The organism is Metabacillus sp. GQ13 (assembly GCF_059758525.1).
The window spans coordinates 1-56,804 of the sequence record NZ_JCAXET010000023.1; the positions used below are offsets into that span (position 1 = coordinate 1).

The 56,804-nt window shown below is 37.2% G+C and carries 69 protein-coding genes and 2 other annotated features (1 of these 71 running past the window's edge); of the genes, 68 read left to right on the top strand and 1 reads right to left on the bottom strand.

All coding sequences use genetic code 11. From position 1 onward, the window contains the following. The first annotated feature begins 657 nt into the window (after positions 1-657). The 28 genes from AC6CHR_RS22125 (at position 658) to rpoC (ending at position 32,948) form a co-directional block, all read left to right on the top strand. Positions 658-1,476 (top strand): STAS domain-containing protein, encoded by an 819-nt coding sequence (locus AC6CHR_RS22125; RefSeq protein WP_498251229.1) that lies wholly within the window; start codon positions 658-660, stop codon positions 1,474-1,476. A gap of 655 nt (positions 1,477-2,131) precedes the next feature. Further along, the gene (locus AC6CHR_RS22130) at positions 2,132-2,830 is read left to right on the top strand and encodes an MgtC/SapB family protein (protein ID WP_498251230.1); all 699 of its coding nucleotides are present in this window, start codon (positions 2,132-2,134) and stop codon (positions 2,828-2,830) included. A 125-nt stretch (positions 2,831-2,955) separates the two neighbouring features. Next, entirely contained in the window at positions 2,956-3,417 is a 462-nt protein-coding gene (locus AC6CHR_RS22135) for a CtsR family transcriptional regulator (protein WP_498251231.1), read from the top strand. Positions 3,418-3,432: 15 nt separating this feature from the next. Further along, entirely contained in the window at positions 3,433-3,984 is a 552-nt protein-coding gene (mcsA, locus tag AC6CHR_RS22140) for a protein-arginine kinase activator protein McsA (RefSeq protein ID WP_498251233.1), read from the top strand. 3 nt (positions 3,985-3,987) lie between these two features. After that, entirely contained in the window at positions 3,988-5,085 is a 1,098-nt protein-coding gene (gene mcsB / locus AC6CHR_RS22145) for a protein-arginine kinase McsB (RefSeq protein WP_498251234.1), read from the top strand. After that, the gene (clpC, locus tag AC6CHR_RS22150; RefSeq protein WP_498251236.1) at positions 5,082-7,523 is read left to right on the top strand and encodes an ATP-dependent protease ATP-binding subunit ClpC; all 2,442 of its coding nucleotides are present in this window, start codon (positions 5,082-5,084) and stop codon (positions 7,521-7,523) included. Before mcsB ends, clpC begins: the two co-directional genes overlap by 4 nt. 400 nt (positions 7,524-7,923) lie before the next feature. Beyond that, positions 7,924-9,297 (top strand): DNA repair protein RadA, encoded by a 1,374-nt coding sequence (gene radA / locus AC6CHR_RS22155; RefSeq protein WP_498251237.1) that lies wholly within the window; start codon positions 7,924-7,926, stop codon positions 9,295-9,297. Between the two features lie 3 nt (positions 9,298-9,300). After that, entirely contained in the window at positions 9,301-10,380 is a 1,080-nt protein-coding gene (gene disA / locus AC6CHR_RS22160) for a DNA integrity scanning diadenylate cyclase DisA (protein ID WP_498251238.1), read from the top strand. A 286-nt stretch (positions 10,381-10,666) separates the two neighbouring features. Continuing rightward, a complete protein-coding gene (locus tag AC6CHR_RS22165; protein ID WP_498251239.1) occupies positions 10,667-11,764 on the top strand; it encodes a PIN/TRAM domain-containing protein in 1,098 nt (365 codons plus the stop codon). Positions 11,765-11,918: 154 nt separating this feature from the next. Further along, the gene (ispD, locus tag AC6CHR_RS22170) at positions 11,919-12,623 is read left to right on the top strand and encodes a 2-C-methyl-D-erythritol 4-phosphate cytidylyltransferase (protein ID WP_498251240.1); all 705 of its coding nucleotides are present in this window, start codon (positions 11,919-11,921) and stop codon (positions 12,621-12,623) included. 17 nt (positions 12,624-12,640) lie between these two features. Further along, positions 12,641-13,117 (top strand): 2-C-methyl-D-erythritol 2,4-cyclodiphosphate synthase, encoded by a 477-nt coding sequence (gene ispF, locus AC6CHR_RS22175; RefSeq protein ID WP_498251241.1) that lies wholly within the window; start codon positions 12,641-12,643, stop codon positions 13,115-13,117. Between the two features lie 174 nt (positions 13,118-13,291). Then, a complete protein-coding gene (gene gltX, locus AC6CHR_RS22180; RefSeq protein WP_498251242.1) occupies positions 13,292-14,749 on the top strand; it encodes a glutamate--tRNA ligase in 1,458 nt (485 codons plus the stop codon). Positions 14,750-14,789: 40 nt separating this feature from the next. Beyond that, positions 14,790-15,045, top strand: a binding site (T-box leader). 202 nt (positions 15,046-15,247) lie between these two features. After that, positions 15,248-15,943: a serine O-acetyltransferase gene (gene cysE / locus AC6CHR_RS22185; RefSeq protein WP_498251243.1), complete on the top strand. Its 696-nt coding sequence runs from the start codon at positions 15,248-15,250 to the stop codon at positions 15,941-15,943. Further along, positions 15,894-17,297: a cysteine--tRNA ligase gene (gene cysS / locus AC6CHR_RS22190; RefSeq protein ID WP_498251303.1), complete on the top strand. Its 1,404-nt coding sequence runs from the start codon at positions 15,894-15,896 to the stop codon at positions 17,295-17,297. Before cysE ends, cysS begins: the two co-directional genes overlap by 50 nt. A 444-nt stretch (positions 17,298-17,741) precedes the next feature. Continuing rightward, positions 17,742-18,149 carry a Mini-ribonuclease 3 gene (locus AC6CHR_RS22195; RefSeq protein WP_498251244.1) on the top strand — a complete coding sequence of 136 codons (408 nt, stop codon included), beginning with the start codon at positions 17,742-17,744 and terminating at the stop codon, positions 18,147-18,149. Between the two features lie 18 nt (positions 18,150-18,167). Continuing rightward, complete coding sequence (gene rlmB, locus AC6CHR_RS22200) at positions 18,168-18,911, top strand: 23S rRNA (guanosine(2251)-2'-O)-methyltransferase RlmB (protein WP_498251245.1); 744 nt, start codon at positions 18,168-18,170, stop codon at positions 18,909-18,911. 6 nt (positions 18,912-18,917) lie between these two features. Beyond that, on the top strand, positions 18,918-19,427 hold the full coding sequence (locus tag AC6CHR_RS22205) for an NYN domain-containing protein (protein ID WP_498251246.1): 510 nt from the start codon (positions 18,918-18,920) through the stop codon (positions 19,425-19,427). Positions 19,428-19,605: 178 nt separating this feature from the next. Next, positions 19,606-20,262, top strand: a complete 657-nt coding sequence (gene sigH / locus AC6CHR_RS22210; RefSeq protein ID WP_498251247.1) for an RNA polymerase sporulation sigma factor SigH — start codon at positions 19,606-19,608, stop codon at positions 20,260-20,262. Between the two features lie 272 nt (positions 20,263-20,534). Continuing rightward, positions 20,535-20,684, top strand: coding sequence for a 50S ribosomal protein L33 (rpmG, locus tag AC6CHR_RS22215; RefSeq protein WP_498251304.1), 150 nt, complete (start codon positions 20,535-20,537; stop codon positions 20,682-20,684). A gap of 161 nt (positions 20,685-20,845) precedes the next feature. Next, positions 20,846-21,028 (top strand): preprotein translocase subunit SecE, encoded by a 183-nt coding sequence (gene secE / locus AC6CHR_RS22220; RefSeq protein ID WP_498251248.1) that lies wholly within the window; start codon positions 20,846-20,848, stop codon positions 21,026-21,028. 307 nt (positions 21,029-21,335) lie between these two features. Continuing rightward, positions 21,336-21,869: a transcription termination/antitermination protein NusG gene (gene nusG, locus AC6CHR_RS22225; RefSeq protein WP_498251249.1), complete on the top strand. Its 534-nt coding sequence runs from the start codon at positions 21,336-21,338 to the stop codon at positions 21,867-21,869. A 259-nt stretch (positions 21,870-22,128) separates the two neighbouring features. Further along, positions 22,129-22,554, top strand: coding sequence for a 50S ribosomal protein L11 (gene rplK / locus AC6CHR_RS22230; RefSeq protein ID WP_498251250.1), 426 nt, complete (start codon positions 22,129-22,131; stop codon positions 22,552-22,554). 111 nt (positions 22,555-22,665) lie between these two features. Continuing rightward, entirely contained in the window at positions 22,666-23,367 is a 702-nt protein-coding gene (rplA, locus tag AC6CHR_RS22235; RefSeq protein ID WP_498251251.1) for a 50S ribosomal protein L1, read from the top strand. Positions 23,368-23,416: 49 nt separating this feature from the next. After that, positions 23,417-23,562 (top strand) — a sequence feature (ribosomal protein L10 leader region). A 45-nt stretch (positions 23,563-23,607) separates the two neighbouring features. Continuing rightward, positions 23,608-24,108 (top strand): 50S ribosomal protein L10, encoded by a 501-nt coding sequence (gene rplJ, locus AC6CHR_RS22240; RefSeq protein WP_498251252.1) that lies wholly within the window; start codon positions 23,608-23,610, stop codon positions 24,106-24,108. Positions 24,109-24,168: 60 nt separating this feature from the next. Further along, positions 24,169-24,528 (top strand): 50S ribosomal protein L7/L12, encoded by a 360-nt coding sequence (rplL, locus tag AC6CHR_RS22245; protein ID WP_498251253.1) that lies wholly within the window; start codon positions 24,169-24,171, stop codon positions 24,526-24,528. A 133-nt stretch (positions 24,529-24,661) separates the two neighbouring features. Then, positions 24,662-25,264 (top strand): class I SAM-dependent methyltransferase, encoded by a 603-nt coding sequence (locus AC6CHR_RS22250; RefSeq protein WP_498251254.1) that lies wholly within the window; start codon positions 24,662-24,664, stop codon positions 25,262-25,264. A 357-nt stretch (positions 25,265-25,621) separates the two neighbouring features. Further along, a complete protein-coding gene (gene rpoB / locus AC6CHR_RS22255; RefSeq protein ID WP_498251255.1) occupies positions 25,622-29,200 on the top strand; it encodes a DNA-directed RNA polymerase subunit beta in 3,579 nt (1,192 codons plus the stop codon). 148 nt (positions 29,201-29,348) lie between these two features. Beyond that, complete coding sequence (rpoC, locus tag AC6CHR_RS22260; RefSeq protein WP_498251256.1) at positions 29,349-32,948, top strand: DNA-directed RNA polymerase subunit beta'; 3,600 nt, start codon at positions 29,349-29,351, stop codon at positions 32,946-32,948. A 12-nt stretch (positions 32,949-32,960) separates the two neighbouring features. Here rpoC and AC6CHR_RS22265 read toward each other — a convergent pair whose 3' ends face one another. Further along, positions 32,961-33,092 carry a hypothetical protein gene (locus AC6CHR_RS22265; RefSeq protein ID WP_498251257.1) on the bottom strand — a complete coding sequence of 44 codons (132 nt, stop codon included), beginning with the start codon at positions 33,090-33,092 and terminating at the stop codon, positions 32,961-32,963. A 68-nt stretch (positions 33,093-33,160) separates the two neighbouring features. Here AC6CHR_RS22265 and AC6CHR_RS22270 point away from each other — a divergent pair, with 68 nt between their 5' ends. From AC6CHR_RS22270 to rplM, 40 genes are all read left to right on the top strand, one after another. Further along, the gene (locus AC6CHR_RS22270; protein WP_498251258.1) at positions 33,161-33,409 is read left to right on the top strand and encodes a 50S ribosomal protein L7ae-like protein; all 249 of its coding nucleotides are present in this window, start codon (positions 33,161-33,163) and stop codon (positions 33,407-33,409) included. A gap of 106 nt (positions 33,410-33,515) precedes the next feature. Continuing rightward, complete coding sequence (gene rpsL / locus AC6CHR_RS22275) at positions 33,516-33,938, top strand: 30S ribosomal protein S12 (protein ID WP_498251259.1); 423 nt, start codon at positions 33,516-33,518, stop codon at positions 33,936-33,938. Positions 33,939-33,986: 48 nt separating this feature from the next. Next, positions 33,987-34,457, top strand: coding sequence for a 30S ribosomal protein S7 (gene rpsG, locus AC6CHR_RS22280; RefSeq protein WP_111618110.1), 471 nt, complete (start codon positions 33,987-33,989; stop codon positions 34,455-34,457). A 54-nt stretch (positions 34,458-34,511) separates the two neighbouring features. Continuing rightward, positions 34,512-36,590, top strand: coding sequence for an elongation factor G (gene fusA / locus AC6CHR_RS22285; protein ID WP_498251260.1), 2,079 nt, complete (start codon positions 34,512-34,514; stop codon positions 36,588-36,590). Between the two features lie 113 nt (positions 36,591-36,703). Beyond that, positions 36,704-37,891: an elongation factor Tu gene (gene tuf, locus AC6CHR_RS22290; RefSeq protein ID WP_498251261.1), complete on the top strand. Its 1,188-nt coding sequence runs from the start codon at positions 36,704-36,706 to the stop codon at positions 37,889-37,891. Between the two features lie 566 nt (positions 37,892-38,457). Then, complete coding sequence (gene rpsJ, locus AC6CHR_RS22295) at positions 38,458-38,766, top strand: 30S ribosomal protein S10 (protein ID WP_498251262.1); 309 nt, start codon at positions 38,458-38,460, stop codon at positions 38,764-38,766. Positions 38,767-38,808: 42 nt separating this feature from the next. Beyond that, complete coding sequence (gene rplC / locus AC6CHR_RS22300; RefSeq protein WP_498251263.1) at positions 38,809-39,438, top strand: 50S ribosomal protein L3; 630 nt, start codon at positions 38,809-38,811, stop codon at positions 39,436-39,438. Positions 39,439-39,465: 27 nt separating this feature from the next. Continuing rightward, on the top strand, positions 39,466-40,089 hold the full coding sequence (rplD, locus tag AC6CHR_RS22305) for a 50S ribosomal protein L4 (protein WP_498251264.1): 624 nt from the start codon (positions 39,466-39,468) through the stop codon (positions 40,087-40,089). Continuing rightward, complete coding sequence (rplW, locus tag AC6CHR_RS22310) at positions 40,089-40,376, top strand: 50S ribosomal protein L23 (RefSeq protein ID WP_498251265.1); 288 nt, start codon at positions 40,089-40,091, stop codon at positions 40,374-40,376. The genes rplD and rplW overlap by 1 nt, the downstream gene beginning before the upstream one ends. 28 nt (positions 40,377-40,404) lie before the next feature. Next, entirely contained in the window at positions 40,405-41,235 is an 831-nt protein-coding gene (rplB, locus tag AC6CHR_RS22315; protein ID WP_498251266.1) for a 50S ribosomal protein L2, read from the top strand. A 57-nt stretch (positions 41,236-41,292) separates the two neighbouring features. Then, on the top strand, positions 41,293-41,571 hold the full coding sequence (gene rpsS / locus AC6CHR_RS22320; RefSeq protein ID WP_498251267.1) for a 30S ribosomal protein S19: 279 nt from the start codon (positions 41,293-41,295) through the stop codon (positions 41,569-41,571). A gap of 17 nt (positions 41,572-41,588) precedes the next feature. Further along, the gene (rplV, locus tag AC6CHR_RS22325; RefSeq protein ID WP_498251268.1) at positions 41,589-41,933 is read left to right on the top strand and encodes a 50S ribosomal protein L22; all 345 of its coding nucleotides are present in this window, start codon (positions 41,589-41,591) and stop codon (positions 41,931-41,933) included. A gap of 3 nt (positions 41,934-41,936) precedes the next feature. After that, complete coding sequence (gene rpsC / locus AC6CHR_RS22330) at positions 41,937-42,593, top strand: 30S ribosomal protein S3 (protein ID WP_498251269.1); 657 nt, start codon at positions 41,937-41,939, stop codon at positions 42,591-42,593. A 1-nt stretch (position 42,594) separates the two neighbouring features. Then, positions 42,595-43,029, top strand: a complete 435-nt coding sequence (rplP, locus tag AC6CHR_RS22335; RefSeq protein WP_498251270.1) for a 50S ribosomal protein L16 — start codon at positions 42,595-42,597, stop codon at positions 43,027-43,029. Continuing rightward, entirely contained in the window at positions 43,019-43,222 is a 204-nt protein-coding gene (gene rpmC, locus AC6CHR_RS22340; protein WP_498251271.1) for a 50S ribosomal protein L29, read from the top strand. Before rplP ends, rpmC begins: the two co-directional genes overlap by 11 nt. Positions 43,223-43,243: 21 nt before the next feature. Continuing rightward, positions 43,244-43,507 carry a 30S ribosomal protein S17 gene (gene rpsQ, locus AC6CHR_RS22345; RefSeq protein WP_498251272.1) on the top strand — a complete coding sequence of 88 codons (264 nt, stop codon included), beginning with the start codon at positions 43,244-43,246 and terminating at the stop codon, positions 43,505-43,507. Positions 43,508-43,548: 41 nt separating this feature from the next. Continuing rightward, positions 43,549-43,917 (top strand): 50S ribosomal protein L14, encoded by a 369-nt coding sequence (gene rplN / locus AC6CHR_RS22350; RefSeq protein WP_146950518.1) that lies wholly within the window; start codon positions 43,549-43,551, stop codon positions 43,915-43,917. Positions 43,918-43,953: 36 nt separating this feature from the next. Further along, complete coding sequence (rplX, locus tag AC6CHR_RS22355) at positions 43,954-44,265, top strand: 50S ribosomal protein L24 (protein WP_498251273.1); 312 nt, start codon at positions 43,954-43,956, stop codon at positions 44,263-44,265. Positions 44,266-44,290: 25 nt separating this feature from the next. Then, positions 44,291-44,830 carry a 50S ribosomal protein L5 gene (rplE, locus tag AC6CHR_RS22360; RefSeq protein WP_498251274.1) on the top strand — a complete coding sequence of 180 codons (540 nt, stop codon included), beginning with the start codon at positions 44,291-44,293 and terminating at the stop codon, positions 44,828-44,830. Between the two features lie 24 nt (positions 44,831-44,854). After that, positions 44,855-45,040, top strand: a complete 186-nt coding sequence (locus tag AC6CHR_RS22365; protein ID WP_498251275.1) for a type Z 30S ribosomal protein S14 — start codon at positions 44,855-44,857, stop codon at positions 45,038-45,040. Positions 45,041-45,071: 31 nt separating this feature from the next. Further along, positions 45,072-45,470 (top strand): 30S ribosomal protein S8, encoded by a 399-nt coding sequence (gene rpsH / locus AC6CHR_RS22370; protein WP_498251276.1) that lies wholly within the window; start codon positions 45,072-45,074, stop codon positions 45,468-45,470. Positions 45,471-45,499: 29 nt separating this feature from the next. Continuing rightward, a complete protein-coding gene (gene rplF / locus AC6CHR_RS22375; protein ID WP_498251277.1) occupies positions 45,500-46,039 on the top strand; it encodes a 50S ribosomal protein L6 in 540 nt (179 codons plus the stop codon). Positions 46,040-46,072: 33 nt separating this feature from the next. Beyond that, the gene (gene rplR / locus AC6CHR_RS22380; protein ID WP_498251278.1) at positions 46,073-46,432 is read left to right on the top strand and encodes a 50S ribosomal protein L18; all 360 of its coding nucleotides are present in this window, start codon (positions 46,073-46,075) and stop codon (positions 46,430-46,432) included. Between the two features lie 23 nt (positions 46,433-46,455). Then, entirely contained in the window at positions 46,456-46,956 is a 501-nt protein-coding gene (gene rpsE / locus AC6CHR_RS22385) for a 30S ribosomal protein S5 (RefSeq protein WP_498251279.1), read from the top strand. A gap of 13 nt (positions 46,957-46,969) precedes the next feature. Then, on the top strand, positions 46,970-47,152 hold the full coding sequence (gene rpmD / locus AC6CHR_RS22390; RefSeq protein ID WP_498251280.1) for a 50S ribosomal protein L30: 183 nt from the start codon (positions 46,970-46,972) through the stop codon (positions 47,150-47,152). 31 nt (positions 47,153-47,183) lie between these two features. Continuing rightward, positions 47,184-47,624: a 50S ribosomal protein L15 gene (gene rplO, locus AC6CHR_RS22395; protein WP_498251281.1), complete on the top strand. Its 441-nt coding sequence runs from the start codon at positions 47,184-47,186 to the stop codon at positions 47,622-47,624. Then, positions 47,624-48,916 carry a preprotein translocase subunit SecY gene (gene secY, locus AC6CHR_RS22400; RefSeq protein WP_498251282.1) on the top strand — a complete coding sequence of 431 codons (1,293 nt, stop codon included), beginning with the start codon at positions 47,624-47,626 and terminating at the stop codon, positions 48,914-48,916. The genes rplO and secY overlap by 1 nt, the downstream gene beginning before the upstream one ends. A 58-nt stretch (positions 48,917-48,974) precedes the next feature. Then, positions 48,975-49,637: an adenylate kinase gene (locus AC6CHR_RS22405; RefSeq protein ID WP_498251283.1), complete on the top strand. Its 663-nt coding sequence runs from the start codon at positions 48,975-48,977 to the stop codon at positions 49,635-49,637. Further along, positions 49,624-50,370 carry a type I methionyl aminopeptidase gene (gene map, locus AC6CHR_RS22410; RefSeq protein ID WP_498251284.1) on the top strand — a complete coding sequence of 249 codons (747 nt, stop codon included), beginning with the start codon at positions 49,624-49,626 and terminating at the stop codon, positions 50,368-50,370. Before AC6CHR_RS22405 ends, map begins: the two co-directional genes overlap by 14 nt. Positions 50,371-50,474: 104 nt before the next feature. Further along, on the top strand, positions 50,475-50,693 hold the full coding sequence (gene infA, locus AC6CHR_RS22415) for a translation initiation factor IF-1 (RefSeq protein WP_010191517.1): 219 nt from the start codon (positions 50,475-50,477) through the stop codon (positions 50,691-50,693). A gap of 35 nt (positions 50,694-50,728) precedes the next feature. Beyond that, complete coding sequence (gene rpmJ / locus AC6CHR_RS22420) at positions 50,729-50,842, top strand: 50S ribosomal protein L36 (RefSeq protein ID WP_003156543.1); 114 nt, start codon at positions 50,729-50,731, stop codon at positions 50,840-50,842. 30 nt (positions 50,843-50,872) lie between these two features. Next, entirely contained in the window at positions 50,873-51,238 is a 366-nt protein-coding gene (gene rpsM, locus AC6CHR_RS22425; RefSeq protein WP_498251285.1) for a 30S ribosomal protein S13, read from the top strand. A gap of 22 nt (positions 51,239-51,260) precedes the next feature. Continuing rightward, positions 51,261-51,650, top strand: coding sequence for a 30S ribosomal protein S11 (gene rpsK / locus AC6CHR_RS22430; RefSeq protein WP_498251286.1), 390 nt, complete (start codon positions 51,261-51,263; stop codon positions 51,648-51,650). 181 nt (positions 51,651-51,831) lie between these two features. Next, positions 51,832-52,776, top strand: a complete 945-nt coding sequence (locus AC6CHR_RS22435; RefSeq protein ID WP_498251287.1) for a DNA-directed RNA polymerase subunit alpha — start codon at positions 51,832-51,834, stop codon at positions 52,774-52,776. Between the two features lie 94 nt (positions 52,777-52,870). After that, positions 52,871-53,266 carry a 50S ribosomal protein L17 gene (rplQ, locus tag AC6CHR_RS22440; protein WP_498251288.1) on the top strand — a complete coding sequence of 132 codons (396 nt, stop codon included), beginning with the start codon at positions 52,871-52,873 and terminating at the stop codon, positions 53,264-53,266. Between the two features lie 142 nt (positions 53,267-53,408). Next, the gene (locus AC6CHR_RS22445; protein ID WP_498251289.1) at positions 53,409-54,248 is read left to right on the top strand and encodes an energy-coupling factor ABC transporter ATP-binding protein; all 840 of its coding nucleotides are present in this window, start codon (positions 53,409-53,411) and stop codon (positions 54,246-54,248) included. Next, entirely contained in the window at positions 54,224-55,090 is an 867-nt protein-coding gene (locus AC6CHR_RS22450; RefSeq protein WP_498251290.1) for an energy-coupling factor ABC transporter ATP-binding protein, read from the top strand. The genes AC6CHR_RS22445 and AC6CHR_RS22450 overlap by 25 nt, the downstream gene beginning before the upstream one ends. Next, positions 55,087-55,884: an energy-coupling factor transporter transmembrane component T family protein gene (locus tag AC6CHR_RS22455; RefSeq protein ID WP_498251291.1), complete on the top strand. Its 798-nt coding sequence runs from the start codon at positions 55,087-55,089 to the stop codon at positions 55,882-55,884. Before AC6CHR_RS22450 ends, AC6CHR_RS22455 begins: the two co-directional genes overlap by 4 nt. Before the next feature lie 10 nt (positions 55,885-55,894). Continuing rightward, a complete protein-coding gene (gene truA, locus AC6CHR_RS22460; protein WP_498251292.1) occupies positions 55,895-56,635 on the top strand; it encodes a tRNA pseudouridine(38-40) synthase TruA in 741 nt (246 codons plus the stop codon). Positions 56,636-56,788: 153 nt separating this feature from the next. Then, positions 56,789-56,804, top strand: partial view of a 50S ribosomal protein L13 gene (gene rplM, locus AC6CHR_RS22465; protein WP_498251293.1) — the beginning only. Its footprint extends 422 nt past the window's final position; only the first 16 of its 438 coding nucleotides appear in the window; it begins with the start codon at positions 56,789-56,791; its stop codon lies off the right edge, out of view.

The following is a 56,804-nucleotide window of genomic DNA, read 5'->3' on the forward strand; positions in this document are numbered from 1 at the left end:
ATTTCGAGCAAAAATCTTATTGGCAAAACAATATAAAAGAATTGGGATGCATATTGGTTAGGGTGATTTATGTCATCACCCCAACATTTGACGTAGAACCTAATTCTAAGATGAATTCTCATTTTGTAGTTAAATATAAAATACAGAGCCAGATCTCCATATACGTCAGAATACATCCTATAGTGGAAGTGTTTGAATGAAAATTATACTAAAATAAATGTGATTAAACTACTTTTAATACTTTTAATTTTCTGCTCAATATGCGAAGGAACCACCATTCAAGATTTTTCATCATGACCATCAATACATAATCTAACTTTGCATTCGATTTTCTTAAGATTAGGCTGTATTATCCGTCAAAAAACTCAAATATTCCTTTCAGTGCCCTGCTGAAATATATTGAAGTATTAGCTCGAATGGACTCAATAAATGTATTTTATTAAAAATTGTATTAATGAACTATGCTTATTTTAGGTTATAATTTAGATATGCATTTACCCAAAATATTGATGATATTACTTTAATAGCAAAATCTTAAAAAATATTGCAGATATGAAATTAATTAAAAAATATTAGCTACATATGACGTATGTATATGTAAAAGCTTGAAAGACTACAATCTAGTAAAAAATTAATATCTATAGGGTGTGAAGACAAATGAAATCGATTACTAGCGTAGCTACCTATATGGTTGAACATGCTGATTTTCTGGCTGTTGAAATTGTTGAAGGTGTTATTAATTATGCAAAGTTAGAAATATCTAACTTGGAGAAGGAACAAGCAATTAGAATGTACAATGACCTTTTGGTTTTTTTTGGGGAATCTATTATTGAATGTGATAAAGAGGGAGTACCTGAAGCACTGTATATTTGGAGTAAAAGGAATGCTGAAGAACAGGTAGCATCAGGAGGGGAAATCTCTGAGATTATTGTACGCTATCCAGCAACAAGGGAACTTATTACGGATATTCTTACAAAAATCAGTTTAGATTTTGGACTATCAATAAAAGAACATTCATTTATACTTAAGAGAATAAATGCAATGCTAGATATAAGCATAAATGAAACTGTATTTGCTTTTGAACGTCTTTCTACTAAAATTAAAGCTGAATCTCAAAAGGAAATAGCTAGACTTTCAGCACCTGTAGTGCCAATTAAAGATGGGGTAGCAGTTCTGCCATTGATTGGTATAGTCGATTCATTTAGAGCAACTTATATTATCGAATCAGTTATTCCAAAGATTGCAGAACTTAAAATAAATTATCTCATTGTCGACTTCTCAGGTATTTTGACAATTGATGAAGAAGTTGCCCGTTATCTGTATCAAATAGAAAGTGTTCTTCGGTTATTAGGTAGCAAAACAATTGTAACAGGTTTACGTCCTGAATTAGCTCAAATTGTTGTGAATAGTGGTATTGATATGTCGTCAATCAAAACGTTTGCACATTTGAAGCATGCATTAGAAAGTTTAAAGTAAGAGAAAATAGCGTAACCAGAATGATTATAGCTTACTACCTGAGATGCTACGTATGATATTAAAAACTATAAATTTTATTAGCTTACTTCTCCATAGTTAGGGAGAGTAAGCTTTTTCTCATTGCTGAGTAAATTTATTTTAATCAATTTAGGAATGAATAAATTGATAAAGTTGTAGAATGAGAGGGCTGTATCCATAAATATTGTAGCTTTATATAAAAATATATCGGATGTAGTTAATATGTTACATGTACCTAATTGTTTTGTTATTTCTTTAAACAACAGAGAGCAACACAACAAGAAATTGAAATAAACTCATATAAAGGAAAAACTGCTTATAATCAATTAAATGTTTCCAGGGCTGTTTTCACAAAAATTGTTGTTATTTGTAATAAGCATTTCTTAATATACCTTTTCTTTCTGTCTTCGTGTTCTTTTCGCTGAATTACTCAGCCATTTTCAACTAAAATAGAGCTTCTAATTATACGAAGAAAATCCAAAGTCCAATTTTTTTAAGTTTGATAGCAACAAACATTATTTTTAGGGAAAAGCCTTTCAGAATAAAGATAAAATAATTTATTGATTTGTAGTTTGAATACAATCATTTGAGTATACATATATTAGAGAAAGATTTTTATAGCCAAAGAGGGGAAAGAATGAATACTATTATTGACTTATTAAATCAAGATACATACATTATGTTTTCACGTATATTAATAGCAACATTATTATGCGGTCTAATTGGATTAGAGAGGGAATTTAATAAGCATCCTGCAGGATTTCGTACACATTTACTTGTAGGGATAGGGTCTTGTTTAATGATGATCTTATCTCTTTATGGATTTGAAGATTATATTCAAAAAGATCCTAATATTCGCTTTGATCCTGCCAGAATCCCTTCCTATGTTATCAGTGGGATAGGATTTCTTGGTGGTGGAACAATTCTTGTTAGAGGAGCAACAGTCAGAGGTTTAACAACTGCTGCCTCAATATGGATAGTGGCAGGGTTAGGTTTAGTTATAGGTTCAGGTATGTATGAAGTGGCTATATTTACGACATTCATTGTTTTGATGTGTTTAATTTTTTTAAATCGACTAGAAAAATTTATGATTGGCAAAAGACCTAAAAGGAAAGTAAAAGTAGTTGTCCACTCTAATAAGACTACAATTGAAGATGTGTTAAAGAAGATATCGACATACGACGTGAAAACAAATAAGACCGTTATGACATCATGTAGGAAGGATAAAGAAGGTCAGGTAACATTTAATTATCAATTAGAGATAGATGTTTCATCTGTAAATGTTGATCTAGAAAGAATCATTGTAGAGGTAAGTGAGGTGGAAAAAATATTTTAGATATGTTTTACAAGTTAATATTTTGGCAATAGTTAAAATGAAACAGAAAGCTTGAAAATTTTTTCTGTTCGTTTTATAGTAAGGTTAAAGTCAAATATAGTCAAAGTCAGTGAGGGGGAGGTTGAGTGAGAAATATTTCAGACATTATTGAACAGTACTTAAAGCAGGTTCTGGAAAGTGGTGGAAAAGAAATAGTAGAGATTAAGCGTAGTGAGATTGCTGATAAGTTTCAGTGTGTACCTTCACAAATTAACTATGTTATTAATACAAGATTTACGATTGAAAGAGGGTATGTCGTAGAAAGTAAACGTGGTGGTGGCGGTTATATCCGTATTATCAAAGTCCGATCCAATAATCATGCACACTTAATCGAACAAATCTTACATTTAATTCAACATCGCCTTTCACAAGTTGCTGCAGTGGACATAATCAGTAGACTAGTTAGTGAGGAAGTTATATCAGCTAGGGAAGCTAAACTGATGCTGAGCGTTATTGATAGGTCTGTGATATATATTGATCTACCCCATAGGGATGAATTAAGGGCTAGGATGGTTAAAGCCATGCTGACGTCATTGAAATATAAATGAAAGTAGGGGAGACGGATGATCTGCCAGGATTGTAAAGAAAGACCGGCGACGTTTCACTTTACAAAAGTGATTAATGGTGAAAAAACAGAGGTTCATATTTGTGAGCATTGTGCGCACGAAAATAGTGAGCTAGTTATGTTTAATGTTAATCAAGGTTTTTCTTTAAATAATTTATTAACGGGTTTGTTAAACATGGAATCGGGTATTGCCAAGACAGAAGAACAGAATGTTTTTCAAGCAAATGATGTTCCTCATTGTGATCGATGCAAAATGACTTTACCCCAATTTAAAAAGGTTGGAAGATTTGGGTGTTCAAACTGTTATCATACATTTAAAAGTTATATAAATCCGATATTAAAACGGGTTCATGGTGGAAACACTGTCCATTCCGGGAAAATTCCAGAGAGAATTGGCGGAGATATTCATATCCGCAAGCAAATTGGCGAGCTAAAGGATAAACTTCATCATTTTATTGCCCAAGAGGAATTTGAACAAGCTGCCGAATATAGAGATCAAATTAGACTTCTTGAGAAAAAACTAAGCAATTCTCAAAAGGAGGGATCATAAGGCATGTCTCTCCAAAATTTTATGAATAAAGCAATGAGTGCTTGGATGAGTCAAGAAGGTCCTGATTCAGATATTGTTTTAAGCAGCAGAATTCGCTTAGCACGAAATATAGAGCAATATAAATTTCCGACGCTTTCTACCAATGATGAATTACAAGAAGTGTTAACTTTTTTTGAAACAACTTATGCAAATAAAAAATTCCAAAATATTGGTCGACTAGAACTACTTAAGATGAATGATATGCAACCAATTCAAAAAAGGGTTTTAGTGGAAAAGCATTTAATAAGTCCAAATTTATCAGAAAACTCAAGTTTTGGAGGGTGTTTACTTTCTGAAAACGAAGAAGTTAGCATTATGTTAAATGAGGAAGATCATATTCGTATACAATGTCTATTCCCAGGCTTTCAGCTTATGGAGGCATTGGATATGGCAAATAAATTAGATAATTGGATTGAAGAGGAAGTTGATTACGCCTTTGATGAGAAAATGGGCTACCTAACGAGCTGTCCGACTAATGTTGGAACTGGATTGAGGGCATCTGTCATGATGCACTTACCAGCACTTGTCCTAACACAGAAAATCAATAGAATTATTCCTGCTATTAATCAACTAGGATTAGTCGTTAGAGGAATTTATGGCGAAGGTAGCGAAGCAGTAGGTAATCTATTCCAAATCTCGAATCAGATAACGTTAGGTAAGTCTGAAAAGGATATTGTTGAGGACTTAATTAGTGTTGTTCAGCAGTTAATCACACAAGAAAGAACAACACGAGAAGCGCTATATAATTCTTCTCAAAACCAACTGGAGGACAGAGTGTATCGATCATTTGGTACATTGGCCTATAGTAGAATTATTGAATCCAACGAGACAGCAAAATGCCTTTCAGATGTTAGGTTGGGTATCGATCTAGGGATTATAAAAGATATATCACGAAATATTTTAAATGAATTAACAATTTTAACTCAGCCAGGCTTTCTACAACAGTATTTTGGCGGTTCGTTACGCCCTAATGAGCGAGATATTCGTAGAGCTGCGTTAATAAGAGAGCGGCTAAATTTAGAAATGGTACGTAATAAGCAAGAGGAGGATGATGAAATATGATGTTTGGAAGATTTACTGAACGTGCACAAAAGGTACTTGCTTTGGCACAAGAAGAAGCAGTTCGTTTGGGTCATAACAATATAGGCACAGAACATATTCTTTTAGGTCTTGTCAGTGAAGGAGAAGGAATTGCTGCTAAAGCGTTATTAGCGTTAGGTTTAGGGCCTGAAAAGATCCAAAAAGAGGTTGAAGGACTAATTGGAAAAGGTCAGGATACCTCGCAGACGATTCATTACACACCAAGAGCAAAAAAGGTCATTGAACTTTCGATGGATGAGGCTAGAAAATTAGGTCATTCTTATGTTGGAACTGAACATATCTTACTTGGTCTTATTCGCGAAGGAGAAGGGGTAGCCGCTCGCGTATTAAACAATTTAGGTGTAAGTCTTAATAAAGCTAGACAACAGGTGCTTCAATTATTAGGAAGCAATGAAACGTCCTCTAATCATCAAGGTGGAGGTATGACAAATGCAAACACCCCAACTTTAGATAGCCTTGCTAGAGATCTAACAGTTATCGCAAGAGAAGGTAGCTTAGATCCGGTTATCGGAAGAAGCAAAGAGATTCAACGTGTGATAGAAGTACTTAGTCGTCGTACGAAGAATAACCCAGTATTGATTGGGGAGCCCGGTGTAGGTAAAACAGCTATTGCTGAAGGATTAGCTCAACAAATTGTCCAAAATGAGGTACCGGAGATACTACGTGATAAGCGTGTTATGACACTTGATATGGGAACGGTTGTTGCAGGTACTAAATATCGTGGTGAATTTGAAGATAGACTGAAAAAGGTTATGGATGAGATCCGCCAAGCCGGAAATATCATTTTATTTATTGATGAGTTACACACGTTAATTGGTGCTGGTGGAGCTGAGGGAGCAATTGATGCCTCAAATATCTTGAAACCGTCATTAGCTAGAGGTGAATTGCAGTGTATCGGTGCAACTACTCTTGATGAGTATCGAAAGTATATTGAAAAAGATGCTGCACTAGAACGAAGATTCCAACCAATTCAAGTAGATGAACCAACAGCTAAGGAAAGTGTTCTCATTCTAAAAGGTCTACGTGATCGTTATGAGGCACATCATAGAGTCTCGATTACTGACGAAGCTATAGATGCGGCCGTTAAATTATCTGATCGTTATATTTCAGACCGATTTTTGCCAGATAAAGCAATTGATCTTATTGATGAAGCTGGTTCAAAGGTGCGATTACGGTCCTTTACAACACCACCGAACTTGAAAGAGCTTGAGGTAAAGTTAGATGAAATCCGTAAAGAAAAGGATGCGTCTGTACAAAGCCAGGAGTTTGAAAAGGCTGCTTCCCTACGTGACACAGAACAAAGGTTACGTGAACAACTTGAGGAAACAAAGAAAACATGGAAAGAAAAGCAAGGTCAGGAAAATACAGAAGTTACTGTTGAAGATATAGCTATGGTTGTTTCTAGTTGGACTGGTGTCCCTGTATCTAGACTTGCGCAAACAGAAACGGATAAGTTGTTAAATATGGAGAACTTGTTGCACTCAAGAGTAATTGGTCAAGATGAAGCTGTGGTTGCAGTGGCTAAAGCTGTTCGACGTGCACGAGCAGGACTTAAGGATCCGAAACGTCCGATTGGATCTTTTATCTTCTTAGGCCCAACTGGTGTTGGTAAAACAGAGCTTGCCAGAGCTTTAGCAGAGTCCATTTTTGGTGAAGAAGACGCAATGATCCGGATTGATATGTCTGAGTATATGGAAAAGCATTCAACAAGCCGTTTAGTGGGTTCACCTCCTGGATATGTAGGATATGATGAAGGTGGTCAATTAACAGAAAAGGTTAGAAGAAAGCCTTATTCTGTCGTACTCTTAGATGAAATTGAAAAGGCTCATCCTGATGTATTTAATATCTTACTGCAGGTACTCGAAGACGGAAGATTAACTGATTCAAAAGGTCGCACAGTAGACTTTAGAAATACGATCTTAATTATGACATCTAATGTAGGGGCTAATGAGTTAAAACGGAATAAATATGTTGGATTTAGTATTCAAGATGAAAAGCATGATTATAAAGATATGAAAGGTAAAGTAATGACCGAGTTGAAACGGGCATTTCGACCTGAATTTATTAACCGTATCGATGAAATTATTGTATTCCACTCTCTAGAGAAGAAACATTTAAAAGATATTGTTTCCCTTATGTCTGACCAATTAACAAAACGATTGCAAGAGCAAGATCTTACATTGGAATTAACCGAAGCTGCAAAGGATAAGATTGCAGAAGAAGGAGTGGATCTTGAATACGGTGCGAGACCACTGCGTCGTTCGATTCAAAGAAATGTCGAAGATCGACTATCTGAAGAATTATTAAGGGGTAATATTGATAAAGGTCGCAATATTATTCTAGATGTTGAAAATGGAGAATTTATCGTTAAAACCACTGAAAAGAAAGAAGTTAAATAGGTTACCTTAAATTAGTTACTCTTATTATAAAAGCAATAAAATTTAGAAAATACTAGGAAGTCGGGTATGAAGCCCGATTTTCCTTTTGCAAGAAATAAGTTGAGGCATGCTACGTATTGTGTGCCTCATTTTCTTTTATATGGAACTCTAAATAAAGATCTTATCTTGTTATTGGCTACCGGAATATACACTTGTCGTTCAAAGTGTTCCTCGTACTAAGCTACTACAATAGGAAGTAATTTATAAGCTTTAAAACTACACTGCTATCCAAAAGTTATATTTACTTTATAGATTAAAGAGGGACATTTTTACGATATACCTTAAAAGGAGCCATATAATTAATGGATTAGTATCATAATTTCCATGACTACTTGGTAATCTATTAGGAGAGGGAATAGAAATGGCGAAAACAAAAGTGAAGTTTATTTGTCAGACATGTGGATATGAATCAGCTAAATGGATGGGGAAATGTCCTGGGTGTGGAGAATGGAATACAATGACAGAGGAAGTCCTGAAACCAGTCTCACCTCGAAAGGCTGTTTTTAATCATTCCAATCAAGTTGCACAAAAACCTTCCCCGATTACAAATATCGAAACAACTCAAGAACCAAGAATTTTCACGAAGTCTGAAGAATTTAACCGCGTACTAGGTAGTGGGATAGTGAAGGGATCCCTTGTTTTAATTGGTGGTGATCCTGGAATAGGAAAGTCTACCCTTTTACTGCAGATCTCCTCACAGCTTGCTGATAATGGAAACGATGTTCTATATATTTCAGGCGAGGAATCTGTCAAACAAACAAAACTAAGAGCTGACAGATTAGGAGTTAAGTCAAGTAAATTATTTGTTTTATCTGAAACAGATTTAAGTTTTATTTCAAAAGCAATTGAGGAAACAAACCCTGCTTTTGTTGTAGTTGACTCGATTCAAACTGTTTTTCATAGTGAAATAAGCTCTGCCCCTGGGAGTGTGTCACAGGTCAGAGAATCCACAGCCGAGTTAATGAGAATTGCCAAAACACAAGGTATTGCTATTTTTATTGTCGGCCATGTAACAAAAGAAGGATCTATTGCTGGTCCGAGGATATTGGAGCATATGGTTGATACTGTATTATATTTTGAAGGTGAAAGACATCACACCTATCGAATTTTACGAGCAGTTAAAAACCGTTTTGGTTCAACAAATGAAATGGGTATTTTTGAAATGAAGGAATCAGGGCTGGAAGAAGTTAAAAACCCGTCAGAAATCTTTTTAGAAGAAAGATCAAAGGGTGCAGCTGGTTCGACCGTTGTTGCGTCTATGGAAGGAACAAGACCAATACTTGTTGAGATTCAGGCATTAATTTCGCCAACAAGCTTTGGTAACCCTAGAAGAATGGCTACTGGAATTGACCATAATCGTGTTCCATTGCTAATGGCTGTTTTAGAAAAACGTGTCGGCCTACTTTTACAAAATCAAGATGCATATTTAAAAGTAGCGGGTGGTGTGAAGCTTGATGAACCAGCTATTGATCTAGCTATTGCTGTAAGTATTGCATCTAGTTTTAAGGATGCACCACCAAAACCTACTGATGTGATAATAGGTGAAGTTGGCTTAACTGGAGAAGTTCGACGTGTATCTAGAATCGAGCAAAGAGTCATTGAGGCTGCTAAGCTAGGATTTAAAAGAGTAATTATTCCTGAAGCGAATATCGGTGGTTGGAGCGCCCCAGATGATATCGAAGTAATCGGCGTGAAAAATGTTGCAGAGGCCCTCCACAAAACTATAGGAGGATAATGAATGATAGAAAAAGAGAGTAAATCTGGTGAAAAGACCTTAAATGAAATTCTGCAATTTGTAGCACCTGGAACACCAATCCGGGAGGGAATTGAGAATGTCCTCCGTGCAAAAACTGGTGGATTAATTGTTGTAGGTCACAACGGTGTAGTCAATGACGTAATTGATGGTGGTTTCTCAATCCAATGTTCTTTTTCTTCTTCACATTTATATGAGTTAGCTAAAATGGATGGGGCAATTATCTTAAGTGATTCAGGGAAAAAAATCATGTATGCAAATGCACAATTAGTACCAGATTCGACTATTTACTCTTCAGAAACAGGGATGAGACACCGTACGGCTGAACGTGTAGCTAAACAAACAGGTAATTTGGTCATTGCCATATCACAAAGAAGAAATGTCATCACGTTGTATCATGGCGAGTTAAGATATGCCTTAAAAGAAATCGGTGTCATCTTAACAAAAGCAAATCAGGCTATCCAAACACTAGAGAAATATAAAATTGTCCTCGACCAATCTGTCGCCACTTTGGGAGCTTTAGAGCTTGAAGAATTAGTTACGTTTAAAGAAGTTATTCAGGTCTTACATCGTTTTGAAATGGTGTTAAGAATTAAGGATGAAATCAATGACTATGTTAACGAGCTTGGTGCAGAGGGCTACCTTATTAGGTTACAACTTGCTGAACTGCTATCGGGTTTAGAGGAAGAGGCTGCGTTACTAATCAAAGATTATACAAATGAAAAAATAGTTGATTCTTCGCTTATTATTAAACAATTACAAGATTTGTCTAGTTTTGAACTCTTAGAGGATTCCGTTCTTTTTAAATTACTTGGCTATTCAACATTTACTAAAATCGATAATCCAGTTACACCTAGAGGTTATCGAATGTTAAGTAAGATTTCGAGGATGCCGACTATAATTATTGAAAATTTAGTGACAACTTTTAAAAATTTGAAACTTATTATGCGGGCATCCGTAGAACAGTTAGACGAGGTAGAAGGAATAGGTGAGGTTAGAGCTAAGAAGATCATAACAGGGTTAAAAAGATTAAAGGACCAACATTTAATAGATCGCCATATATAAGTATTGGCTGTTTTCTAAACGTTTCTTGCTACTTGTTAATAAAAGTCGACTTTTTGTTTTTAACGAATAACAGTAATTTTGTGAAAAGCTAGTATAGAATTTTAATAAAAACTGCAACATTTATGTTTTAATTTCGTCAAATTAGGGTATATTAAGATTGTTTTTTAATATATTTTGAGCAGTTAGATTACAGCCTTGTATCAATCTATTTACATTTTTAATTTTATGTTTCCTCATGTACAAGAAGTAGGATAAAGTAGTTATATCGTTAAAAGGAGGTGAAGGTATGTTAATAAAGCGCATCATACAGTTGTTATTTTTAAGTGTAGGAGGTATGTTAGGAATTCTATTCATACCAGAATTACTACAAGTATTAAATATGCAGGACATACCTTTTATTAATACACCGTATACATTAGCTGTATTAGGTGCAATTATCTTTTTTGTTGCAACATTTTGGTTAGTTGATTACGTTGTAAATTGGATTAAGGTATTAGAAGAGACTGTTATAAAAGCTCCTGTTGCGGATGTTTTATTTGGAAGTTTAGGGTTAATATTTGGTCTTATAGTTGCTTTTCTTATCGTTATACCTTTAAAAGATATTCAATATCAAGTTTTTCAAACAATCATCCCGATCTTTTTAACACTTTTTCTTGGTTATTTAGGATTTCAAATTGGTTTCAAGAAGAAAGATGAACTAATTAGTTTATTCTCAGTTCCTAACCTAATGAGTAAGAAAAAGGGAGCGGCAGATGAAGAAGTTGATACCGAGGATAAAAAGCTAAAAATATTAGATACTAGTGTCATTATTGATGGTAGAATCGCAGATATTTGTCAAACGGGCTTTTTAGAAGGGACAATTGTTATCCCTCAGTTTGTATTAGAGGAGCTTCAGCATATTGCTGATTCTTCAGATGTATTAAAACGTAACAGAGGTCGTAGAGGTCTTGATATTTTAAATCGAATCCAAAAAGAGCTTGCGATTAATGTAGAGATATATGAGGGTGATTTTGAAGAAATTCAGGAAGTTGATAGTAAATTAGTAAAATTGGCGAAGATCACTTCCGGTGTTGTTGTAACAAATGATTTTAATCTAAATAAAGTATGTGAACTGCAAAAGGTACATGTACTTAATATTAACGATTTAGCAAATGCAGTCAAACCTGTGGTGCTACCAGGTGAAGAAATGAATGTTCAAGTAATAAAGGATGGTAAAGAGCATAATCAAGGAATAGCTTATCTTGATGATGGCACGATGATTGTTGTGGAAGATGGACGTAATTATATAGGAAAACATATCGAGGTCCTTGTCACAAGTGTTCTTCAGACATCAGCAGGTAGAATGATTTTTGCCAAACCAAAATTACTAGAAAAGGCGTTATAGAGAAATCAGAGAGACATTTATTACCTTTTTTCTCTTAGTAAGTATAAATGTAAAGGCCCGTGAAACATTAGGTTACTAGTGTTCATGGGCCATTTTACATATTGGCAGTAATCTTTTATGATAATGGTATACTGATTATTAAGGAGTAAGTAGAATGAACTATCAGGTCGTAATTCCAGCTGCAGGACAAGGTAAGAGAATGAATGCAGGTAAAAACAAGCAGTTTATCGAGCTTGAACAAGTACCGGTAATTGTTCATACTTTAAGGGTGTTTGAGGATCATTCCATGTGCGTTGGAATTATTCTAGTTATTAATGAACAAGAACGGGCGGACTTTTTGCAATTAATTAATGATTACGGCTTATCAAAAGTAAAACATCTTGTTGTTGGTGGTAGTGAGAGACAGTTCAGTGTGTACAATGGTTTACAAGCTGTCGATGAAGGAGAAATTGTCCTTATCCATGATGGAGCACGACCATTTATCACTCAGAGGGGCATTGAAAATCTTTTATCTAAAGCAAAAGAAACAGGTGCAGCTATCCTTGCTGTTCCGGTAAAGGATACGATTAAGCGGGTTGAGAATGGCCTCGTTACTGAAACAGTAGAACGGTCAAGTATTTGGTCGGTTCAAACTCCGCAAGCTTTTCAATTTTCATTAGTACTAGAGGCACATCAAAGGGCTAACAAAGAGAACTACCTTGGAACAGACGATGCTAGCTTAGTTGAACGGTTAGGTAGTCCGATATCAATTGTTCCCGGTAATTATACGAATATTAAATTAACAACTCCAGAGGATTTGGTGATTGCTAAATCAATCCTTATTAATAAAGAACACAATAAGAGTAGAGCAAGAAAATAGAATTGGGAGAGATAAAAATGATTAGAATTGGACAAGGATATGATGTTCATCAGCTTGTTGAAGGTCGACCATTGATTATAGGTGGGGTAGACATTCCCTACGAAAAAGGGTTATTAGGACATTCGGATGCAGACGTTTTATTACACACAGTTGCTGATGCATGTTTAGGAGCAATAGCTGAAGGTGATATCGGTAAACATTTTCCTGATACAGATCCTACCTTCAAAGATGCAGATTCTGCTAAATTGTTGAAAGAGGTATGGAAACTTGTAAAAGATAGAGGTTATATACTAGGGAATATCGATTGTACAATCATTGCGGAAAAACCTAAAATGGCACCTCATATCGATGCAATGAGAACGATTATTGCGGGATTACTTGAAGCAGAGCTCTCCGAAGTAAATGTAAAAGCAACAACGACGGAAAAATTAGGATTTACGGGTAGACAGGAAGGGATTGCTTCACAAGCGACTATATTAATTGTTAAGAAATAGTTCTTTAGAAGATATTTATTTTGTAACTAGTTACCAATGGTGATAAAATGAGTTCTGATTAAATGATATAGGTTCTAATTGTATTTGAACTTTTACATAGAAATGAAAAATAGCAATAAACCTTTGGAACACGTACAAAGGAATGCTTATCAAATTAGTGTAGTGGAGGTTACTATGACAAACCAAGTAAGGGTGCGGTATGCCCCAAGTCCTACAGGGCATTTACATATAGGAAATGCTAGAACAGCATTATTTAACTATTTATTTGCAAAAAATCTAGGTGGGAAATTTATCGTTCGTATTGAGGATACAGATAAAAAGCGAAATATTGCAGGTGGAGAAGAAAGTCAATTAAAGTATTTAAAGTGGCTTGGAATGGACTGGGATGAAAGTATTGATGTTGGTGGAGAATATGGTCCATATCGTCAATCAGAAAGAAAGGATATTTACCGAAACTATTATGAACTGCTTTTAGAAAAGGGTTTAGCTTATAAATGCTATTGTACAGAAGAGGAATTAGAAAAAGAACGTGAAGAACAAATGGCTCGTGGTGAAACAACTCAGTATTCTGGTAAGCATGCTAACTTGTCTGCTGATGAAGAAAAGGCCCTTGAAGAGCAAGGATTAATGTATAGCATCCGTTTTAGAGTGCCTACGAACAAAGAATTCATTTTTAATGATTTAGTAAAAGGTAACATTTCATTTGAATCCGAGGGTATGGGTGATTTTGTTATTGTTAAAAAAGATGGCACTCCAACCTATAATTTTGCTGTAGCCGTTGACGACCATGAAATGCAGATTTCCCATGTGTTACGTGGCGAAGATCATATTTCAAATACACCAAAACAAATCATGATTTATGAAGCGTTTGGCTGGGATGTTCCTGTGTTTGGTCATATGACATTAATTGTCAATGAAAACCACAAGAAGTTAAGTAAACGTGATGAGTCGATTATCCAATTCATAGAGCAGTACGAAGAATTAGGCTATTTACCAGAAGCGTTATTTAATTTTATTGCTTTGCTAGGTTGGTCTCCAGTTGGAGAAGAAGAAGTATTTAAAAAAGAAAAGCTAATTGAAATTTTTGATGCAGCACGACTATCTAAGTCACCTGCAGTTTTCGATACACAAAAACTTGCTTGGATGAATAACCAGTATATAAAAGAGTTAGATCTTGCTGATCTTGTAGCACTGGTCCTTCCTCATCTAATTAAAGATGGAAAAGTAACGGAGGATATGAATGAGGAAGAAACTGAACGGACTCATCAACTGATTGCCCTCTATCAAGACCAATTAAACTTCGGTGCTGAAATTGTGAGTCTAACAGAATTATTCTTTAGAGAAGATATTGCTTATAACAGTGAAGCAACAGCTATTTTAGAAGGTGAACAGGTACCGGAAGTCCTTAAGTCATTTGTTAATGAACTTCAGAACCTTGAGGATTTTTCAGCAGATAATGTGAAGGCTGCAATCAAAGTGGTACAAAAAGCAACAGGCCAAAAGGGAAAAAATCTCTTTATGCCAATTCGTGTTGCGATAACGGGTCAAGTACATGGTCCGGATTTGCCAAAGTCAATCGCTATTTTAGGTAAAACTAAGGTTGTTGCAAGATTATTGAATGTTATTAGTTAACTTTTATTCAAAAATGTAATATAGTAAGAATAAATATATTGTTAAATCGTTGATAAGGAGAGTAAAGCGTTATTTCCTTCTAAGAGAGAACCTCCGTTGGCTGAAAGGGGTTTAAGTGAAATGATCCTTGAAATGCACCTTAGAGTCTTTTACTAAACATCGATGTGATAAGTAAGTAAAGGCGTGTCGCTCTACGTTATCGGGCTAAAGTTGAGGTTTTGAGGAGCAGGAACGTTATTGAACGATACCTACTCATGCCTAAACAGAGTGGAACCGCGTTTAAAAACGTCTCTGTATTATTTACAGAGGCGTTTTTTTTATGGAGTAAAAACATTGTTTGGGGTTTTTGAGGGGTTTTCTTTTCACATATATAAAATAACGCTGAATTTTAGAATACATGTATGTACTCGTTTATAAAGGTGGTCAGAAGGTCGCCTTATTGACTTAGAAAAACCCCAATGAAATGTGATATCACGAGTGACGATTGGAGGGATTACCGTGTTTCAAATGATGAAAGAAGATGTTGAAATTGTCTTTGAACAAGATCCAGCTGCGAGAAACTATTTTGAGGTGATCTTAACGTATTCTGGATTACATGCTATATGGGGGCATCGAATTGCCCATGCATTGTACAAACGAAAATTGTTCTTCTTAGCGAGAGTGGTTTCACAGGTGAGCCGATTTTTCACAGGTGTAGAAATTCACCCAGCTGCAAAAATCGGACGTCGCTTTTTTATCGACCATGGTATGGGAGTTGTGATTGGGGAAACCTGTGAAATAGGTGATAATGTTACGGTATTCCAAGGAGTCACTCTTGGTGGAACTGGGAAGGAAAAGGGAAAAAGGCATCCAACTATAAAGGACCATGCCTTGATTGCGACAGGTGCAAAAGTATTAGGATCTATTACAGTAGGTGCATACTCAAAAGTAGGTGCAGGCTCTGTTGTACTGAAGGATGTACCAGAGAACTCAACAGTTGTTGGCATCCCAGGTAGAGTTAAAATTCAAAATGGACTTAGAGTGGATCAAGATTTAAACCATTGTGATTTGCCAGATCCAGTGGCAGACCGTTTTAAGGAACTAGAAGTAGAGCTTACAAGCTTAAGATATGAAGTACAACAGTTAAGGAAGGGAAAGAGTGAAGATGACAATAAAGTTGTACAATACACTAACGAGGCAAAAAGAAACGTTTGAACCCCTAGAACCAGGGAAGGTAAAAATGTATGTATGTGGCCCGACGGTTTATAACTATATCCATATAGGAAATGCCAGACCAGCAATTGTATATGACACCGTTCGGAAATATTTGGAATACAGCGGTTTTGAAGTAAATTTCGTTTCGAACTTTACAGATGTTGATGATAAATTAATTAGAGCTGCTAATGAGCTTGGTGAAGATGTGCCAACAATTGCGCAACGTTTTATCGATGCTTATCATGAAGATGTTAAGGCACTTGGTTGCAATCAGGCAACCATTCATCCGCGGGTAACAGAAAGTATCGATATCATTATAGACTTTATTCAAGCGCTAATTGACAAGGGTTTTGCATATGAAGCAGGAGGAGACGTTTACTACAAAACAAGAAACTTTAAAGAATACGGTAAACTATCACATCAGTCAATCGATGAACTTCGTCTTGGAAATAGAATTGATGTAGGGGAGAAAAAACTAGATGCATTAGACTTTGTCCTTTGGAAATCAGCAAAGACAGGAGAGATTTCCTGGGAAAGCCCATGGGGATACGGAAGACCAGGCTGGCATATAGAATGTTCTGCTATGGCTAAGAAATACCTAGGGGACACAATAGACATTCATGCTGGTGGTCAGGATCTAACATTCCCACATCATGAAAATGAAATTGCTCAATCAGAGGCATTAAATGAAAAACCTTTTGCAACTTATTGGATGCATAACGGATATATTAATATAAACAATGAAAAAATGTCTAAATCATTAGGTAACTTTGTGACTGTCCACGACATTATTAAGGAAATTGATCCACAGATCGTGCGGTTTTTCATGTTATCTGTTCACTATCGACATCCGATTAACTTTTCACAAGAGCTATTAGAAAGTACGAAAAATGGATTTGAAAGACTAACAACTTCATATGCCAACCTTTCGCATCGTAAAAATAGCAGCACGAATTTAACGGATAATGATGATGAGTGGCTAAGTAAAATAGGTGAGAATCGAAATCAATTTGAAAAAGAGATGAATGATGATTTCAACACAGCTAATGCAATTTCTGTCCTTTTCGAATTGGCAAAACAAGCGAATTACTATTTAGAACAACAACATACATCAGAAAAGGTCATCCAAGCTTTTCTTGGTGAGTTTGATCAATTGGGCAAGGTATTAGGAGTGAGATTCACTTCATATGAGCTGTTAGATGAGGATATTGATGAGCTGATTAGTCAGCGTATTCAGGCTAGAAAAGACCGTAACTTCGTATTAGCGGATGAAATTAGAGATAAATTAAAAGATTTACGTATTATTTTAGAGGATACCCCTCAGGGAACTAGGTGGAAGCGGATTGTTGATTGAGGCTATTTTCGCAAAGGTAGTTGTTTTTCGAAATAAGCAATTCTTTACGTATTTAGCTTGTCTTCGTGCTCTTTTCGTATGACTATATTGTTATTTCCTTTTAAAATAGCTTCAACTTCTAGAGGGAAAAATCGAAAAGCCGATTTTTTCAGGGTTAAGAGCAACAAACTTTTAGAAAGAGCCTGATTGATTATCCGTAGATAAAACTGGGAATAACGATAAGTAAGCTACTTATTTTCACTATAATATGCAATGATAAAGTATAACAAATGGTAACACTGTATAGAATGGCTGTTTTTGAAAAGGTTGTTGTTTTTCGTAATATGCACTACTGCTCTTTTCTTTTAAAATAGCTGCAATTTATACAGTGGGCAATAACTTTAGAAAAGAGCTTAAATGAAAAATCAACAATCTTTCGAAACGGCTTAAGAAAAGAGGAACATCATGTTTTTAGATTTTGAGACAATTAAGGATTCTAAGCTTTTGAATAGCTTAGCTTTAGCATATATTGGTGATGCTATTTATGAAGTCTATGTCAGACATCACCTTTTAGCAGCAGGTAGTATCCGACCGAATCAACTTCATAACCAAGCAAAGAGATATGTTTCAGCAAAGGCACAAGCTAGTATTTTGCACCATTTAAATTCGTTGGACTTTTTTTCTGAAGCAGAAGAAGCTGTGATAAGGCGTGGCAGAAATGCAAAGTCAGGTACGATTCCTAAAAATACTGATGTGCAAACTTACCGTTACAGTACTGCTTTTGAAGCGTTGCTTGGACATCTTTACTTAGAAAAAGAACATCAACGTTTAGATGAAATAATACAAGTGTCAATTGAGTTTATTAAATCTTGAAGAAGGGAGGAAGAAAAAATGGATCTAGACTATATTATTGGTCGTAACCCAGTTATTGAAGTATTAAAGTCATCACGAGATATTAATAAAATATGGGTTGCGGAGAATTCATTAAAGGGACAAGCACAACAAATAATCGAGCTTGCTAAGGATAGAGGCATAACGATAAATTTTGTCCCAAAGAAGAAAATTGACCAAATGGTTGAAGGTAATCACCAAGGGGTCGTTGCTCAAGTAGCGGCATATGAATATGTTCATATTGATGACATTTTAAAGGTTGCCGAAAAAAGAGAAGAAATGCCATTCCTACTCTTACTAGATGAGATAGAGGATCCGCATAATTTAGGGTCAATCATGAGGACTGCGGATGCTGTGGGGGCGCACGGGATTGTGATTCCTAAGAGAAGAGCAGTTGGTCTAACAGCTACTGTTGCAAAATCTTCAACTGGTGCAATTGAACATATACCTGTTGCTCGAGTAACAAACATGGCTAGAACGATTGAGGAATTAAAGGAAAAAGGCGTATGGATTATTGGAACTGATGCAAGTGCAAAAGATGATTACCGAAATTTAGATGGAAATATGCCTTTAGCTCTGATTATAGGGAGTGAAGGAAAGGGTATAGGTCGCTTAGTTAAGGAAAAGTGTGATTTTTTAATTAAAATGCCTATGGTGGGACATGTTACATCCTTAAATGCATCTGTTGCAGGAAGCCTTTTAATGTATGAGGTATATAGAAAGCGACATCCTTTAGGGGAGTAATGTGAAATGGATATCCTATTAGTTGATGGATATAACATTATAGGTGCTTGGCCTGAATTACAAAAGCTAAAAGTAAATGACCTTTCTGAAGCAAGGAATTTATTAATTGAAAAGATGGCTGAATATCAAGCTTATACTGGATACAGGGTCTTGGTAGTATTTGATGCTCACCTTGTAAAGGGAATAGAAACAAAGGTAAAAAACTACCGGGTTGAGGTTATTTATACAAGGGAGCATGAAACAGCGGACGAGCGTATTGAAAAGTTAGCAAAGTCATTAAATAACATTAAAACACAAGTCCACGTAGCCACATCTGATTTCACTGAGCAATGGGCAATTTTTGGACAGGGAGCCCTTCGGAAATCTGCAAGAGAACTTTTAAATGAGATGGAATCAATTGAGGGGCGTATCATGCATAAAGTGAAAAAAATTGAAGAAAAACGTCCCTCTTCAAAAATATTATTTCCGGATGATGTAATGGATAAGCTAGAGAAATGGCGAAGGGGAAACCTATGATGTGTGTTCGAAAAGGTCAAAGAGAATCGAGATGATGAAGGAAGAAGAGTAGCAAACTGAGTACTTTATTTTGACAGATATCGCTCTAAACCTTTGAACAACCTCTTATAGTTGGTTGACGCTTACAAAAAGCATACTGTATAATGTTGTTATCTTGTGTGCGGTCGGGGGGATCGGCTTGAATTCACCATTCAACAAGGGCAAGGTCAGCAGGGACGAATTTGTATTATTGGAAGATGAACAAGTGATTGAACTCGTGCATAATGGCAATAGTGAAGCATTGGATTATTTAATTACGAAATATCGCAATTTTGTTCGGGCAAAGGCAAGATCTTACTTTTTAATTGGTGCCGATCGTGAGGATATTATTCAAGAAGGAATGATAGGGTTATATAAAGCGATTCGTGACTTTAAAGAGGACAAGTTATCTTCATTTAAAGCGTTTGCGGAACTTTGTATTACCAGGCAAATCATTACAGCTATCAAAACGGCAACTCGTCAAAAGCATATACCGTTGAATTCATATATCTCATTAGATAAGCCAATTTATGATGAAGAGTCTGATCGAACATTGATGGATGTTATCTCGGGTGCAAAAGTAATGAATCCTGAGGAATTAATCATTAATCAGGAGGAATTTGACGATATTGAAGTGAAAATGGGAGAGCTATTAAGTGATTTAGAGCGTAAAGTTCTAGTTTTATATTTAGATGGACGTTCTTATCATGAAATTTCTGAAGAGTTGGATCGACATGTTAAATCGATCGATAATGCTTTACAGCGTGTCAAACGAAAACTAGAGCGTTACTTAGAACTAAGAGAGATTAGTCTGTAAGAGCAGTAGATTTTATCGTTTATTGACGAAAAAACCTCACTGTGATACAGTTTTAATGAATTGTTGTGTTCGAATAGATTATTATTTATCGTATTACGTACTACAATACGAAATTAATTTTCTTTCGTGCTCTTTTCACTTAATTACTTTGGTATTTCCTTTTAATATAAATTCTATTTTTACTGAAAAATCCAAAAGTCGGTTTTTTCTCTGAGAGCAATAAACTTTTAGAAAACAGCTTTATGAATAAATGTGTTACGGTAGGTGAGAACATGCGAAAGAAAGTAACGATGTCATGCATATCTTGTGGTAATAGAAACTATACAACAATGAAAAATACAACGAGCACAAGTGATCGATTAGAAGTTAAAAAGTTTTGTAAAGTATGCAATTCTCATACAGACCACCGTGAAACAAAGTAGTCTTTATATTTTTTTATCCTATCATAATATTTTATAAGTATATGGGCTAAGTTTGTATATAGTTCTAGCGCCCAGCCAATTCCAATGACTTACCTGAGGGTTGTCAAGCGCTTGCGCTTCTAATTTGCGAAGTTTCCCTATTATTCCTGGAGGTAACATTCATGCAACGTTTACTTAATTTTTTTCGAGATGTATCTCGTGAAATGAAGAAGGTTAGTTGGCCTAAAGGCAAGGAATTAAGAAAGTATACAATTACAGTTATATCAACTGTAACATTCGTTGCGGTGTTCTTTGCGGTTATTGACTTAGGAATTTCTTCTTTAATTCGGATGATTTTTGAATAACAGATAGAATATCGTGCTATAATAGAAAATATTAATCTTTGTCTGCAAAACCCGTTAAACGGGTTTTTTCATTGTTTAAAAAGGATTTAGTATTCAAACAAAATCATATAAAGATTCATCTAAGGCTTTAGCTCGTTATATTGTTCTAGTTTAAGTGAATGAGTTTCGGATTTTAACAATTTGTATGGCTTGCCTGTTCCACCCTAACTTGATTGATTCCTAATCATTTAACAGTTTAGATGGTGGCGCATATGCAGCTATTGCCAAAACCTATTGTGGGGAGGGAAGGACAAGTTGTCCTGACATTATGGAAAAGAATTGGTATGTTGTACACACCTATTCAGGTTATGAAAATAAAGTAAAAGCCAATCTTGAGAAACGTGTAGAATCAATGGGTATGGAAGATAAAATTTTCAGAGTAGTTGTACCTGAAGAAGAAGAAACGGATTATAAAGATGGTAAAAAGAAGGTTGTAAAGAAAAAGGTCTTTCCAGGTTATGTACTAGTTGAAATTGTCATGACTGATGATTCTTGGTATGTTGTTCGTAATACGCCAGGTGTAACAGGTTTTGTTGGTTCATCAGGCCATGGGTCAAAGCCGACACCTTTATTACAAGAAGAAATTGATTTTATTCTAAAACGCATGGGCATGGATGAACATCGTATAGAAATTGATTACGAATTGAAAGAAACAGTAAAAGTAACAGAAGGTCCATTTGCTAACTTTACAGGTTCGATTGAAGAAATTGATCAAGACAAAAATAAACTTAAGGTCTTAGTTAATATGTTCGGAAGAGAAACACCTGTAGAATTGGACTTTGCCCAAGTGTCTAAATTATAATGTAAAAAAACTTGAAATTAATCGTGGAAAGTGGTAATATTTCATAGGTCAGTATGTCTCATGAACATGAGGCAGAATTTTGTCTTTACACTGGTCAGAAATTCGTTCATTTCTGAATCGATAAGGGTAAGCGACTCAAACATTACTGAGTTGACTATGTTGCCCGAATTTTAACCATTCGTATCACGGATGGCTTAGATGAGTGGGAGGGTTAAATTTAACCCAATTACCACATCACGGACTTAAGGAGGTGTGTCTCGTGGCTAAAAAAGTAATTAAAATTGTAAAATTGCAAATTCCTGCAGCAAAAGCTAATCCAGCTCCACCAGTTGGTCCTGCGTTAGGTCAAGCTGGTGTTAATATCATGGGATTCTGTAAAGAGTTTAACGCTCGTACTGCTGACCAAGCTGGCTTAATCATTCCAGTAGAAATCACAGTATTCGAAGACCGTTCATTCACATTTATTACAAAAACTCCCCCTGCTGCTGTATTACTTAAAAAAGCAGCTGGAATTGAGTCTGGTTCTGGTGAACCAAACCGTAATAAAGTAGCAACAGTTAATCGTGACAAGGTACGTGAAATCGCTGAAACAAAAATGCCTGATTTAAACGCAGCAAGTGTTGAATCAGCTATGCGTATGGTTGAAGGTACTGCACGTAGTATGGGTATCGTTATCGAAGACTAATGTTTAATTAGTTTGGGAATGTTTTTGGGGTTGCGAGTTTGCGTAAAAACAAGTTCGCAACCTTTATTCGTGGGAGGTTATTCCGCTAAAACCACTAAGGAGGAAATTATTATGGCAAAAACAGGTAAAAAATTAGCAGAAGCTGCAAAGCTAGTAGATCGTTCAAAGTTCTATTCAGTACAAGAAGCAGTTGAACTTGTTAAGAAAACAAGCGTCGTTAACTTTGATGCTACTGTAGAAGTTGCATTTCGTTTAGGAGTTGACCCTAAGAAAGCTGACCAACAAATTCGTGGGGCAGTAGTTCTTCCTAATGGAACTGGTAAAACTCAACGTGTATTAGTATTTGCTAAAGGTGATAAAGCGAAAGAAGCTGAAGCAGCTGGAGCTGACTATGCTGGAGATACTGATTATATTACGAAGATCCAACAAGGTTGGTTTGACTTTGATGTAATCGTTGCTACACCAGACATGATGGGTGAAGTTGGTAAATTAGGTCGTGTATTAGGACCAAAAGGTTTAATGCCTAACCCTAAAACAGGAACAGTAACATTTGATGTTACAAAAGCTGTTAACGAAATTAAAGCTGGTAAAGTGGAATACCGTTTAGATAAAGCTGGTATTATCCATGTTCCTATCGGAAAAGTATCATTTGACGATAACAAACTAGTTGAAAACTTTACAACAATTTTTGAAACTTTATCAAAAGCTAAACCAGCTGCAGCAAAGGGAACTTACATGAAGAGTGTTAATACTACTTCAACTATGGGTCCTGGCGTGAAGGTTGATACTTCTAGCTTCTCAGCTGTAAAATAATAACTATTGACTTCGTAAAGAAGTTTATATATAATAATTAATGTTGTGTTAAAAAAATATCGCTATACCGCAGACAGTAGGGGCTAAATAATAGCTTAATTTCCTACCGAGGTGTATTTACGAATAAAGCATATTATTGCTTGTTGTGTATATACAAACCTCCATGTCTATCGTGGAGGTTTTTTTTACAGCCATCACCGAACGGTACTAGTGTTAAATGAAACTACAGGAGGTGTAACAATGAGCGCAATTATTGAACAAAAGAAACTAGTCGTAGACGAGATCACTAAAAAGTTTCGTGAAAGCAAATCTACTATTGTTGTAGATTATCGTGGATTGACTGTTGGAGAAGTTACTGAATTACGTAAGCAATTACGTGATGCTGGAATAGACTTCAAAGTATACAAAAACTCGATGGCTAGACGTGCAGTAGAACTAGCTGAAATCTCTGGTCTTAACGATGCATTAACTGGACCAAACGCAATTGCATTTGGTTATGATGATGTTGTAGCTCCAGCTAAAATTTTGAATGAGTTTGCTAAAAAGCATGAAGCACTTGAAATCAAAGCTGGTGTAATCGAAGGTAGTGTTGCGTCTGTTGAAGAAGTTAAGGCTCTTGCAGAACTTCCATCACGCGATGGTTTACTTTCTATGTTGCTTAGTGTTCTTCAAGCTCCAATTCGTAATCTTGCACTTGCTACAAAAGCTGTTGCAGAACAAAAAGAAGAACAAGGTGCATAATCTGATTCACTTATCATTTAATTAATAAAAATTATAGGAAAAAACAAGGAGGAAATTATAATGACTCAAGAACAAATCATTGAAGCAGTTAAAAGTATGACTGTTTTAGAATTAAACGACTTAGTTAAAGCAATCGAAGAAGAGTTTGGTGTAACTGCTGCTGCTCCTGTAGCTGCTGCTGCTGGTGCAGGCGAAGCTGCTGCTGAGCAAACTGAATTTGATGTAATACTTAACAGTGCTGGTGGACAAAAAATCAAAGTTATCAAAGTAGTTCGTGAAGCTACAGGTCTTGGCTTGAAAGAAGCTAAAGAAGTAGTTGATAATGCTCCAAAAGCAATCAAAGAAGGCGTATCTAAAGCTGATGCAGATGAACTAGTTGCTAAACTTGAAGAAGTTGGCGCTTCAGTAGAAATTAAGTAATTTAAAACGTAACTGTCTAAAAAGCTCGCTGATGATAGCGGGCTTTTTATGTATATTTATTTTATATAACGTTTGTTTGTATAAAACGTATATGAAATGTAAACCCTAAACTCCTGAAAGAGGAGGTGCGAATATGAGTGATCATTACTATTCTCAAAAACCAACAGTGAAAAGTGATCGAAAAACGTGGGAATTCACCTTGAAAGGACAACTCTTTACATTTCACAGTGATAGAGGTGTATTTTCAAAAAATGAAGTTGATTTTGGATCGCGGCTTCTAATAGATACATTTGGATTACCTGATATTCAAGGTGATATTCTAGATGTTGGATGTGGATATGGTCCGGTCGGTCTATCAATTGCAAAGCATTATAACAGACATGTAGATTTAATCGACATTAATGAACGAGCAATAGAATTAACCATTGAAAATGCAACTGTTAACTCTATTGAAAACGTGACTATTTTTCAAAGTGACTTGTTTCAAAATGTAGCAAATGATCGGGTGTATGCTGCTGTATTAACGAACCCGCCAATCCGTGCAGGGAAAAAAGTGGTACATTCAATCTTTGAAGAAAGCTATAAACGATTGATTAGCGGTGGAGAGTTATGGATTGTCATCCAAAAGAAACAAGGTGCTCCATCTGCGGTTAACAAACTAAATGAATGGTTTTCTGAAGTGGAGATTGTTGCTAGAGAAAAGGGTTACTATATTATTAAAGCTAAAAAAGGTTGACTCAATTTACCTATTATGCTAATATTATAAAATGCCAATATATAATTTCCATAACTGTCTAATTTTTAGGTAATTAGATGTATAAAACGTTGAATTATGGAGATACTTATAAAATCAATAGTACGATTCAAAATTGTGGTTTTCTAGGAAGAAACCCTTTTTATTTTTTGTTTTTTACTTGCGTTTGTACTTGGATTTCCTTTCTTTTTATTTCAGATTTTATAAGTGTATATGAAGATATTGATTTTAAGAGAATGATCCTTTTGTGAGTTCTCTTATTCGTCTGTCAAAAAAAATTAAGGTATACATAACGGTACAACGCAAGATCTATTACGCTTGATTTGAGGGGTGAATGAGTTGACAGGTCAACTAGTTCAGTATGGACGACACCGCCAACGTAGAAGTTACGCACGCATTAGTGAAGTGTTAGAATTGCCAAATCTTATTGAAATTCAAACATCTTCCTATCAATGGTTTCTTGATGAGGGCTTAAGAGAAATGTTTCAGGATATTTCTCCTATTGAGGATTTTACGGGTAACCTCTTGCTAGAGTTTATTGATTATAGCTTAGGAGACCCTAAGTACTCCGTTGAGGAATCAAAGGAGCGCGATGTTACCTACTCTGCGCCATTACGTGTGAAGGTGCGATTAATTAACAAGGAAACTGGTGAAGTAAAAGATCAAGATGTCTTTATGGGTGATTTTCCACTCATGACAGAGACGGGTACATTTGTCATTAACGGAGCTGAGCGAGTAATCGTATCTCAGTTAGTCCGAAGCCCAAGTGTATATTACAGTGCCAAAGTCGATAAAAATGGTAAAAAAGGTTTCACTGCGACTGTTATTCCAAACCGTGGAGCTTGGTTAGAGTATGAAACAGATGCTAAAGAAGTAGTTTATGTACGTATTGATCGTACGCGTAAATTGCCGGTTTCTGTTCTTTTACGTGCTCTTGGGTTTGGCTCTGATCAAGAAATCATCGACTTATTAGGTGAAAATGAGTACTTGCGTAATACTCTTGATAAAGATAATACGGAAAGTTCTGAAAAGGCTTTGCTTGAAATCTATGAGCGCTTACGCCCTGGTGAACCACCAACAGTTGATAATGCGAAGAGTCTGTTAGAATCAAGATTCTTTGATCCTAAACGCTATGATTTTGCAAATGTTGGACGATACAAGATTAATAAAAAGCTTCATATAAAAAATCGTCTATTTAATCAACGTTTAGCAGAAACACTAGTTGATCCTGAAACAGGTGAGATTATTGCTGAAAAAGGAACGATGATTGATAGAAGAACGTTAGATAGAATTATGCCGAACCTCGAAAGTGGTGTAGGTTTCAAAAAGGAATACCCTTCTGGCGGAGTAAATGAGAATGAAGTAACCCTTCAATCTATTAAAATTTATTCACCAAACGATCCTGAAGGTGAGCAAGTAATCAATGTGCTTGGTAATGCATATGTAGATGAATCTGTTAAAAATATCACAGTTGCAGATATCTTATCTTCTATTAGTTATTTCTTTAACCTTTTACATGGTGTAGGTGATACAGATGATATCGATCACCTTGGTAACCGTAGATTGCGCTCAGTAGGTGAATTGTTACAAAATCAATTCAGAATTGGGCTATCTAGGATGGAACGTGTTGTGCGTGAAAGAATGTCTATTCAGGATACGAATACAATCACACCACAACAATTGATTAATATACGCCCAGTTATTGCGTCAATAAAAGAGTTCTTTGGTAGCTCTCAGTTATCTCAGTTCATGGATCAAACAAATCCACTAGCTGAACTAACACACAAACGTCGACTATCAGCACTAGGACCAGGTGGTTTAACTCGTGAACGTGCCGGAATGGAAGTACGTGACGTTCATTATTCACATTATGGTCGTATGTGTCCGATTGAAACACCAGAGGGACCAAATATCGGATTGATAAACTCATTATCTTCTTATGCAAAGGTAAACAGATTTGGCTTTATTGAAACGCCTTATCGTAGAGTTGATCCTGAATCAGGGAAAGTAACCTCACGTATTGACTATTTAACTGCGGATGAAGAGGATAATTATGTTGTTGCCCAAGCAAATGCTAGATTAGCTGACGATGGATCATTTATTGATACAGATATCGTTGCTCGTTTCCGCGGTGAGAACACAGTTATTAATCGAGATCGTATCGACTATATGGATGTATCACCAAAACAAGTAGTATCAGCTGCGACTGCTTGTATCCCATTCTTAGAAAACGATGACTCAAACCGTGCGTTAATGGGTGCGAACATGCAACGTCAAGCCGTACCGTTATTAAATCCAGAGTCCCCATTAGTTGGAACAGGTATGGAATATGTATCTGGTAAGGACTCGGGTGCTGCAGTTATTTGTAAACACCCTGGGGTTGTAGAGCGTGTAGAGGCGAAGAACGTTTGGGTTCGTCGCTATGAAGATGTTGATGGTCAAAAAGTCAAAGGTAATTTAGATAAATATAGATTGTTAAAATTCATTCGTTCTAATCAAGGTACTTGCTACAATCAACGTCCGATAGTAAGTGAAGGCAATGAGGTAGTAAAGGGCGAAATCTTAGCAGATGGCCCGTCTATGGAGTTGGGTGAACTTGCGTTAGGAAGAAACGTAATGGTTGCCTTTATGACGTGGGATGGTTACAACTACGAAGATGCTATTATCATGAGTGAGAGACTTGTGAAAGACGATGTTTATACATCTATTCATATTGAAGAGTATGAATCAGAAGCTCGTGATACAAAATTAGGACCTGAAGAAATTACACGCGATATTCCTAATGTCGGTGAAGATGCTTTAAGGAATTTAGATGAACGTGGAATTATCCGTATTGGTGCTGAAGTAAAAGATGGTGACTTATTAGTTGGTAAAGTTACTCCAAAAGGTGTAACGGAGCTTACTGCAGAAGAACGTCTTTTACACGCTATCTTTGGAGAAAAAGCGCGTGAAGTACGTGATACATCACTAAGAGTACCACATGGTGGAGGAGGAATCGTACACGATGTTAAAGTGTTTAACCGTGAAGACGGAGATGAATTACCACCAGGTGTTAATCAGCTTGTCCGCGTTTTTATAGTTCAAAAACGTAAGATTCATGAAGGGGACAAAATGGCTGGACGTCATGGTAACAAGGGTGTTATCTCTCGTATTCTACCGGAAGAAGATATGCCTTACTTACCGGATGGAACACCAGTAGATATCATGTTAAATCCACTTGGTGTACCATCACGTATGAATATCGGTCAAGTACTAGAACTGCATTTAGGTATGGCTGCTCGTATAATGGGTATTCATGTAGCTTCTCCAGTATTTGATGGAGCTACGGAAGAGGATGTTTGGTCTACGTTAGAAGAAGCAGGCATGGCACGAGATGCAAAAACAGTATTATACGATGGTCGTACAGGTGAACCGTTTGATAACCGTGTATCAGTTGGAATCATGTATATGATCAAACTTGCACACATGGTTGATGATAAGCTACACGCTCGTTCAACTGGACCATATTCACTAGTTACTCAGCAGCCACTTGGTGGTAAAGCACAATTTGGTGGTCAGCGCTTCGGTGAAATGGAAGTTTGGGCACTGGAAGCATACGGTGCCGCATACACTCTTCAAGAAATTTTGACTGTTAAATCAGATGACGTTGTTGGTCGTGTGAAAACGTACGAAGCGATTGTTAAAGGCGAAAATGTACCAGAACCAGGTGTTCCAGAGTCATTTAAGGTATTAATTAAAGAGCTTCAAAGTTTAGGTATGGACGTTAAAATGCTTTCTGGTGATGAAAAAGAGATCGAAATGAGAGATCTTGATGAAGACGAGGAAGCTCAACAAGCAGAGGGTTTATCATTAAATGAACAAGCAGCTTCAGAGAAAGAAGCTACTGAATTAATAAAAGATACAGTAACGAAGGAATAAGCAACTAGTAAGTCTAAATCATTGCTCGAGCACTTAACCCATTATGGCTAAGTGCTTTGAGTTAGATACAGATCATCCATTGAAAAACTTTTTCTTTCATGTTTTTAAAATAGGGTATAACCTGAAGACGAAAAGGGAGGTAGGCCCCTTGTTAGATGTAAATAATTTTGAATATATGAGCATCGGTTTAGCATCACCAGACAAGATTCGATCTTGGTCTTTTGGAGAAGTTAAGAAACCAGAAACAATTAACTATCGTACATTGAAGCCTGAAAAGGACGGTCTTTTTTGTGAGCGAATATTCGGACCGACAAAAGACTGGGAATGTCATTGCGGTAAATATAAAAGAGTACGTTATAAAGGTGTAGTTTGTGATCGTTGTGGAGTTGAGGTAACAAGAGCGAAAGTTCGACGTGAGAGAATGGGACATATTGAATTAGCTGCTCCAGTATCACACATTTGGTACTTTAAAGGTATTCCAAGTCGAATGGGCTTAGTACTTGATATGTCTCCTCGTGCTTTAGAAGAAGTTATTTATTTTGCTTCTTACGTAACAACGGATGTAGGAGATACTCCACTTGAAAAGAAACAATTGTTATCTGAGAAAGAGTACCGCGCATACCGTGAAAAATATGGTGGTACATTTCAAGCTTCCATGGGTGCAGAGGCAATTAAAAAGCTGCTTTCTGACATTGATCTAGATAAAGACGTAGAGGCATTAAAGGAAGAGTTGAAAACTGCACAGGGTCAGCGTAGAACCCGTGCAATTAAACGACTTGAAGTTCTTGAAGCATTCCGCCATTCGGGTAACCACCCATCATGGATGATTCTTGATGTTCTTCCTGTCATTCCTCCTGAATTACGTCCAATGGTTCAGCTAGATGGTGGTCGTTTTGCAACATCTGATTTAAATGACTTGTATAGACGAGTTATCAACCGTAATAATCGTCTTAAGCGTTTATTAGATTTAGGTGCTCCAAGTATTATTGTTCAAAATGAAAAGCGTATGCTTCAAGAAGCAGTAGATGCGTTAATCGATAATGGTCGACGAGGTCGTCCAGTAACAGGTCCTGGTAACCGTCCATTAAAATCTCTTTCACATATGTTAAAAGGGAAACAAGGGCGTTTCCGTCAAAATCTATTAGGTAAACGTGTTGACTACTCTGGACGTTCAGTTATTGTTGTTGGACCAAACCTAAAAATGTACCAATGTGGTTTACCAAAGGAAATGGCATTAGAGCTATTTAAACCTTTCGTAATGAAGGAATTAGTACAAAGAGGGCTAGCTCATAATATAAAGAGTGCTAAAAGAAAAATCGAGAAAGTGCACCCAGAGGTTTGGGATGTTTTAGAGGAAGTAATTAGAGAACATCCAGTCTTACTTAACCGGGCACCTACTCTTCATAGATTGGGAATTCAAGCCTTTGAACCTACTTTAGTTGAAGGACGTGCGATTCGTCTACATCCACTTGTCTGTACAGCATACAATGCAGATTTTGATGGTGACCAGATGGCTGTTCACGTTCCATTATCAGCAGAAGCACAGGCAGAAGCACGAATATTAATGCTTGCTGCACAAAACATCCTTAACCCTAAAGATGGTAAGCCGGTTGTAACTCCATCACAGGATATGGTTTTAGGTAACTATTACTTAACACTAGAGCGTGAAGGTGTAATCGGTGAGGGTATGATTTTCAATGATACAAACGAAGCATTGCTTGCGTACCAAAGCGGATATGTACATTTACATACTCGTGTAGCTGTTAATGCAGCTTCATTAAACAAAGAAACTTTTACTGAAAAACAAAACAAGATGCTTCTTATAACTTCAGTAGGAAAATTAATCTTTAATGAAATTTTACCAGAATCATTTCCATATATGAATGAACCAACGAAACAGAATATTGAAGAGAAGATTCCTGACAAGTACTTTGTGGAAACACATGTAAATGTTAAGGAGCATATTGCAGCACAAGAAGAAATTGCTCCATTTAATAAAGGTATTCTCGGAAAAGTGATTGCGGAAATCTTTAAGAAGTTCCGTATTACTGAAACATCAAAAATGTTAGACCGTATGAAAAATCTTGGTTTTAAATACTCAACTAAGGCAGGTATAACAGTAGGTGTATCTGATATCATCGTATTAAAAGAAAAGAAAGAAATTATCAGTGAAGGTCAAACCAAAGTTGATAACGTATTAAAGCAATTTAGAAGAGGTTTAATTACTGAAGAAGAGCGCTATGAACGAGTAATATCGATTTGGAGTGCGGCTAAAGATACAATTCAAGGGAAATTAATGGCTTCACTTGATAAACGTAATCCAATCTTTATGATGAGTGATTCTGGAGCTCGTGGTAATGCTTCTAACTTTACACAACTTGCGGGTATGCGTGGACTTATGGCCAACCCGGCTGGACGTATTATTGAGTTACCAATCAAGTCTAGTTTCCGTGAAGGTTTAACAGTATTAGAATACTTCATCTCTACACATGGTGCTCGTAAAGGACTTGCCGATACAGCCTTGAAGACTGCCGATTCTGGTTACTTAACACGACGTCTTGTAGATGTTGCGCAGGATGTAATTATTCGTGATGATGACTGTGGTACGGATCGTGGTATTCTGGCAATGGCGATTAAAGAGGGTTCAGAAGTAATTGAAAAATTAGATGAGCGTTTGGTAGGTCGTTATTGTCGTAAGGTCGTTAAACATCCTGAAACTGGCGACATCATTGTAAATGAAAATGAGTTAATAACTGAAGATATTACAGTTGAAATTATGGAAGCTGGTATTGACCAAGTTTGGATCCGTTCAGCATTTACATGTAACACTAGACATGGTGTATGTAAAAAATGTTACGGACGTAACCTTGCTACAGGCAGTGAAGTTGAAGTTGGGGAAGCAGTTGGAATTATCGCTGCCCAATCAATCGGTGAACCAGGTACACAGTTAACAATGCGTACATTCCATACCGGTGGGGTTGCTGGAGACGATATTACACAAGGTTTACCTCGTATTCAAGAGCTGTTTGAAGCCAGAAACCCTAAAGGGCAAGCTATAATTTCAGAAATCAATGGTATTGTTTCTGAAATTAATGAGGTTCGTGATAAACAACAAGAGATTGTTATCCAAGGTGAAGTTGAATCACGTTCATATACAGCTCCATATAATGGACGCTTAAAAGTTGACCAGGGCGACAAGGTAGAGAGTGGCCAAGTATTAACTGAAGGTTCAATTGATCCTAAAGAATTACTTAAAGTAAAAGATCTTCAGGCAGTACAAAGTTATCTATTACGTGAAGTTCAAAAAGTATACCGTATGCAAGGGGTAGAAATTGGAGATAAACACGTTGAGGTAATGGTACGTCAAATGCTACGTAAAGTAAGAGTCATGGATGCCGGAGATACAAACGTATTACCAGGAACTCTTCTTGATGTTCATCAATTTACTGATGCAAACAAGAGTGTTTTATTAAAAGGCAAGCGCCCTGCTACAGGTCGTCCAGTCTTACTAGGTATTACAAAAGCTTCTCTAGAAACAGATTCCTTCTTGTCTGCAGCGTCATTCCAAGAGACAACACGTGTTCTTACAGACGCAGCAATTAAAGGAAAACGTGATGAACTACTAGGACTTAAAGAAAATGTTATTATTGGTAAACTTGTACCTGCTGGTACAGGAATGCCGAGATATCGACAAGCAGAGCCAATTGCTAAGGTTGAACAACCCGAAGAAGCAATTTCTGTTGATTGATTTTTATAACGTTTAATGAATTGGATAGTAGACATTTGGTGTAATCAATACACCAAATGTCTTATCTGATGAAGAAATCTCTGTAAGTTCATAGCATTGAAGGGAGATAGTTGTCAAAGATTTTTCAATTGAGATTGTTGACATCTAGCGCTGCCAATGTTACTATATTCAAGGTGCTCAATCATACCTGTTGCTTTGGAGGATATTTAATTATGTCTTATGAAAAAGTATCACAGGCACAGAAAATAATTGTTGGTACTAAGCAATCAGTTAAGGCTCTTTTAAACAATCAAGTTAAAGAAATCGTTATTGCTGAAGATGCTGATTATCGAATTGTCGAAAAGGTTATTCAAACAGCAGAACAACAACAAACTCCTTTAACAAAAGTAACTTCTATGAAAAGGCTTGGAAAAGCTTGTGGAATAGAGGTAGGAGCTGCCGCGGTCGCTATAATCCAGTAAAAGCTGTTTTTGCGATATGTATACACATTTTGCAGAAACTTTGTTTTTGCTAAAATATGAACCACCTGGATGTGTGGTATTAAGAATGAGGGGAGGAAAAACCAAAATGCCTACTATTAATCAATTAGTACGTAAAGGTCGTGTAAGTAAAGTAGTGAAATCAACTTCACCTGCTTTAAACAAAGGTTACAATAGCTTCAAAAAAGAACAAACAGATGTATCTTCACCTCAAAAACGTGGTGTATGTACTCGTGTAGGTACGATGACGCCGAAGAAACCTAACTCAGCGCTTCGTAAATATGCTCGTGTACGTTTAACTAACGGAATTGAAGTAACTGCTTATATCCCAGGTATTGGCCATAACCTACAAGAACATAGTGTTGTTCTTATTCGTGGAGGTCGTGTAAAAGATTTACCGGGGGTACGTTACCATATTGTTCGTGGAGCACTTGATACAGCTGGAGTAGATGGTCGTATGCAAGGTCGTTCTAAATACGGAACTAAGCGTCCAAAAGCTGCAAAGAAATAATAAACACTATCTGAAGTTATTAAATTAGAATGAGGGGAGGAACATAACATGCCACGTAAAGGTCCTGTTACAAAAAGAGACGTATTACCAGATCCACTTTACAATTCAAAGCTTGTTACACGTTTAGTAAACAGAATTATGATCGACGGAAAAAGAGGTAAAGCACAATCTGTACTTTATAATGCTTTCGATCTAATTAAAGAACGTTCAGGTAAAGATGCAATGGAAGTGTTTGAACAAGCACTTAAAAACATCATGCCAGTTCTTGAAGTTAAAGCTCGTCGTGTTGGTGGAGCTAACTATCAAGTACCAGTTGAGGTACGTCCAGATCGTCGTACTACTTTAGGTCTTCGTTGGTTAGTGAATTACGCGCGTCTTCGTGGAGAAAAAACGATGGAAGAGCGTTTAGCTAATGAAATCCTTGACGCTGCTAACAACACTGGTGCAGCAGTTAAGAAACGTGAAGATACACACAAAATGGCTGAAGCAAACAAAGCATTTGCTCACTATCGCTGGTAATCAATTCACTTTAATACTACTAAATTTTCCGATAAGGAAGGAGAAATGTAGCAAATGGCAAGAGAGTTCTCCTTAACAAACACTCGTAATATTGGAATCATGGCTCACATAGATGCTGGTAAAACAACAACAACTGAGCGTGTACTTTATTACACAGGTCGTATTCATAAAATTGGTGAAACTCATGAAGGTGCATCTCAGATGGACTGGATGGAGCAAGAACAAGAACGTGGTATCACGATTACTTCTGCTGCAACAACAGCGCAGTGGAAGGGTCATCGTGTTAATATCATTGATACACCAGGACACGTAGATTTCACTGTTGAAGTTGAACGTTCCCTGCGAGTACTTGATGGTGCTGTAGCAGTACTAGATGCTCAATCAGGTGTTGAACCACAAACAGAAACGGTATGGCGTCAAGCTACTACTTATGGAGTTCCTCGTGTTGTTTTCGTTAACAAGATGGACAAAATAGGGGCTGACTTCCTATATTCTGTTAAAACTTTGCATGAACGTCTTCAAGCTAATGCTCATCCAATTCAATTACCGATTGGTGCTGAGGATCAATTTGAAGGTATTATTGACTTAGTTGAAATGAAAGCAACATTCTACGGTAATGATTTAGGTACTGATATTCAAGATAAAGAAATACCTGAAGAATACCTAGAACAAGCGAATGAATATCGCGAAAGTTTAGTAGAAGCAGTTGCAGAACTTGATGAAGACTTAATGGAAAGATACCTTGGCGGAGAAGAAATCTCTAACGATGAGTTAAAAGCTGCTATTCGTAAAGGTACTGTTAATGTTGAATTCTATCCTGTTATCTGTGGATCAGCTTTCAAAAACAAAGGTGTACAAAAAATGTTAGATGCGGTTATCGACTATCTTCCATCACCACTTGATGTACCTTCTATCAAAGGTATAGTTCCTGATAGTGATGAAGAAGTAACACGTGAATCTGGCGATGAAGGTCCTTTCGCAGCATTAGCTTTCAAAGTAATGACAGATCCATATGTTGGTAAACTGACATTCTTCCGTGTTTATTCTGGTACATTGAGTGCTGGATCATACGTTCAAAACTCAACAAAAGGTAAACGTGAACGTGTAGGTCGTATTTTACAAATGCACGCAAACAGCCGTGAAGAAATACCGGAAGTACACTCTGGAGATATTGCAGCAGCTGTAGGTTTAAAAGATACTACTACAGGTGATACTCTGTGTGATGACAAGAATCTTGTTATCCTAGAGTCTATGGAATTCCCAGAACCAGTAATTCAATTATCGGTTGAGCCTAAATCTAAAGCTGACCAAGATAAAATGACAACCGCTTTACAAAAACTTCAAGAGGAAGATCCAACATTCAGAGCACATACTGATCAAGAAACTGGTCAAACAATTATTGCCGGTATGGGTGAACTTCACTTAGATATTCTCGTGGATCGTATGAAACGTGAATTCAAAGTTGAAGCTAACGTTGGTGCACCTCAGGTTGCTTACCGTGAAACATTCCGTCAAGGTGCAAAAGTAGAAGGTAAATTTGCACGTCAATCGGGTGGACGCGGACAGTTCGGTCATGTTTGGATCGAATTTGAACCAAATGAAGAAGGTAAAGGTTTTGAATTTGAAAACAAAATCGTTGGTGGTGTAGTACCACGTGAGTATATACCTGCTGTTGGAGCTGGTCTTGAAGACTCAATGAAAAACGGTGTACTTGCTGGATATCCATTGGTTGATGTTAAAGCAGCTTTAGTTGACGGTTCATATCATGACGTTGACTCAAGTGAAATGGCATTTAAGATCGCTGCATCTTTAGCGCTTAAAAATGCAATTTCTAAATGTAAACCAGTTCTTCTTGAACCTGTTATGAAGGTTGAAGTAGTAGTACCAGAAGAGTACATGGGTGATATCATGGGCCAAGTTACAGCTCGTCGTGGACGTGTTGAAGGTATGGAAGCTCGTGGGAACGCACAAGTTGTTCGTGCAATGATTCCACTTTCTGAAATGTTTGGTTATGCAACAGCTCTACGTTCAAGTACACAAGGTCGTGGGGTATTCACAATGCACTTTGATCATTATGAAGAAGTACCAAAATCAGTTTCAGAAGAAATAATTAAAAAAAATAAAGGTGAGTAATTGATTTTACCCCTTTGATGCAGTATAACTACTTATGTGAGGACAGAGAGGGATGTCATCTCTTTCTGTTACATATATTCTAATAAAATTAAACTCTAAGGAGGATTTCTAGAATGGGTAAAGAAAAATTCGACAGATCCAAAACACATGCTAATATTGGTACAATCGGACACGTTGACCATGGTAAAACAACTTTAACAGCTGCAATCACAACTGTATTATCAAAAGCAGGTGGCGGTGAAGCAAGAGGTTATGACCAAATTGATGCTGCTCCTGAAGAACGTGAGCGTGGAATCACAATCAATACTTCTCACGTAGAATATGAAACTGAAACTCGTCACTATGCACACGTTGATTGCCCAGGACATGCTGACTATGTTAAAAACATGATCACTGGTGCTGCACAAATGGATGGTGGGATCTTAGTAGTTTCTGCTGCTGATGGCCCAATGCCACAAACTCGTGAACACATCCTTCTTTCTCGTCAAGTAGGTGTACCATACCTTGTTGTATTCCTTAACAAGTGTGACATGGTTGATGACGAAGAACTATTAGAACTAGTTGAAATGGAAGTTCGTGACTTACTATCTGAGTACGATTTCCCTGGTGATGATGTGCCAGTAATCAAAGGTTCTGCACTTAAAGCTCTTGAAGGTGAAGCTGCTTGGGAAGAAAAAATCGTTGAACTTATGGCTGCAGTTGATGAGTATATCCCAACACCAGAACGTGACACTGAAAAACCTTTCATGATGCCAGTTGAGGATGTATTCTCAATTACTGGTCGTGGAACAGTTGCTACAGGTCGTGTAGAGCGTGGACAAGTTAAAGTCGGTGACGTTATCGATATCATCGGTTTAAACGAAGAAGCGAAAGCTACTACTGTAACTGGTGTTGAAATGTTCCGTAAACTTCTTGATTATGCAGAAGCTGGCGATAACATTGGAGCACTACTTCGTGGTGTTTCTCGTGAGGAAATCCAACGTGGACAAGTACTTGCTAAACCAGGTACAATCACTCCACATACTAAATTTAAAGCTGAAGTTTATGTATTATCAAAAGAAGAAGGTGGACGTCATACTCCATTCTTCACTAATTACCGTCCTCAGTTCTACTTCCGTACAACTGATGTAACTGGTATCTGTCAACTTCCAGAGGGTGTTGAAATGGTAATGCCTGGTGATAACGTTGAAATGACTATTGAACTTATTGCTCCAATCGCGATTGAAGATGGTACTAAATTTTCAATCCGTGAAGGTGGACGTACAGTAGGCGCTGGCGTTGTAGCGACTATCCAAGAGTAATTTTTCGTAATAAGATTAATAAAAAAGACGAGCATTTAAATGCTCGTCTTTTTTTTTAGTTTTCTGTGCTAATCATTTAATTTTTTTAGAACTTACAATCCAACGTGAAACTATATAGAAACAATTCATCAATTATTTAGGTGAATCTACTTAGAAATTTAGAATGATAGGTAAATTTAAATTAAGTTCTTACTATATAAGTAATCCAGGTAACAAATAGAATTCATTTAAAAATAGTATGATTAAAGAAATGGACTACAATCCGTTATTTCAATTATTAGTACAATTCTATAAACAACGTTGTATAAGAAAATTAAACCAGGGAAAGCTACCTTGCTATTCTTACCTAACCTATGTATAATAGAAAAAGTGTTCCAGATTATTAGATGAATTTAAAATTTTTCTTGCATCTGTCACGGTTTTTTAATATAATAGACAATGTTGGTCTTTGACTGCGATGAAGCAGGAGGTTGCCGATACACACGGCCGCTTTGCCATGGCGTGTGTAGGAAAATTTCTGCTGAGAAAATGTCTATTTTAAAAGTAGGCGAAAAGGAGGGAAAGTAATGGCAAAACAAAAGATTCGTATTCGTTTGAAAGCATATGATCACAGAATTCTTGATCAATCTGCCGAGAAAATTGTTGAAACTGCAAAACGTTCTGGTGCAAATGTATCTGGTCCTATTCCGTTACCAACTGATAGATCAATTTACACAATACTACGTGCAGTTCATAAATACAAAGACTCTCGTGAACAATTTGAAATGCGTACGCATAAGCGTTTAATCGATATCATCAACCCAACACCACAAACTGTTGATGCATTAATGCGTTTAGATTTACCGTCTGGTGTTGACATTGAAATCAAACTTTAATTTTTAAAATAAATTTATGAAAACCATTAGGAGGTGTGACTCATGACCAAAGGAATCTTAGGAAGAAAAATTGGTATGACGCAAGTATTTGCTGAAAACGGCGATCTTATTCCAGTAACAGTAATTGAAGCTACTCCAAATGTTGTCCTTCAAAAGAAATCTGCTGAAACTGACGGCTATACAGCTGTTCAATTAGGTTTTGAAGACAAACGTGAAAAGCTATCAAACAAACCTGAACAAGGACACGTTGCAAAAGCTAGTACTGCACCTAAGCGCTTCGTTAGAGAACTTCGTGAAGCAAGCTTAGAGCAATACGAAGTTGGTCAAGAAGTCAAAGTTGATATTTTCACTACTGGTGAAACTGTTGATGTAACAGGAATTTCAAAAGGTAAAGGTTTCCAAGGTGTTATCAAACGTCACGGACAATCTCGCGGACCAATGACTCACGGTTCTCGTTACCATCGTCGTCCAGGTTCAATGGGACCTGTAGCGCCAAACCGTGTATTTAAAAACAAATTATTACCTGGTCGTATGGGTGGAGAACGAATCACTGTTCAAAACTTAGAAATCGTTAAGGTAGATACAGAACGTAATCTACTATTAATTAAAGGTAATGTTCCAGGACCTAAAAAAGCACTTATCACTGTGAAAAGCGCAGTTAAATCTAAATAATTTCTTTAGGAAAGGAGGAATTGGATAATGCCGAAAGTAGCATTATTAAACCAAGCAGGTTCAAACGTTGGAGAAATCGAACTTAATGATTCTGTATTTGGTATCGAACCTAATCAGCATGTATTATATGATGCGGTTATCATGCAAAGAGCTTCCTTACGTCAAGGAACTCATAAAGTAAAAAACCGTTCAGAAGTAGCAGGCGGAGGTCGTAAACCTTGGCGTCAAAAGGGTACTGGTCGTGCTCGTCAAGGATCTATTCGTTCGCCACAATGGCGCGGCGGTGGTGTCGTATTTGGCCCTACTCCACGTTCTTATGCATATAAATTACCTAAAAAAGTACGCCGTTTAGCAATCAAATCTGCTTTATCAACTAAAGTACTTGACAACAATATCGTTGTTTTAGAGGACTTAGCATTTAACGCTCCAAAAACAAAGGAAATGACTTCAGTACTACTAGGTCTTTCAGTTGAAAGAAAAGCGCTAATTGTTACAGCTGACAACAATGAAAATGTTGCATTATCAGCACGTAATATTCCTGGAGTAACAGTTGTTACAGCAAGTGGAGTAAACGTACTTGATGTACTACATCATGATAAACTTATTATGACGAAAGCTGCGGTGCAAAAAGTAGAGGAGGTGCTTGCATAATGAAAGATCCTCGTGATATTATTAAGCGCCCCGTAATCACTGAACATTCTACAGATCTTATGACTGAGAGAAAATATACATTTGAAGTTGATGTAAAGGCTAATAAAACTGAAGTTAAAGATGCGATCGAGTCTATCTTTGGCGTAAAAGTTGAAAAAGTAAACGTCATGAACTACAAGGGTAAATTCAAACGTGTTGGTCGTTACAGCGGACTAACAAATCGTCGTCGTAAAGCAATCATTAAGCTTGCTGCAGACAGCAAAGAAATCGAATTATTTGAAGTATAATTCTTAAAAGAAAAGGAGGGATATCGATATGGCGATTAAAAAATACAAACCAACCTCAAACGGTCGACGTGGAATGACAGTATCTGATTTTGCTGAAATTACTACAGATCAACCTGAAAAGTCATTACTTGCACCTGTTCATAGAAAAGGTGGACGTAACAACCAAGGTAAAATTACAGTTCGTCACCAAGGTGGCGGTCACAAACGCCAATATCGTGTGATTGATTTCAAACGCGACAAAGATGGTATACCAGGACGCGTTGCTACAATCGAATACGATCCAAATCGTTCTGCAAACATTGCACTTATCAACTATGTTGATGGTGAGAAAAGATATATCCTTGCACCTAAAAACCTTAAAGTAGGTTTAGAAGTTATGTCTGGTACTGAAGCAGATATAAAAGTAGGGAATGCATTACCTTTACAAAACATTCCTGTTGGTACAATCGTACACAACATTGAATTAAAACCTGGAAAAGGCGGACAATTAGTACGTTCTGCTGGAACTTCTGCTCAAGTATTGGGTAAAGAAGGCAAATATGTACTTGTACGTTTAAACTCTGGTGAAGTTCGTATGATCCTTGCTACTTGTCGTGCTACTGTAGGTCAAGTAGGTAATGAACAACATGAACTTATTAATATTGGTAAAGCAGGTCGTTCTCGTTGGTTAGGCAAGCGCCCAACTGTTCGTGGATCTGTAATGAACCCTAATGACCATCCACACGGTGGTGGTGAAGGTCGCGCTCCAATCGGACGTAAATCACCAATGTCTCCATGGGGTAAACCAACTCTTGGTTACAAGACCCGTAAGAAGACAAACAAATCAGATAAGTTTATCGTGCGTCGTCGTAAAAAATAACGTGGTTGAACTACGGTTCAATCGAACCGTAGCACAGTCGCGAAGGGAGGTACAATCATGGGCCGTAGCTTAAAAAAAGGACCATTCGTGGATGAACATTTAATAACTAAGGTTGAAAAATTAAATGAAACTGAGAAGAAACAAGTAATTAAAACTTGGTCTCGTCGTTCTACAATTTTCCCACAATTCATTGGTCACACTATCGCTGTTTATGATGGACGTAAACATGTTCCTGTATATGTAACTGAGGACATGGTAGGACACAAACTTGGTGAGTTTGCACCTACACGTACGTATAAAGGTCATGCAAGTGATGACAAAAAAACAAGACGTTAATGAGAGGAGGCATTTAAATGCAACAATCTAAAGCTGTCGCAAGAACAGTTCGTATTGCTCCTCGTAAAGCTCGTCTAGTACTAGATCTTATCCGAGGTAAGCAAGTTGGTGAAGCAGTGGCGATTTTAGCTCACACGCCTAAGGCATCTTCACCAATCATAGAAAAAGTTTTAAAATCAGCAGTGGCGAACGCTGAACATAACTATGAAATGGACATTAATAGCTTAGTTGTAAGCGAAGCTTACGCGAATGAAGGTCCAACTCTAAAACGTTTCCGTCCACGTGCTCAAGGTCGTGCAAGTGCAATTAACAAGCGTACTAGTCACATCACAATCATCTTAACAGAAAAGAAGGAGGGATAATCCGTGGGTCAAAAGGTAAATCCAGTCGGTCTTCGTATTGGAGTTATTCGTGATTGGGAGTCTAAATGGTTCGCTGGTAAAGACTACTCAACTCTTTTACATGAAGATATAAAAATTCGTGAATACATTAGCAAGCGTCTTAACGATGCATCTGTTTCTAAAATTGAGATTGAACGTGCTGCTAACCGTGTAAATGTTACAATTCACACTGCTAAGCCTGGTATGGTAATTGGTAAAGGTGGTACGGAAGTAGAATCGCTACGTAAAGCACTAAACCAATTAACTGCTAAACGTGTACACATCAACATTTTAGAAATCAAGAGAGCTGATTTAGATGCTAAATTAGTCGCTGAAAATATCGCACGCCAATTAGAGAATCGTATTTCTTTCCGTCGTGCACAAAAACAAACTATTCAACGTGCTATGCGCGCTGGTGCAAAGGGTATCAAAACACAAGTATCTGGTCGTCTAGGTGGAGCAGATATCGCCCGTGCAGAGCATTATAGCGAAGGAACAGTTCCACTACACACACTTCGTGCTGACATCGATTACGGTACAGCTGAAGCTGATACAACTTACGGTAAATTAGGTGTAAAAGTTTGGATCTATCGTGGAGAGGTTCTTCCTACTAAGAAGAAATCTGAGGAAGGAGGAAAATAATATGTTATTGCCAAAACGCGTAAAATATCGTAGAGAACACCGTGGAAAAATGCGTGGTCGTGCAAAAGGTGGCACTGAAGTACACTTTGGAGAATTCGGTATCCAAGCTCTAGAAGCTTCTTGGATCACGAACCGTCAAATTGAAGCTGCTCGTATCGCGATGACACGTCATATGAAACGTGGCGGTAAAGTTTGGATTAAAATCTTCCCTTCAAAGCCTTATACAGCAAAACCTTTAGAGGTTCGTATGGGATCTGGTAAAGGTGCTCCTGAAGGTTGGGTAGCTGTTGTAAAACCTGGTAAAGTTTTATTCGAAATTTCTGGTGTAACTGAAGAGGTAGCGCGTGAAGCTCTTCGTTTAGCTGCTCATAAATTACCGATCAAAACGAAGTTCGTAAAACGTGTAGAAATTGGTGGTGAATCTAATGAAAGCTAATGACATTCGTGACCTTACCACTGCTGAAATAGAACAAAAGGTAAAGTCTCTAAAAGAAGAGTTATTTAACCTTCGCTTTCAACTAGCGACAGGACAATTAGAAAATACTGCTCGCATCCGTGAAGTTCGTAAATCGATCGCTCGTATGAAAACTGTTATCCGTGAAAGAGAGATCGCAGCTAATAATCGTTAATAAGAGAGGAGGTTTACGCAAATGAGTGAACGTAACCAACGCAAAGTATATACTGGTCGTGTTGTTTCTGACAAAATGGATAAGACAATTACTGTTCTTGTTGAAACTTACAAAACACACTCGTTATACGGTAAACGAGTGAAATACTCTAAGAAATTTAAAGCACATGATGAAAATAACCAAGCAAAAACTGGTGATGTGGTAAGAGTAATGGAAACTCGTCCATTATCAGCTACTAAACGTTTCCGTCTAGTAGAAGTAGTAGAACAAGCTATAATCATCTAATATTGTTCGGATAAGTTAATTTCCGAAGGGAGGTAACATAAGTGATCCAACAAGAATCTCGTTTAAAAGTTGCTGACAATTCTGGTGCTCGTGAGGTACTTACTATTAAAGTATTGGGCGGTTCTGGTCGTAAGACTGCTAATATCGGTGATGTTATTGTTTGTACTGTAAAACAAGCAACACCAGGTGGCGTTGTCAAAAAAGGTGAAGTTGTTAAAGCTGTAATTGTTCGTACAAAGAGTGGAGCTCGTCGTTCTGACGGTTCTTACATCAAATTTGACGAAAATGCATGTGTTATCATCCGTGATGACAAGGGCCCTCGTGGAACTCGTATATTCGGACCAGTTGCACGTGAATTGCGTGAAAACAACTTTATGAAAATTGTTTCTTTAGCTCCAGAAGTACTATAATAAATTCGATTGCCTTACTAAGGAGGTGCAACTAGGATGCATGTTAAAAAAGGTGATAAGGTAATGGTTATCTCTGGTAAGGATAAAGGGAAACAAGGCGTAGTTCTTGCTTCATATCCTAAAAAAGATCGTGTACTTGTTGAAGGTATTAACGTAGTGAAAAAGCACTCGAAACCTTCTCAAGCAAACCCTCAAGGGGGAATCTTAAACCAAGAGGCACCTGTCCATGTATCAAATGTTATGCTACTTGATCCTAAATCAGGTGAACCAACACGAGTTGGTTTTAAAGTGGTAGACGGTAAAAAGGTACGTGTCGCAAAAAAATCTGGTGAAACTTTAGATAAATAGTAAATAAGGAAGGGAGGTCTGTGTTATGAACCGCCTTAAAGAAAAGTATCAAAAAGAAATTACCCCTGCATTGGTGAGTAAGTTTTCTTACAAATCTGTAATGCAAGCTCCACAATTAGATAAAATCGTTATCAATATGGGTGTCGGCGATGCAGTTTCTAACTCAAAAGCATTAGATGTTGCTGTTGAGGAATTAGCTCAAATCACTGGTCAAAAACCTGTTGTAACAAAAGCAAAAAAATCTATCGCTGGCTTCCGTTTACGTGAAGGTATGCCGATCGGTGCAAAAGTTACATTACGCGGTGAGCGTATGTACGAATTCTTAGATAAATTGATTTCAGTTTCATTACCACGTGTTCGTGACTTCCGTGGGGTTTCTAAAAAATCATTTGATGGTCGTGGAAACTATACTCTAGGAGTAAAAGAGCAATTGATTTTTCCAGAGATTGATTATGATAAAGTAAACAAAGTTCGTGGTATGGATATCGTTATCGTTACAACTGCGAATACTGATGAAGAAGCACGCGAACTATTAACACAGTTCGGTATGCCGTTCCAAAAATAATCGCTAGTAAAGGGAGGCGAAATTGTGGCTAAAAAATCAATGGTTGTTAAGCAAAAACGTACGCAAAAACACAAAGTACAAGAGTATACTCGCTGCGAACGCTGCGGACGTCCACATTCTGTGCTACGTAAATTTAAGCTTTGCCGTATTTGTTTCCGTGAACTTGCTTATAAAGGTCAAATTCCAGGCGTGAAAAAAGCTAGCTGGTAAAACCGTAAAACGGGAAGGAGGTTATTTAGTAATGGTTATGACAGATCCTATTGCAGATATGCTTACTCGCATTCGTAATGCGAACATGGTGCGTCACGAAAAACTTGAGTTTCCTGCATCTAAAATCAAGAAGGAAATTGCAGAAATTCTTAAGCGTGAAGGTTTCGTCCGTGATGTAGAATATGTAGAAGACAACAAACAAGGAATCATTCGTATTTTCCTAAAATACGGTTCTAACAATGAACGTGTAATCACTGGTCTTAAAAGAATTAGTAAGCCAGGATTACGTGTATATGCAAAAGCTGATGAAGTACCACGTGTACTTAACGGATTAGGTATTGCAATCGTTTCAACTTCTCAAGGTGTTTATTCTGATAAAGAAGCTCGTGCAAAACAAACTGGTGGAGAAGTATTAGCATACGTTTGGTAAAAAGCTCAATAAGAATGGAGGTGTATTGAATGTCTCGTATTGGAAAGAAACCACTTGAAATTCCTGCAGGTGTTACAGTTACAATCGCTGAAGATAACACTGTAACAGTTAAGGGACCTAAGGGTGAGTTAACTCGCACATTCAACTCTGATATTAAAATCACAACTGAAGAGAACGTCTTAACTGTAAGTCGTCCTTCTGATATTAAAGAACACCGTGCTCTTCACGGTACAACACGTAGTTTACTAGGTAACATGGTAAATGGCGTTTCTAAAGGTTACGAAAAAGGATTAGAGCTTATCGGTGTAGGTTACCGTGCTACTAAATCTGGAAATAAACTTGTTCTAAATGTTGGTTACTCACACCCTGTAGAGATCACACCAGAGGCTGGTGTTGAAATCGAAGTACCATCTCAAACTAAAGTACTTGTAAAAGGTACTGACAAAGAGCGTGTAGGTGCAATAGCAGCTAACATTCGCGACGTTCGTCCACCAGAACCTTATAAAGGTAAAGGTATTCGCTACGAAGGCGAACATGTTCGTCGTAAAGAAGGTAAAACTGCGAAGTAATATCGCCTAGATGATAAGAAAGGAGTGACCTAAATGATTACTAAGGCTGATAAAAATGCTGTACGTAAAAAGAGACATGCGCGTGTTCGTGCTAAGTTAACTGGTACAACTACTCGTCCTCGTTTAAACGTATATCGTTCCAACCAACACATCTATGCACAACTAATTGATGATGCAAATTCAGTTACTTTAGTCAGTGCTTCTACTTTAGAAAAAGGGATTAATCTTGATTCTAATAACGTAGAGGCTGCCCAAAAAGTTGGCGAATTAGTAGCTCAACGTGCTATCGAAAAAGGTGTTAAATCTGTAGTGTTTGACCGCGGAGGATATTTATATCATGGTCGTATCAAAGCTCTAGCTGAAGCAGCTCGTACGGCTGGACTTGAATTTTAATCGGAAAAGGAGGGACTCAAAGAATGCGTCGTATTGATCCAAACAAATTAGAGCTTGAAGAACGCGTAGTTACCGTTAACCGTGTAGCCAAAGTTGTAAAAGGTGGTCGTCGTTTCCGTTTTGCAGCACTTGTTGTTGTTGGAGATAAAAACGGTCATGTAGGTTTCGGTACTGGTAAAGCACAAGAAGTGCCAGAAGCGATTCGTAAAGCAATTGAAGATGCAAAGAAAAATCTAATTGAAGTACCTATGGTTGGTACTACAATTCCTCACCAAATTATCGGACAATTTGGAGCAGGAAATATTCTTTTGAAGCCAGCTTCTGAAGGTACTGGTGTTATCGCTGGTGGACCTGTTCGTGCGGTACTAGAATTAGCAGGTGTTGCTGATATTCTTTCAAAATCTTTAGGTTCAAACACTCCTATTAATATGATTCGTGCTACAATCTCTGGATTGACTGAATTAAAGAGTGCTGAAGAAGTTGCGAAGTTACGTGGCAAGACGGTAGAAGAACTGTTAGGATAAGGAGGGAACTAAAATGGCGAATAAGTTAGAAATTACCCTCACTCGCAGTGTAATTGGTCGTCCTGAAGATCAACGTATTACTGTTAGAACACTTGGACTTAAAAAAGTAAATCAAACTGTAGTACAAGAAGATAATCCTGCGATTCGCGGTATGGTTAAGAAAGTTGCTCACTTAGTTACAGTTAACGAACAATAATAGAAATATCAATATATAAGGAGGTGTCCCCATGAAACTTCATGAGTTGAAACCTGCAGAAGGTTCACGTCAAACACGTAATCGTGTTGGTCGTGGTATTGGTTCTGGTAACGGTAAAACGTCTGGTAGAGGTCATAAAGGACAAAATGCTCGTTCTGGTGGTGGAGTTCGCCCTGGATTCGAAGGTGGTCAAACTCCTTTATTCCAACGCTTACCTAAACGCGGTTTTACGAATATTAACCGCAAGGACTTTGCAATTGTGAATCTTGAGACTCTTAACCGCTTTGAAGAAGGTACTGAGGTTACTCCAGATTTATTGCTAGAAACAGGAATTGTTAGCAATGTAAAGTCTGGTGTTAAAATTCTTGGTAACGGCCAGTTAGAGAAAAAACTTACTGTTAAAGCTAACAAATTCTCAGCTTCTGCTAAAGAAGCGATTGAATCTGCTGGCGGTACAGTTGAGGTGATCTAATGTTTAAAACAATCTCCAATTTTATGCGCGTGGGCGATATTAGAAATAAGATCATATTCACCCTTATAATGTTAGTAGTATTTCGTATTGGTACGTTCATTCCTGTGCCTAATGTCAATGCTGACGTGCTTCAAGCACAGGATGAACTTAACGTATTTGGAATCTTAAACACTTTCGGTGGTGGTGCATTATTTAACTTCTCTATCCTCGCGATGGGAATTATGCCTTACATCACAGCTTCAATCATCATCCAACTGTTGCAGATGGATGTTGTTCCGAAGTTCACTGAATGGTCAAAACAAGGTGATGTTGGGCGTCGTAAGATTGCTCAATTTACAAGATACTTTACAATAATATTAGGTTTCATCCAGGCGTTAGGTATGTCCTATGGTTTTAACACACAGTCAGGAGGATTATTAATTGAGAATCCTGGTATAGGCACATACTTGTTAATTGCGATTGTATTAACAGCTGGAACTGCATTTTTAATGTGGCTTGGAGAGCAGATTACTTCCAAAGGTGTTGGTAATGGTATATCCATTATTATCTTTGCTGGGATTGCTGCTGGAATTCCTTCTACAATAAATCAGATATATGCACAGCAATTTGAAAATGTTGGTGATCAATTATTTTTGAGTATTGTTACAGTTGTCATTTTGGTACTGGCGATAATAGCCGTAGTAGTTGGAGTTATCTTCATTCAACAAGCACTTCGTAAGATTCCAATTCAATACGCTAAGCGTTCTGGATCTAACAACATGGGTGGGGGTCAAACAACTCATCTACCATTAAAAGTTAATCCTGCTGGCGTAATACCTGTTATCTTTGCGGTGTCATTTATCATCACACCACCTACGATTGCAGCATTTTTTGGTCCTAATGACGTGACTGAATGGATTACGAAAACATTCGACTATACCCAGCCAATTGGGATGATTGTCTATATAGCATTAATTATTGCATTCACTTACTTCTATACTTTTGTTCAAGTAAATCCTGAACAAATGGCGGAAAACTTGAAGAAGCAAGGCGGCTATATACCTGGAATAAGACCAGGTAAAAGTACGCAAGAATATGTTACAAAGGTATTATATCGTTTAACTTTTGTCGGTTCTCTTTTCTTAGCAGCAATAGCTGTTCTTCCTGTTTTCTTTATTGAGTTTGCTGATCTTCCTCAATCTGCTCAGATTGGTGGAACAAGTTTGTTGATCGTAGTAGGGGTTGCTCTTGAAACGATGAAACAACTTGAAAGTCAGTTAGTGAAGCGTCATTATAAAGGCTTTATTAAATAAGGTGGATATGGGATTCATTCCCATTCCTTTTAAATAGAGACTGAGGGGGGGAATACAAATGAATCTAGTATTGATGGGCCTACCAGGTGCCGGCAAAGGTACTCAGGCTGAACGTATTGTCGAGAATTACGACATCCCTCATATCTCAACAGGAGATATGTTCAGAGCTGCTATGAAAGAAGAAACAGAGTTAGGATTACAAGCTAAATCCTTTATTGATAAAGGAGAACTTGTGCCCGATGAAGTGACCATTGGTATTGTTCGTGAAAGATTAGGTAAGAATGATTGCCAAAAAGGTTTTCTTCTAGATGGTTTTCCTAGAACTGTTGCTCAAGCCGAAGCACTAGAGATGATCCTAACTGCTCTAAACAAACAGATTGATTACGTGATCAATATTGAGGTTAATAAAGATATCTTAATGGAGCGTTTAACGGGTCGTCGCATATGCAAGCAATGTGGAGCAACGTATCACAACTTATTTAATCCACCTTCAGTTGAGGGTGAATGTAATAAATGTGGCGGAGAGCTTTATCAGCGTGCAGACGATAATGAAGAAACGGTAGCTAACCGTTTGGAAGTTAACCTTAAACAAACTGAACCATTACTTAACTTTTATAACGAAAAAGGTTATTTAAGAAATATTAATGGCGAACAGGATATTGACCAGGTATTTGTTGATGTTAATCAGCTGCTTGGAGGATTAGTGCATGATCATTTGTAAGACTCAGCGAGAACTTGATATTATGAGAGACGCTGGTCGTATCGTGGCCTTGACACACCGAGAGCTTAAAAAATTTATTAAACCTGGGATAACCACTCTAGAATTGGATGCAATTGCCGAAAAATTTATCCTTGGATGTGATGCAATTCCATCCTTTAAAGGGTATAATGGTTTTCGCGGGAGCATTTGTTCTTCAGTAAATAATGAGCTCGTTCATGGAATACCTGGTGATCGTGTATTGCGTGAAGGAGATATAATCAGCATTGATATTGGTGCGAAATATAATGGCTACCATGGTGATTCCGCTTGGACTTATCCAGTAGGCGATATATCTAAGGATACTGAAAAACTCTTAGATGTAACTGAAGAGTCTTTATATAGAGGTCTCAAAGAAGCTAAACCTGGTGATCGACTTTCTAATATATCTCATGCTATTCAGACATATGTTGAAGAACATAATTTTTCTGTTGTAAGAGAATATGTTGGTCATGGTGTAGGGCAGGAATTACATGAAGATCCGCAAATTCCCCATTATGGTCCACCTAATAAAGGACCAAGGCTTAAGCCTGGAATGGTATTAGCGATTGAACCAATGGTAAATGCGGGTACCCGTTATGTTAAAACATTGGCTGATGATTGGACGGTTGTTACAGTTGATGGTAGAGTTTGTGCACATTTCGAACATACGATTGCTATTACTGAAACAGGTTATGAAATCCTAACAAAAGCCTAAACTGAAGGTGTAATTGCTTAAAACGAACCTAATTCGATTCCATGCATATAACAAGCCTGCTGTAAGGCAATTGCTGTATGTGATATTGAAGGGAGAACAGTTCAATGGCGAAAGACGATGTAATTGAAGTAGAAGGAACTGTCATTGAAACATTGCCTAATGCAATGTTCAAGGTAGAACTAGAGAACGGTCATACGGTTTTGGCGCATGTATCTGGAAAGATTCGCATGCATTTCATTCGTATTTTACCTGGAGACAAAGTAACGGTAGAATTATCTCCATATGATTTAACACGTGGAAGAATAACATACCGTTTTAAATAATTAGCACTCCGTACTACTAAGGAGGTATATAAATCATGAAAGTCAGACCATCTGTTAAACCGATTTGTGAGAAATGTAAAGTCATTCGCAGAAAAGGCAAAGTCATGGTTATTTGTGAGAATCCTAAACATAAGCAAAAACAAGGTTAATAGGTTAATCTATAAGGAGGTGTAAGCTTAATGGCTCGTATTGCAGGTGTTGATATTCCTCGCGACAAACGTGTTGTTATTTCTTTAACATATATATTTGGTATTGGACGTTCTACTGCTCAGAAGGTTTTAACTGAGGCTGGCGTTTCTGAAGAAACACGTGTACGTGACTTAACTGAAGATGAGTTAGGAAAAATCCGTGAAGCAATTGATAAGCTTAAAGTTGAAGGTGACCTTCGTCGTGAAGTTTCACTTAATATTAAGCGTCTAATCGAGATCGGTTCATTCCGTGGTCTTCGTCATCGTCGTGGTTTACCAGTTCGTGGACAAAATACAAAGAACAATGCTCGTACGCGTAAAGGACCACGTCGTACTGTTGCTAATAAGAAAAAATAAGCTAAAAGGAGGTTAACCAATAATGGCACGTAAAACGAACACTCGTAAACGTCGTGTGAAAAAGAATATTGAGAGTGGTATTGCTCATATTCGTTCGACTTTCAATAACACGATTGTTACAATTACAGACACTCATGGTAATGCAATTTCATGGTCAAGTGCTGGTGCGTTAGGTTTTAGAGGTTCTCGTAAATCTACTCCTTTCGCTGCACAAATGGCTGCTGAAACAGCTGCTAAAACATCTATGGAGCATGGGTTGAAGACACTAGAAGTTACTGTTAAAGGACCAGGTGCAGGACGTGAAGCTGCAATTCGTTCACTTCAAGCTGCTGGACTAGAAGTAACGGCTATTAGAGATGTTACACCAGTTCCACATAATGGATGTCGTCCACCAAAACGTCGTCGCGTGTAATTTTTCTGTATAGATTTTGTATCCCTGTCTATAATGGGTTATGATACAGTTAATAAGTTCTAACAGAATCACTATGTTGTTGTGCACATTCGGGAACTTTTGAATGGGGAATTTCGGTTAGACATTTTATAGAAATGATTAGTCTAGCCGGGGTTTCGACGTTTTGAAGGAGGGTTTATAGATGATAGAAATTGAAAAACCAAAAATCGAAACGGTTGAAATCAACGATGATGCCAAATATGGTAAATTCGTCGTCGAGCCACTTGAGCGTGGATATGGTACTACTTTGGGTAACTCCTTACGTCGTATACTATTATCCTCACTACCTGGCGCCGCTGTAACATCGATCCAAATAGATGGCGTACTTCATGAGTTTTCAACGATCGAAGGTGTTGTTGAGGATGTTACTTCGATTATCTTAAACATTAAAAAACTTGCTCTTAAAATCTATTCAGATGAAGAGAAGACGCTTGAAATTGATGTACAGGGTGAAGGAAGTGTTACCGCTTCTGATATTACTCATGATAGTGATGTAGAAATTCTAAATCCAGACCTTCATATTGCAACTCTTGCATCTGATTCTAGTTTTAGAATGAGACTAACAGCTAGAAGAGGAAGAGGCTATACTCCAGCTGATTCAAATAAAAGAGAGGATCAACCAATTGGAGTTATTCCAATTGACTCTATCTTCACACCAGTTGCACGTGTTTCCTATCAAATTGAAAACACACGCGTTGGTCAAGTTGCTAATTATGATAAATTAACACTTGATGTTTGGACTGATGGAAGTACTGGTCCGAAAGAAGCAATCGCTTTTGGCTCAAAGATTCTTACTGAACATCTAAATATTTTTGTAGGGCTTACTGATGAAGCTCAAAATGCAGAAATTATGGTGGAAAAGGAAGAGGATCAAAAAGAGAAAGTTCTTGAGATGACGATTGAAGAATTAGATCTTTCTGTTCGTTCTTATAACTGTTTAAAACGTGCTGGAATTAATACAGTGCAAGAGCTTGCTCACAAAACAGAAGAGGACATGATGAAAGTTCGTAATTTAGGTCGTAAATCTCTAGAAGAGGTTAAGGCAAAACTAGAAGAACTAGGATTAGGTCTTCGAAAAGACGACTAGTTAGCAATTTAACTAGCGTTTTCGTATGTTTCAATAATGAATTGTTTATCTAAACAATAAAACATACATTATACAACGAAGGAGGGGACATCTGATGTCATACAGAAAATTAGGTCGTACTAGTGCTCAACGAAAAGCGTTACTACGTGGTTTAACTACTGATTTAATCATCAGCGAACGTATCGAAACAACTGAAGCAAAAGCTAAAGAGTTACGTTCTGTTGCAGAAAAGATGATTACTCTAGGAAAGCGCGGAGATCTTCATGCACGTCGTCAAGCTGCTGCATACGTTCGTAACGAAGTTGCTGAACTTGTTACAGTTACAACTGAAGACGGTAAAGAAAAAGAAAAGCCAAAATATGCTTTAGAAAAGCTTTTCAGTGATATCGCTCCACGTTATGAAGAGCGTCAAGGCGGATACACTCGTATCATGAAGCTTGGACCTCGTCGTGGTGACGGTGCACCAATGGTAGTCATTGAATTAGTTTAATAACATTTTTACAAGGGCGTGACAGTTGCAAAACTGGATCAATGCCCTTTTTTTATACAATCATACTTGTTATCATGATGAATGTAGTAATCACCCTCTATTATTACTTGGCTTTTACTTGGGAGATTAGGAGAGACAAGCAATGAGTCATTCTATTATAGATGTGGAAAATATAACGTTTCATTACCATGAAGAAGCAAAGCCTGCACTGGACAATGTATCTCTTCAGGTTAATCAAGGGGAATGGCTTGCTATTGTAGGTCATAACGGTTCAGGTAAATCTACATTAGCTAGAATACTAAACGGCTTATTCATTCCTGATAAGGGACTAGTTAAGGTTTGTGGGATTGAATTATCTGAACATACAATATGGGATATTAGAAAACATGTAGGTATGGTATTTCAGAACCCAGATAACCAATTTGTAGGGACTACTGTTAAAGATGATGTTGCCTTTGGACTTGAAAATCACGGTGTACCTAGAGATGAAATGGTGAAAAGGATTGAATGGGCAACAAAAAAGGTTAAAATGGAATCTTTTCTAGATCAGGAACCCCATCATTTATCTGGGGGTCAAAAGCAACGTGTAGCAATTGCAGGTGTAATAGCTGTACAACCAGATATCATTATTTTAGATGAGGCCACATCGATGTTAGACCCTCTCGGTAGAGGTGAAGTCATTCAAACAGTAAGGGATCTTAAGGATCAAGGAATGTTAACCGTCATATCGATTACACATGACTTAGAGGAAGCATCAAAGGCTGATAGAATTATTGTGATGAATGGCGGTGAAAAATTCGCAGAGGGTACACCTAGTGAAATTTTTACACTTGATGAGAAACTTGTTGAGATAGGCTTAGATTTACCCTTCACTTTTCAATTAAGTAAAATGTTAAGAGATGCTGGCATTCCTATTAAACATAATCACCTAACAGAGGAAGGTCTGGTGAATGAGCTTTGGACATTACAATTAAAAACTTAGAACATCGCTACCAGGCCCGGACTCCCTTTGAAAGACTAGCTCTTTATGATATAAATCTATCGGTCAAAAAAGGTGCGTATATATCGATTATTGGACATACTGGTTCTGGTAAATCAACAATTGTTCAACATTTAAATGGATTAATAAAACCCACAAAGGGTTCTGTTCAAATTGGACAATACATTATTGAGGCAGGGAAAAAACAAAAACAACTAAAAATTGTTCGAAGTTTAGTTGGGATAGTATTTCAGTTTCCTGAACATCAGCTTTTTGAAGAAACTGTTGAGAAAGACATTGCCTTTGGACCGATGAATTTTGGTGTGAACGAGGAAGATGCGATTGCAAAAGCAAGGCAGACATTAAATATTGTTGGATTACCAGAGTCAATTCTTCAAAAATCACCATTTGATTTGAGTGGTGGTCAAATGCGTAGGGTTGCAATTGCAGGTGTATTAGCAATGGGGCCTGAAATACTTGTTTTGGACGAACCAACTGCAGGTTTAGATCCACAGGGGAAATTAGAAATTATGGACTTATTCTCTCAATTGCATAAAGAACAAGGAATTACCATTATCCTAGTCACTCACAGTATGGAGGATGCGGCTAAATACTCCGATGAAATTATTGTGATGAATAAAGGAACAATTGAAATGCAAGGAACGCCAAGAGTTGTATTTAATCAAGAAAGAAAATTAGCTACTCTTGGATTAGACTTACCAGAAACCGTAAAATTACAACGTAAATTAGTTGATAAAGGTCTTTCCTTTGATGATATTCCACTTACATTAGATGAGACCGTCAGTCAAATAAAGGAACAAATGAAGGTGAGTGATCCTTTATGATGGACAGTATTATAATTGGTAAATATGTTCCTGGGCAATCGCTTATTCATAGAATGGATCCCCGTTCAAAACTAATCATGATTTTTTTATTTGTCTTCATTGTCTTTTTGGCAAATAATCTTCTAACATATGTAGTCCTTGGTCTATTTACTTTATTTATTGTTCTATTAACAAGATTACCAATGCGCTTCCTATTAAACGGTCTTAAACCAGTTTTATGGATTATTTTCTTTACGTTTATTCTCCACTTGTTTGTCACAAAGGAAGGGAGAATTTTATTGGATTTAGGTGTTTTTCGTATCTATGAAGAGGGATTAAAGCAAGGAATATTTATATCATTACGTTTCTTATATTTAATTTTAATCACAACGATTTTAACTTTAACAACGACACCAATTGAAATTACAGATGGAATGGAAAGCTTATTAGCTCCTTTTAAAAAAATCGGTTTACCGGTGCACGAGCTGGCGTTAATGATGTCAATATCATTAAGGTTTATCCCAACCTTAATGGAGGAAACTGATAAGATTTTAAAAGCACAAATGGCAAGAGGTGTCGACTTCGCAAGCGGGCCAATTAAGGCACGTTTAAAAGCTGTTGTCCCTTTGCTTGTTCCTCTCTTTATAAGCGCATTTAAACGCGCTGAGGAGCTTGCTACGGCAATGGAAGCTAGGGGTTATAAAGGTGGGGAAGGGAGAACCAAGTTAAGGCAGTTACATTGGAGATATCGAGATACCTCTGTTTTATCTCTATTAGTTGTTTTGGGCTTCGTTCTACTTTTCTTACGGACATAGGAGTAAGAAAATGAGAGTAAAGGGAATTGTATCTTATGACGGTTCAGAATTTTGTGGTTATCAAATTCAACCAAACAATCGAACTGTTCAGGGAGAGATTGAGAAGGCATTAAAAAAACTTCATAAGGGGCAATCAATTAAAGTACAAGCCTCTGGAAGAACAGATGCAGGAGTGCATGGAGTAGGGCAAGTGATTCACTTTGATACGGACTTTTCGTTTCCAGAAGATAGGTGGCCATATGCTCTCAATGTCCTCCTTCCAAAGGATATTGTCTTAATGGAAGCTAGTTATGTCGGTGAAGACTTTCACGCACGTTATGGTACTTCGGCTAAGGAATACCGTTATCGAATTAGTCGAAAAAAAATAATTGATGTGTTTGATCGGAAATACAGCTACCATTATCCATATCCTCTTGATTTGGGTGCGATAAGAGAGGCATGTAACCATTTGTGTGGAACACATGACTTTACAAGCTTCTGTGTAGCAAATACGGGAATTGAAAATAAAGTTAGAACGATTCATTCAATTGAAATTCTTGAGGAAGCTTCAGAAATTGTTTTTTGCTTTAAGGGGAATGGATTTTTGTATAATATGGTTAGAATTATCGTGGGAACGTTGTTAGATGTAGGTCGTGGTAAATTAAAACCGACTAGTATTCCTGGAATTCTTGAGGGACGCAATAGAAGTTTGAGCGGAAAAACAGCGCCTAGCCACGGATTATATTTATGGAAAGTTCATTATGACAACTAAACCAGGTGTAACATCTTCTTGACAATAGCTTATATAAGTTATATCATATCTAATGGTATGTATTTCAACCCCACGAATAAGCCCCGGAATCTTATCGTGTTATGAAATAGAATAAGAACCATTATATAATTATCAACTAGGAGGGAAATAAAAATGCGTACAACGTTTA

Coding starts and splice junctions, on each gene's coding strand:
- infA (WP_010191517.1), top strand. CDS start 50,475: ATGGCGAAAGACGATGTAATTGAAGTAGAAGGAACTGTCATTGAAACA.
- clpC (WP_498251236.1), top strand. CDS start 5,082: ATGATGTTTGGAAGATTTACTGAACGTGCACAAAAGGTACTTGCTTTG.
- truA (WP_498251292.1), top strand. CDS start 55,895: ATGAGAGTAAAGGGAATTGTATCTTATGACGGTTCAGAATTTTGTGGT.
- fusA (WP_498251260.1), top strand. CDS start 34,512: ATGGCAAGAGAGTTCTCCTTAACAAACACTCGTAATATTGGAATCATG.
- rplO (WP_498251281.1), top strand. CDS start 47,184: ATGAAACTTCATGAGTTGAAACCTGCAGAAGGTTCACGTCAAACACGT.
- AC6CHR_RS22125 (WP_498251229.1), top strand. CDS start 658: ATGAAATCGATTACTAGCGTAGCTACCTATATGGTTGAACATGCTGAT.
- ispF (WP_498251241.1), top strand. CDS start 12,641: ATGATTAGAATTGGACAAGGATATGATGTTCATCAGCTTGTTGAAGGT.
- rplJ (WP_498251252.1), top strand. CDS start 23,608: ATGAGCGCAATTATTGAACAAAAGAAACTAGTCGTAGACGAGATCACT.
- rplV (WP_498251268.1), top strand. CDS start 41,589: ATGCAACAATCTAAAGCTGTCGCAAGAACAGTTCGTATTGCTCCTCGT.
- mcsA (WP_498251233.1), top strand. CDS start 3,433: ATGATCTGCCAGGATTGTAAAGAAAGACCGGCGACGTTTCACTTTACA.
- secY (WP_498251282.1), top strand. CDS start 47,624: ATGTTTAAAACAATCTCCAATTTTATGCGCGTGGGCGATATTAGAAAT.
- rpsK (WP_498251286.1), top strand. CDS start 51,261: ATGGCACGTAAAACGAACACTCGTAAACGTCGTGTGAAAAAGAATATT.
- AC6CHR_RS22270 (WP_498251258.1), top strand. CDS start 33,161: ATGTCTTATGAAAAAGTATCACAGGCACAGAAAATAATTGTTGGTACT.
- rplC (WP_498251263.1), top strand. CDS start 38,809: ATGACCAAAGGAATCTTAGGAAGAAAAATTGGTATGACGCAAGTATTT.
- rpsE (WP_498251279.1), top strand. CDS start 46,456: ATGCGTCGTATTGATCCAAACAAATTAGAGCTTGAAGAACGCGTAGTT.
- disA (WP_498251238.1), top strand. CDS start 9,301: ATGATAGAAAAAGAGAGTAAATCTGGTGAAAAGACCTTAAATGAAATT.
- mcsB (WP_498251234.1), top strand. CDS start 3,988: ATGTCTCTCCAAAATTTTATGAATAAAGCAATGAGTGCTTGGATGAGT.
- secE (WP_498251248.1), top strand. CDS start 20,846: ATGCAACGTTTACTTAATTTTTTTCGAGATGTATCTCGTGAAATGAAG.
- map (WP_498251284.1), top strand. CDS start 49,624: ATGATCATTTGTAAGACTCAGCGAGAACTTGATATTATGAGAGACGCT.
- rplB (WP_498251266.1), top strand. CDS start 40,405: ATGGCGATTAAAAAATACAAACCAACCTCAAACGGTCGACGTGGAATG.
- rplL (WP_498251253.1), top strand. CDS start 24,169: ATGACTCAAGAACAAATCATTGAAGCAGTTAAAAGTATGACTGTTTTA.
- AC6CHR_RS22435 (WP_498251287.1), top strand. CDS start 51,832: ATGATAGAAATTGAAAAACCAAAAATCGAAACGGTTGAAATCAACGAT.
- rpmJ (WP_003156543.1), top strand. CDS start 50,729: ATGAAAGTCAGACCATCTGTTAAACCGATTTGTGAGAAATGTAAAGTC.
- rpsH (WP_498251276.1), top strand. CDS start 45,072: ATGGTTATGACAGATCCTATTGCAGATATGCTTACTCGCATTCGTAAT.
- rplA (WP_498251251.1), top strand. CDS start 22,666: ATGGCAAAAACAGGTAAAAAATTAGCAGAAGCTGCAAAGCTAGTAGAT.
- rplP (WP_498251270.1), top strand. CDS start 42,595: ATGTTATTGCCAAAACGCGTAAAATATCGTAGAGAACACCGTGGAAAA.
- rplW (WP_498251265.1), top strand. CDS start 40,089: ATGAAAGATCCTCGTGATATTATTAAGCGCCCCGTAATCACTGAACAT.
- gltX (WP_498251242.1), top strand. CDS start 13,292: ATGACAAACCAAGTAAGGGTGCGGTATGCCCCAAGTCCTACAGGGCAT.
- AC6CHR_RS22445 (WP_498251289.1), top strand. CDS start 53,409: ATGAGTCATTCTATTATAGATGTGGAAAATATAACGTTTCATTACCAT.
- AC6CHR_RS22130 (WP_498251230.1), top strand. CDS start 2,132: ATGAATACTATTATTGACTTATTAAATCAAGATACATACATTATGTTT.
- rplR (WP_498251278.1), top strand. CDS start 46,073: ATGATTACTAAGGCTGATAAAAATGCTGTACGTAAAAAGAGACATGCG.
- rpsM (WP_498251285.1), top strand. CDS start 50,873: ATGGCTCGTATTGCAGGTGTTGATATTCCTCGCGACAAACGTGTTGTT.
- ispD (WP_498251240.1), top strand. CDS start 11,919: ATGAACTATCAGGTCGTAATTCCAGCTGCAGGACAAGGTAAGAGAATG.
- radA (WP_498251237.1), top strand. CDS start 7,924: ATGGCGAAAACAAAAGTGAAGTTTATTTGTCAGACATGTGGATATGAA.
- AC6CHR_RS22455 (WP_498251291.1), top strand. CDS start 55,087: ATGATGGACAGTATTATAATTGGTAAATATGTTCCTGGGCAATCGCTT.
- AC6CHR_RS22195 (WP_498251244.1), top strand. CDS start 17,742: ATGTTTTTAGATTTTGAGACAATTAAGGATTCTAAGCTTTTGAATAGC.
- rplQ (WP_498251288.1), top strand. CDS start 52,871: ATGTCATACAGAAAATTAGGTCGTACTAGTGCTCAACGAAAAGCGTTA.
- AC6CHR_RS22265 (WP_498251257.1), bottom strand. CDS start 33,092: ATGTCAACAATCTCAATTGAAAAATCTTTGACAACTATCTCCCTTCAA.
- rpsQ (WP_498251272.1), top strand. CDS start 43,244: ATGAGTGAACGTAACCAACGCAAAGTATATACTGGTCGTGTTGTTTCT.
- rlmB (WP_498251245.1), top strand. CDS start 18,168: ATGGATCTAGACTATATTATTGGTCGTAACCCAGTTATTGAAGTATTA.
- rpsJ (WP_498251262.1), top strand. CDS start 38,458: ATGGCAAAACAAAAGATTCGTATTCGTTTGAAAGCATATGATCACAGA.
- rplE (WP_498251274.1), top strand. CDS start 44,291: ATGAACCGCCTTAAAGAAAAGTATCAAAAAGAAATTACCCCTGCATTG.
- rpsL (WP_498251259.1), top strand. CDS start 33,516: ATGCCTACTATTAATCAATTAGTACGTAAAGGTCGTGTAAGTAAAGTA.
- nusG (WP_498251249.1), top strand. CDS start 21,336: ATGGAAAAGAATTGGTATGTTGTACACACCTATTCAGGTTATGAAAAT.
- AC6CHR_RS22250 (WP_498251254.1), top strand. CDS start 24,662: ATGAGTGATCATTACTATTCTCAAAAACCAACAGTGAAAAGTGATCGA.
- rplX (WP_498251273.1), top strand. CDS start 43,954: ATGCATGTTAAAAAAGGTGATAAGGTAATGGTTATCTCTGGTAAGGAT.
- cysS (WP_498251303.1), top strand. CDS start 15,894: ATGACAATAAAGTTGTACAATACACTAACGAGGCAAAAAGAAACGTTT.
- rplD (WP_498251264.1), top strand. CDS start 39,466: ATGCCGAAAGTAGCATTATTAAACCAAGCAGGTTCAAACGTTGGAGAA.
- rpmC (WP_498251271.1), top strand. CDS start 43,019: ATGAAAGCTAATGACATTCGTGACCTTACCACTGCTGAAATAGAACAA.
- rpmG (WP_498251304.1), top strand. CDS start 20,535: ATGCGAAAGAAAGTAACGATGTCATGCATATCTTGTGGTAATAGAAAC.
- rpsS (WP_498251267.1), top strand. CDS start 41,293: ATGGGCCGTAGCTTAAAAAAAGGACCATTCGTGGATGAACATTTAATA.
- tuf (WP_498251261.1), top strand. CDS start 36,704: ATGGGTAAAGAAAAATTCGACAGATCCAAAACACATGCTAATATTGGT.
- AC6CHR_RS22405 (WP_498251283.1), top strand. CDS start 48,975: ATGAATCTAGTATTGATGGGCCTACCAGGTGCCGGCAAAGGTACTCAG.
- AC6CHR_RS22205 (WP_498251246.1), top strand. CDS start 18,918: ATGGATATCCTATTAGTTGATGGATATAACATTATAGGTGCTTGGCCT.
- AC6CHR_RS22165 (WP_498251239.1), top strand. CDS start 10,667: ATGTTAATAAAGCGCATCATACAGTTGTTATTTTTAAGTGTAGGAGGT.
- rpsG (WP_111618110.1), top strand. CDS start 33,987: ATGCCACGTAAAGGTCCTGTTACAAAAAGAGACGTATTACCAGATCCA.
- rplF (WP_498251277.1), top strand. CDS start 45,500: ATGTCTCGTATTGGAAAGAAACCACTTGAAATTCCTGCAGGTGTTACA.
- rpmD (WP_498251280.1), top strand. CDS start 46,970: ATGGCGAATAAGTTAGAAATTACCCTCACTCGCAGTGTAATTGGTCGT.